Source organism: Mycolicibacterium arseniciresistens, assembly GCF_030519285.1.
Lineage (GTDB): Bacteria > Actinomycetota > Actinomycetes > Mycobacteriales > Mycobacteriaceae > Mycobacterium > Mycobacterium arseniciresistens.
Genome location: NZ_JAUMSQ010000021.1, coordinates 1 through 56,033, shown reverse-complemented (window position 1 = coordinate 56,033; position 56,033 = coordinate 1). Strand labels below are relative to the sequence as shown.

Here is a 56,033-nt window from a genome sequence, read left to right as displayed (position 1 = left end):
CCACCGTGCTGCCGGATCGAGGAACGTCATCCGTACCACGTTGTCGCGAATGGCGAACTCGGAGAACAACTCACACGCCAAATCGTTGATGCCGAGTACATCACCGATGTCGTTGACCACGATTGCGGGCGTGTTCGGCAGACGGGTCACCAGTGCGGCGAGCGAGTGCGCGCAGGCCCGTTGACCAGACGCGGAGGGCCCAGCACGGGTCAGCTTCGCAGGGTCCATCGGCCCAACTCCGAGAATGAGGGCCTCGGCGCGCAGCGCACCAAGACCCACGGCGGTGGCACTGCACAGCCCGAGCGCCGCAGAACTGGGCGGTGGCCGCGCCGGGAGATCATTGCCATGCCATCCACGATGCCTTCGCGGGCACATCTCAACCTGGCTGTGTTGCACCCACCCAGGCCCGAGCCTGGATGACCGTCGGCGCTTGAATCAGGAGCGCAGCCCCATTCAGAACGTCGGGCCGGTCGCTATCTCGGACGGGTACTGCCTCCCCGAACCGCAGCATCGTTTCTTGACGACGTTCCTCCGCGCGGGCCACTGGGCCAATTTGAGGTGAATGCCTCATGCGCCGGCGCCGGTCGGCCGACCACAATGCACTACGCGGTGATTGCCAGATGCGCACGTCGACCGTGCGGAACAACGAAAGGCACCGGCCATGCACCGACTCTCGCGGATCGCGACGACAGTCGCCGTGACTGGGGCGCCACGATCCACTTTCTTGGGATCGGTACGCATTACTGCCCGGGTGTACTTCCCGGGACGCCGCAATCGACGTTGCGTCAAACGAAGGGATAGAAACATGCACACCAAACGGATGCTCGCCGGGGCGCTGACGTCGGTCGGTCTCGCGGCGGTCGGCTTGAGCCTGGCCACGGGCACCGCTGCGGCCAACCCACCCGGCGCGCACACGTGGTGCCCGGGAACTTCGTTGGCTTCTCCTCCCGGACCGGGTATCAGTCCCGGCGCCTGGGACATGAATGTGTGCCACACGTGGTACCGCGTCGCCCCCGGGATGGGCAATGTGCCATACAGATCGTTGGACGGCACCTTCCGCCTCGAACACAGCAATCTATGGGACGGTCCGAATCCACCGGCGGGTTCGGTCCGCGTCGAGTGCGGCCGGGATATGTTCACCGGCCTGCCAATTCCCTGTTAGCCAGAGGAGGGTTGTGACCACCGCGTCACGACCCCGCGATTGCCGCGAAGGAGGCGCGCAGCTCGTCGACGAACAGGGCCGGTTGTTCGAATGCAGCGAAGTGGCCGCCCCGTTCCGGCTCGCTCCAGTAGCGGATGTCGGTGAAGCGCTGCTCGGCCCACCGTCGCGAGGGCCGCGGCGTGTCTTTGAACACCGATGCCCCCGTAGGGACGTCGACTGTGTCTGTTGTGGCGCTGGTGAACCATTCGTTCACGGTCGCAATGCTTTCCCAGTAGAGCCGGGTGGACGAGGCGCCGGTCCTGGTGAGCCAGTACAGGGTGATGTTGTCCAGTATCTGGTCGGGGCTCAGCACCGAGAAGACGTCGCCGTCGTGGTCGCTCCATTCAACGAACTTCTCGAAGATCCAAGCGCATTGCCCGGCAGGCGAGTCGAGCAGGGCGTAGCCGAGCGTCTGAGGTCGAGTGGAGTGCTGGGCCGTGTAGCCTGCGCCGGATCTGGTTGCTGCTTCGAGCAGTTCGGCCGATGCGTGCTCGTGAGCGGTCCAGTTTTCGCGGTTGACCCAGTCGGGCGCCACCAGCGGAGGGGTCAGATGGATCCCAAGAACTGCGTCGCGCGACTGCTTGGCCAGCACGGTGCTGATACTGGTTCCCCAGTCGCCGCCCGCCGCGCCGTAGCGGTCATACCCGAGCCGACGCATGAGTTCGGCCCAGGCGGCCGCGATGCGCTCGATGCCCCAGCCTGTTGCTGTCGGGTGCGCACTGAAGCCGTAGCCGGGCACTGACGGGATGACGAGGTGGAATGCGTCGTTGACGCGACCGCCGTGCGAGGTGGGATCTACGAGGGGTTCAATCACGTCGAGGAACTCCACGACTGACCCCGGCCAGCCGTGTGTCAACAGCAACGGGGTGGCGTCGGCGTTCGGCGAACGCACATGCAGGAAGTGGATATCGAGACCGTCGATGCGAGTGATGAACTGCGGGTGCGAGTTCAGCCGAGCTTCGCAACGCCGCCAGTTGTAGTCGTCGCGCCAGTACGCGCACAGCTGTTGCATGACCGCAAGCGGGACACCTTGCGACCAGTCGTCAACGGTCTCGCGATCGGGCCATCGAGTGCGGCGCAGCCGGTCGCGGAGGTCTGCCAGTGCCGCCTCCGGTACGTCGACGGTGAACGGTTGGATCTTGGGCATCGTCTGGTAGTCCTTTCCGTTTCAGCGCACTTGTGCCGCGTCGCGGTCATACCCATGCCGGGCATTCCGCGACCACGAGATCCTCGCCTTTCTCACCTGAGGCGGTGCGGCCGGCCGCGTGGTTTGGTGGCGCCTTGGCCCGCCACCCGATTGTCGGGTCTTGACCTTCTCGTTGCGGCAACTTCTAGCGTGGGTGTTGGCCATCGAGAGGGGTTGAGGTCGGTGAGTTGGTCGATTCAGCAGGCGGCTCGGGTTTCGGGTGTGACTGCCCGGACGTTGCGCTACTACGACGAGATCGGGCTGTTACGGCCGGCTCGAGTCGGTTCCAACGGTTACCGATACTACGAGCGGGAGCAGTTGCTGCGGCTGCAGCAGATTCTGTTGCTTCGCGACCTGGGGCTGAATCTGACGACGATCGGACAAGTGGTCGACGCCCAGCACGATCCGATCGAGGCGCTGCGCCGGCATCACCGCCGGCTTCTCGACGAGCGAGGCCGGTTGGACCGTCTCGCAGCCACTGTGGCCGCCACCATCGAACACCTGGAGGAAGGAACAGACATGCCCGCAGAGCACATGTTCGAGGGTTTCGAGATGAGCCCCGAACACCTCGACGATCTGGAAGCCCGCCGTATCGAAAGCACAGGCCGCACAGAACAACCGGAGATCACCGAAATCAAACGCAACACCGCCGAATGGGCCAAGCGGGACTGGGATCAATTCAACGCCGAAGGCCACGCGCTCGCGCGGCGAATGGTGGCCCTGCTGCGCGCCGGTGTGGCCGCCGACGACGCGGAGACCTTCGCGGTCCTCGACGACGACCTGGCCTTGCAGCGCAAGCTGTGGAGTCCGGACAAGGCCAGCTACGTCGAACAGGCCGAGGGCCTGCGGCAGCCGTCAGAACTGCGCTCGTACTACAACGCCCAGGACCCCCGCCTGGCGGAGTACCTGCGTGAAGCCATGTTGGCCTACGCCGGCAGCCGGATGCAGTGATGACCCGCCCCGCCCCTTCGGTGAGGCCGCCGTGGTGCATCCACACCGCGCCACCTGCGCCCGTGTTCTCGGGTCAGATGGCGGACCGCAGCCGCTGCGGTAGGCGGGCCACGATCCGGGAGAGGCGCTCGAACCTCGCCGAGGGAAGGCCCAGGGCATCGCACATGGCGTAGCGGTCGAAGAAGAAATGCTCGCTTGCGATCAGCCCGTCCCTGATCGTGAATACGCAGACGAACGGCAGGGTCGCGGTGCGGTGAGTTGCAGGCCAGGGGCCCATACGCCCGTGCATGGTCATGCGCAACGTTCCCCAGCATGTGTAGCCGTAGCCATTGAGAACGTTGTCCTCGAGGGTGACGTGGTAGTCGGGGAAGATGCCGAAGAAGGTGTCGAGGAGGCGCCCGACGTCGCGTTGCCCCACCGTGGTGTCGTGCACCGCTTCGGTGTGGAGAAGAAAGTCATGGGTGCACAGCCGCAGTGCCGCCTCGGTGTCCTGGCGACATTTCGCTTCGGCGTAGCGGCCGACCAGGTCGTGAACCGACTCTGCTGTGACGAGATCGTCTTGCATGGTCTTCTCCGTTCAGTTGGCGGTACGCGTCCCGAGCGATGAACGTTCTCAGCGGATGAGCCACTGCCACCACACCGAGGGGTGTCGCAGCAACGTCGGAAGCACGACGAGCGGGTCGAAGTAGGTCACGCGCTCGATGGCCTTCCCATCACGAAGGACGAGCCGGTTCACGGTCGGCCAGGTGAGGGTGTCCCTGCCGAAGTCGGCGTGCAGAGTGAATTCGATGAAGAGGTCATCAGCGTCGGCGACCCAGTGATCGATGCGCGCGTGCAGACCGGGTAGGCAGCGGCAGAAGCGCTCGAATTGGCGCTGGGCCTGGGTGATCCCGACCGTTGAACGTGCCAGCGGTTGGCGAAGCACGATATCCGGGTGCAGCAGTTCGGGCAGTCGCGCTGGGGACGGCGCGTCCCAGAAGTCGGCGAATCTCGTGACGAAGGAATGTCCTGGCGGGCAGGTGTCCATGCCGTGAGCCTGCTGGAATTACCCGTTCGATGTCACTGCAATCTACTGCCAACTACTGCCTGGCGGCATCACACCACGACCGGTTGGGTGATCGTTCGACGGCTTCCATGGCACAGTACGTGGCTAGTGAGGATCGACCCCCGCTCAGGCCGTCACGAAGGCCGGGCTTTGTGTGTCCAGCGGTTCGGGTCGGTTTCGAGGGCGCTGCGGTCCCAACCCATCAAATCGGCGGCCGCGCCATAGGTGAACTCGAGGAAGTCCATCACCGCCCCGTCGGGGTCCTTCGCTTGGCGTGCGACCTCGTACGGCAACAGGTACTGCCGCAGGCCGGCGTCGTAGAAGACACCGGCGGGACTGTCTGCGACATCGGCAAACCCCGCCGGTTCGGGATAGGCGTAGGAGTAGAACGCCCCTTCGGCCGCGCCGCCGGGCCAGAATCCGCAACTACTCAGCTCGTGCGAGTACCCCTCCTCCATCACCCAGTCGCCGCAGTTCGGCGCGCCTCCGGGATGCCGGGGAGCCAGGCCTCCGGAGAACCGGGTGCACGCCAGGTCGAAGGAACCCCAGAAGAAGTGCACCGGACTGACCTTGCCGATGAACCGGGCACGGAACCGGCCGATCACCCTGTCGGCCTGCACCAGCTGCCGCCAGAATGCGTTGGCAGCGGCCGGGTCGTAGCCGGCGTGCGTGTCCTCGGCGAACGGGACAGCGGGATCCACTTCGTTGGGCGCGTTCGAGATGTCCGCCTCGATGCCCAGACTGCCGAGGGTGTCCAGCACCGCTTGGTGGAACCGCGCTACCGAAGTGTCGCGCAGATCGATGGTGGCGGCACCGCCGTCACTCACCCGCACCGCGAGCACATGGTCGACGAAGTCGAACTCCATGTCGAAGGAGTCGGTGCCCACCGGGATCGCCGACGTCGTCAGCCCTCGTGGTGACACGTACAGCGGCACCTGCCACCAATGGTTGAGCAGCGGCGCGTGGGCCAGCCGCACCTTGCCCACGATCTGGGTCCACATGTGCAGCGATCGGCGCGTCGGTTCCCAGTCGTCGACGCGTAGTGCCGGCCAGCCCTCACCCGATCGGACATCTGTCATTCGAACCTCCCTCTATGTTGTGAAACCGAACAGGTGCCCCCGGCATCGCCAGAGTCCGGCCAACGCGGCGTCGGCGTATGGGCTGTCGACTTCACCGAACACGAAGTCCGGCGGCAATGCTGCGCTTCACCGTTCTCGTCACGAAGTCGATGCTGGCGTTCAGGGCATCAGACGCCGGCACCGCGGCGAACGGCTGGCGGTCGATGAGCAGCTCCTCGTTTAGACGTAAAGCGTTGAGAGACATGCCATTCAATGCAACGAGAGCGCCCTCCTGTTTCAAACGGCCAGGAAAATAACAATACGGTCCGGTCCGGTTTGCGTCAATGCGGGACCGTTGGTCAGTGAAATCAGGAGGATCGACGGGCACAGCTCGGCAGCGTGGAGACTCAACTGCGCACTACCGCAGGCGAACACCATAGAAGGCGATCTTCAACAGGGCGTCGATGTGGCTGGGCTCGATCGGCATCGCGTGAAACAGCCGGTACTCGATGACGCCGTAGAGCACTTCGCGCAGGGTTTCCACGTCGGTGTCGGCTCGTATCTCGCCGCGCTCCTGGGCCAGGGCGATTCGTGCGCTGAACGCCGTGACGTTGGGTTCGATGATCTGGTCGAAGAGTGCCTGCAGCAGATCGGGGTCGGACTGGCCGGCGGCGATCAGGCCGCGGTATGCCGGTCCGAACCCGGTGGTCGCGATCACCTCCACGATCCCAGTCAGCTGTGTCCTTAGATCGGCGACGAGATCCCCGGTGTCGGGGAACGCGACCACCGGGTCAAGACTCTGAGTCGCAGCTTCGAGGACCACCGCACCCTTGGAGGGCCACCACCGGTAGATCGTCTGCTTGCTCACACACGCCCGCCTGGCGATCGCCTCGATCGAGATGTTGTCGTACCCCAGTTCGGCGATCATCGCGATGGACGCCTCGAGGATGGCGCGACGAGAGTTTTCGTTGCGGTTCGCGGGCATGTCGAAACCCTAGCGAGATATCGGTAGTTTCAATACGCAACGGACCGTATTGACGCGAAACGGACCGGACCGTACTGTTACGACCCGAGGCCTGAGGGGCGTGCAGATTCCCTTGGTAGCGAAACCTGTTGGTTCGCAACGCCTGGAGGAGAGCTCAGAGGGCGACCGGACCGCGCAACCGGTCGGGTCCGCTCAGCCGTCGTCGGCGGTGCGCTTCGGCCCGCGCCCGACTCGCCCGGAAGGACCGGAATGGCATCGCTCAAGCGCATCAACGCTGTACGCGCGGCAGGCGCACGTACTTCGAAAGGGCGCCCCGATACGACACGCCGGCTGTCTGGCTGGCAGCCGTTGCGCATCATCCGCGAGAACACCCGCGCCTATCTCGCGATGAATGGCTGCATGTACGGACTGTTCTTGGCCGGCTTCGGCGCCGGGCTCCTGTTCCCTGCGCTCAGTGAGGCACAGCAGACGCGATTGGAGGATGACGGCACAGCCGAGTTGGTGCAATCGCTCATCGCCAATCCCTGGCTGTTCGCACTGGTGATTCTCGCGGTGAACACGGTGAAGATGTGCGTGCTGACGATCGTTCTGCCGTCGATGATCGTGCCGTTCGCCGGCATCGCACTGTTCGCGTACTGGGCCGCCTCGACGGGGGTGACCCTCGTGCCCGCGAGCGACATCGGCTGGGTGGCTCTCATTCCCCACTCAGTGACGGTGGTGATCGAGTTTCAGGCATACATTCTCGTCTTGCTCGGCGTGTACCTGCTCGGCAAGTGCTGGATCCGTCCGGGAGCCGTTGGCGCCCAGAATCGTCGGGAAGGCTACGTCGAAGGTCTGCAACGACTCGGTTGGTTGTCTCTACCTGCCGCCATCCTGCTCATCGTCGGCGCGGTATACGAGGCGTTCTCGCTGCGATACTTCGTACACCCGCTGGCTCAGTGGTTGTTGTGAGCCAGAGTTGCCGCCCGATCAGGTGCGGTGCTCCAACAGGCGCAGCGGGCCATTCACCACCTGAACGCCGCAATGTAGAGGAGACTGCCAGCAATGATGCCTTCCTCGAACCCCGACCTGGCAGGACGGATGGCCGAGCTGGCACGCGCGCTGGCAGGCCCGAGCGGGATCGAGGCAGTGCTTGCGGGAGTCGCCGGCGCGGCCATTGAGCTGATTCCCGATGTCGATGTCGCAGCGACGCTGCTCATCGGCAAAGGGCACACCTTCGAGACACTGCCGGCAGACAGCGAGTTCGCGGACAAACTTCACGAGCTGCAGATGACGTTCGACGAGGGTCCCTGCGTGCAGGCCGCACTCGACGACGTCATCGTGCGCACCGATGACTTCCGCAACGAGACACGGTGGCCGCAGTACGCACCGGCGTGCGTTAACCTCGGCATCCTCAGCGGCCTGTCTTTCAAGCTGTACACCGCCGACCGCACCGCCGGCGCTCTGAACCTGTTCAGCTTCCGTCCACACGCCTGGACCACCGAGGCGGAGACGATCGGGACCATCCTCGCCGCCCACGCGGCCGCCGCGATTCTCGCCAACCGGCAGAGCGAACAGCTGCGGTCCGCGCTGTCGACCCGGGACCGGATCGGTCAGGCCAAGGGCATCATCATGGAGCGTTACAAGCTCGACGACGTGGCGGCCTTCGAGATGATGCGCCGGCTCTCCCAGGAGAGCAATGTGAAGCTCGCCGACATCGCGCAGCAGGTCATCGACTCTCGCGAATGACGGCACCGACGCACAGTCATCTCACAGCTGCAGCTTGTGACGACGACCACGTTGCGGGTACCCAGTCGGCATGATCGACGACTCCCGCCCCGCCGCCATCCGTGAACAGGCCCAGCAGCATGCTGAACATGCCCGCCGCAAGATGGCCGAGCGGCGCAGCGGCGACGACGGAGGAATCAGCGGCTGGCTCAGCGAGCGCGCCGGTCAGTGGGATCTGGGCGGCCAGGACGAGGCCACCATGCAGCGCCAGAAGTACCTGTGGAACTTCCTTGTGGATCACTGGTTCCGGATGGAGTTCGACGGCTGGGAGAACCTGCCCGACCCGCCGGTGCTGCTCGTGGGCATCCACTCGGGCGCCCCGTTCGTCTGGGATGCCTGGACCGTCGGGGTCCAGTGGTGGCGCCGCTTCGGTCAGGAGCGACCACTGCACGGAACTGCCCACGACGCACTGATGGCGATACCGGTGATCGGCCGGTACTTCCGCGCCATGGGGGTGCTGCCCGCCGCGCCCGACTCGATGGCCACCGCACTGGCCGAGGGTCGCGACGTGGCGGTGTGGCCCGGCGGCGAGGTGGATTCGCTGCGGCCGTGGACCGAGCGTGACGTCGCGAATCTGGCGGGCCGGGCCGGGTTCGTCCGGATGGCGATCAAGGCAGGAGTGCCGATCGTGCCGATCGCGACGGTCGGCGGGGCCGATGCCATGCCGGTGCTGATTCGCGGCGATGGGCTGTCGCGGGCGCTACGGCTGGACAAACTGTTGCGCCTCAAGGTGTTTCCGGTGGCGGTGTCGTTGCCATGGGGTATCGCGCCCGCGGCCCTGCCTCAGCTGCCGCTGCCGGCGAAGATCCGCACCCGGTTGATGCCCGCCGTGGAGGTCGATCACGATCCTGCCCGCGCCGAGGATGACGACTACGTCGAGCAGAAGTACCACGAGGTGGAGGACAGCATTCAGCGCGGCATGTCGGCGCTGGCACGCAAGCGGGCCCTGCCGCTGTTCGGCTGACCGGCCGGATCAGAGGACGCAGGCCTGACGGATCATCGCTGCCGTCTGCGCCGGCTGTGACATGTAGACGGCGTGGCTGGCGACGACGTCGACGGTGGTGGCACCGGCCCGCTGCGCCATGGCGCGCTGGGCTGACGGCGCGATCATCTGGTCGCGAGTGGCGATCAGGAATGAGCTGCGCCTGCTTCGCCATGCAGGGCTGGTTATCGGTTTTTCCATGGCTGCCAAGGCGAATGGGACCTGTGCGTCGGCCAGGAACGCGGCGTCAGCGGCGGGTAGGTCAGCGCCGAAAGCCTTGTGAAACCCTGACCGGTCCTGAAACAGAAAGCCGCCCGGAGCTGACACCAGCGGTGAACCTGGCGCGTCCGGGTCGCCGTTGAGAGTCCTCACCGACTCGCCCACGTCTGGTGCAAACGCAGCGATATAGGCGAGGGCGGCAACCTTCGGGTGAGTACCCGCCGCAGTGATGACCGCTCCGCCGTACGAATGTCCCACCAGCAGAACCGGTCCGCTCTGCGCGTCGATGATGTGTCGCGTCGCGGCAGCGTCACCGTCCAGTGACAGAGTGGGATTCTGAACCACGGCGACGTGGAATCCCTCTTGTGTGAGGAGCTCGTACACCGGCCGCCAGGTGGATCCGTCGACGAAAGCCCCATGCACGAGAACTATGTTCGTCAGTGCTGAGCCGATGACCATGGCGACCTCCTGTTGCGAGCGTCAATCCTTCTCGAGGGGTCGGCCGCTCAACCGTGCGGATCGTCGACCTTGAGTGGCTGCCCGGTCTTGGCGATGAAGACGACGAGCAGTTTCGCCGGTTCCGTCGTGCTCGTGTTCTCGGTGGCCAGGTGGTGGGCGCCCGGCTGCTCGGACCAGTTCGCTCCCGCGTGGTACACCTGCGCGGGCCCGCCCTCGAGCCGGCTGCTCACCGACCCCTCGAGCACGTAGGCGTAGACGAAAGCGTCGCCGTGTCGGTGGGGCACCGCGCGGGCGGCCGGCGGGAAGGTCACGATCGCCGAAGTGAAGGTCTTGCCCGCGTCACCGGGAAGCGGCTGTTCGAAGAGTGGAGTCAGGGTCTCCGACGGGTACGCCGGAGGAGCGTCGGCCTGCGGCTCCGCCGACGTCCCGCAGCCGGCGATGACGGCAGCGACCGCCGCGGCCAGCAGGGTGTGCGCGAAATGCCTTGTCCTCATGGACGTTCCTCTCCGTCGGTTGCCATCTTGATGATCGTTCGACCGTGCGTGCGTCGACGGTGGGCGAACGCTTCGGCCGTCTTCTCGAGGGGATACACGGCGCCGATCGCGATCTCGAGCCGCCCCGTCCGCAAGCGCTGGGCCAGGTCCGCCAGCTGCGCACGATCGGGTTCGACCACGAAGAACACGGCGCGTCCTTCCCTGGGCTGCACCGTCGGTGGCGCCGCGACGGTCACCAGCGTGCCGCCGGGACGGATCAGTGCCGCCGACTTCGCCAGGACATCGCCGCCGATGACGTCGAACACCACGTCGACGGGGCCGATGCTTTCCAGGGGTTCGGTGCCCAAGTCAAGGAAGGCGTGTGCACCGCGGCCGAGCACCACATCGCGGTCGTCGGTCCGTCCGGTGCCGATCACCCGAGCACCCACCTCGCGCGCGAGCTGAACGGCGATCGAGCCCACGGCACCGCCGGCCCCGTGCACCACAACGGTCTGCCCGGCGGTGAGGCCGGCATGGACGAAAAGGCCTTGGTAAGCAGTGAGACCCGAGATCGGCAGAGCTGCGGCCACGGTGTGGTCGATGTCGGCAGCGAGGGGGGCGAGGTTGCGAGCCTCGACTGCCGCGTATTCGGCGAGCGTGCCGTTGCGAGCCCAGTCGGTGAGGCCGAAGACCCGTTGGCCGACGGTCAGGCCGGTGGTGCCATAGCCCAGCTCGACGACGACTCCGGACAGTTCGTGCCCGGGAACGCTGGGCGTGCGGTCACGGCCCGCCCGGTCGGTCCAGGTGCTGGGCCACTCGAGCTCTCCGGGCGTGAAGCCGGCGGCGTGTACGCGCACGACGACGTCGTTCTCCGCCACGTGCGGATAGGGCAGGTCGGTCAGGGTGAGCCCGCCGACTCCGGCGTCCCGGTCTCGTGTCGTGATGGCTTGCATGTCGCCTCTTCCAGTCAGCTCGGCCACGGCGAGCCGAGGATGCGTTCGACACTGGTCGTGCGCCGGAAACCGGGGATGAAGTGCTCCAGCACGTCGGAGTTCACCGTTCCGTTGGTCGTCGCCGGTCGATGCTTCAGCCCGTCGAAATAGGCACTCAGGAACTCGTTCTTGAAGTCGCCCCGGGGATGAACGGCGATGATGTCGGCCACCTGGTCTGTGTTCAGCCCGTCGAGGCCGACGCCGCTCACGTCGGTCAGCACACCGAGGTGGGTGGCGATCTCTGGCCCCATCCGTCCCGGGATGCCCGGTGTCGTGTGCAGCGCGATGGCCGTCCACACGGTTTCGGCGGCCGCAGTGGAGAATCCGCGTTCGAGCATGAACGCACGCCCGTGGTCGGCTCCATCGACCTCGAAACGCTGTTCCGCATCGGAGAAGGGCGTCATGAGACCGGTGTCGTGGAACACGGCGGCCAAGTAGAGGAGTTCGGGATCCGGTGTCATGCCCAGCCGGAGAGCGTGGAGCTGGCCGAAGTAATACACCCGGAGGGAGTGGTGATAGATGAGCGGACTGGTCGTCGCCTTGACGAAAAGAGTCGCCTCGGCGACCGCGGCGGTCTCGGGCACCTCGACACCAGCGATGTTGCCTGACATGACCTCTTCCTTTCGCCGTCTCTGCTTGATTCCATGCTGGTCTCACCGTGCGCTGCGCGCCGGTGCTTTCCTGCCAGGAATCCCTCAATTGCGGACGCCGAAGAAGCGTTCTGCCCGCGGCGAGTCGCTGGGGTGATGCCGTCGATGTCAGAGCTGCGTGAGCGCGGTTGCCTCACGCCACAGACGTGCCGCGTTGTCGCCGTCGAGCGCGTAGTTCGCGACGCCGCCTGCACGGCCGAGATCCTCGGCGCGTTCGGCGACCACCTCGGCTTCGTTGTTGTTCTCGAAGTACCGTCCGCCGATCCCGTCGACGAGCGGCGACGCCGCCAACAACACCGATGTCGACGCGCCCTGCTGGACGGTCTTCCGGAACTCCTCGGGAGTGCGCAACCCGCCGGTGTGCTTCTGCAGGCCCGTGGCGATCGCGCCCGGATTCAGTGCATTGGCGATGATTCCGTCACTCGCCCACCGAGCCGTCACCTCGACCGCCAGCAGTACGGTCGCCGTCTTCGACTGTCCGTAGGCGGTCATCGGATCGTAGGGTCGAAAACGGTAGTGCAGGTCGTCGAACACCACGGGTGAGAACAGATGGCCGGTGGAGCTGACCGACACCACACGCGCCCCGCCTGCCGAGGCGAGAGGACCCCGCAACGCCACGACGAGCGCGAAGTGGCCGAGGAAGTTGCTCGCGAACTGCATCTCACAGCCCAGCGCACTGCGCTTCAGCTCGGGCAGGGCCATCACGCCGGCGTTGTTCACCAGGATGTGCAGCGGACCGTTCCATGCCTGCGCGAACGACGCGACCGACGCGAGATCGGAGAGGTCGAGTGGCGCCGCCTCGATGGCGTCGTTGCCTGTGGTACCTCGTAATTCTTCGGCGACCTTCCGGCCCGCGTCGAGTCGGCGGACCCCGAGCACGACCTCGGCGCCGGCCGCGGCCAACGCGCGTGCGGTCTCCACGCCCAGGCCGCTGGTCGCGCCCGTGACGACGGCCCGCTTGCCGCTGAGGTCGACGCCCCGTATCACGTCATCGCTCGTCGACTCGAAGCCGAACGGCGTCATCACCGGCTGCAACACGTCACGTCCTTCGATGCCAGGGCTGTCTCAGTTCGCCGGCCCGGTGGCCAATGCTCGCGGCATGAAGTCGCGGATGTACCCGCTGATCTCCTCGCCGTGGGTTTCCAGCGCGAAGTGACCGGCGTCGAGGAGGTGGAATTCGCCGTTGGGGAAGTCGCGACGGAACGCCTCCGCGCCGGCGGCTCCGAAGATTTCGTCGTTCTTGCCCCAGGTGACCAGCAGCGGGGGCTGGTGGGTGCGGAAGTACTCCTGGAACGCGGGATAGCCGTCAAGGTTGAACTGGTAGTCCCAGAACAGCTGCAACTGGATGGCGTCGTTGTCCTTGCGGTCCAGCCCGAGCTGGTCGAGCTGCCAGGTCTCGGGCGCGATCCGATCGAGACGGTCGACGGGTACGCCGTGGGTGTATTGCCAGTACGTGGTTTCGGGAGTGAACTTCTCCCGCACGCCGTCTTCGTTGGCGGCGCGGTCCTTCGCGTGAGCGAACAGGATGTCCCAGAACGGGGTGAAGCCCTCCAGGTAGGCGTTGCCGCTCTGGGTGATCAGCGCGGTGATCCGTTCGGGGCGCCGGCTGGCGATCCGAAGGCCGATCGGGGCGCCGTAGTCGTGGATGTAGAGCGCGAACCGGTCAAGGCCGAGATGAGTGATCAAGCCTTCGGTGATCTCGGTGAGCCGGTCGAAGCTGTACGTGAACTGGGTCGTTGTCGGCATCGCCGAGCGGCCGAACCCGACGTGATCGGGTGCCACCAGGTGGTACGAATCGGCCAGGGAGTCGATCAGGTTGCGGAACATGTGCGAGCTGGACGGAAAGCCGTGCAGCAGAACCAATGTCGGGTTGGCCGGATCGCCGGCCTCGCGGTAGAACACCTCGAGTCCCTCGATCGTCGCCGTGTGGTACCGGGTGGCAAAAGCAGTCAAGGACATCACCTGTTCGGAAGCTGCCGTCGCGTGCTCACGGTCGGCAGGGCAGTGGGCATGGTGTGCGTCGGCGCTGCCGACCCACCGGAGCCGACCACGGAACCATGCCGGTGCGAATCCAGGATGAACCCCAGTGATGCGGAGCGTGCGCCCGAGGTGGCACGACGTTCGGGCTGTCAGGAATGCCGTTCGATGTACTCGTCGGCATCCTTGTTGCGCTCGTCGATGCCTTTGACGGCTTCGTGCTCGGCATAGAACCGCATCCACTCCATGCCGAGTTGGTGCCGCAGTTCCAGGGAGGCGCTCTTGATGAAGTCGGGCATGGCCTCGCGTTCCTCTTCGTCGAGGTGCTCACCGTTCTCGGTGCGCGCCTTGAACACCGCCGCGAACCATTCCTCGCTGCCCGGCCGGTGCTCGCGTGACGAACGCACCGCATCGCGGATCGCGTTGTGGTCGGTGATGGCGTCCTCGGTCTCCTCCTGCGGATCGCCCTCCGGATTCCCGGGGTCGTCGCGACCACCCTGCTTCAGCAGCGCCGGGTAGAACACCGTCTCCTCCGCTTCGGCGTGGACATCGAGGCGAGCACTGAGGACGTCCCAGATCGCGGCAAGCTCCTCGTCGGACCGTGCGTCGTCGAGGCGGAAGAACTGTCGGCGCAGCCAGTCGTGATCGGCGTACACGAGCTCGATGATGTCTGCCATCTGTCACTCCGATTGCTCCGGCCCGTCCCGCGGCCACCCCGCGATGACGAAGGGGGTACCCGGGCAGGGCCCGTCCGAACACGAAGTCATGCCGAAGTGGCGCCATCAAGATTCGGCTAGCTTGGGTTCAGCGTCGTGGCGGCCCGAGTAGCCGGCAGCGGCCTCGCGGCCGGTTCGACAATATCGCCGTCGCGGCGAGGTCTGGACAGGGGAGATGGCAGGCGTGAAGCATATTGAGCGATGAGTCGAATGTCCCCGCCACCCGTCCGAGCCTCGTCGGGCGTGCCGCCGAGTGCGCGATGCTCGACAAGATCGCGACCGACGTTCTGGACGGCTTCAGCGGCTCGCTGGTGTTCATCGGCGAACCCGGCGTCGGTAAGACCCGGTTGTTGCAGTACATGGCGGACGCAGCGACCGACGTGTCGATCCTGTGGATCGTCGGAGCGCAATCGGAGCTGCGGCTGGGCTTCGCCGCCCTCCATCGGCTCGTGCTGCCCTATCTCGATCGTCTGGACCGGCTGACCGGCCCGCACCGCAATGCGCTGGAGGTGACGTTCGGCCTCACCGGCGGCCCGCCGCCGAGCCGTTTCCTGGTGAGCCTGGCCGCATTGGCGCTGCTGTCCGACGTCGCCGCCGAACACCCGGTGGTCTGCCTGATCGACGACGCCCAGTGGCTGGACCAGGAATCGCTGAATGTCCTGGGATTCATCGCGCGGCGCCTGTACGCCGACCCCATCGCGATGGTGTTCAGCGCCCGTGAGCATGCCGGAGACCTGACGCCGCTGGACGGAATGCCGACCCGGCGGATCGAGGCACTGGATCCGGCGTCGTCGCACGCCATCCTCGATGAGGCGGTGTCCGGACCGCTCGATCCACGAGTGTCGGCGCGTGTGATCGACGAGACCGGCGGCAACCCGCTGGCGATGCTCGAGCTGCTCGGGGAACTCACCGCCGAACAGCTGGCCGGGCGGTTCCCTCTACCGCGCCGCCTGCCGGTCGGTCGGCGGGTGGATGTGCACTTCCTGGCGCAGGTCGCCACGCTGTCACCGGAGGCACGCACCCTTCTGCTCGTCGCCGCGGCCTGCGCCGACGAGAAGCCATCGACGGTGTGGCGAGCCGGCGCGCTGCTGGGGGTGGCCGCAGCGGCAGCGAATCATGCTGTGCAGCAGGGAATCATGTCCCTTGAGCCGCGCATCGCGTTCCGTCACCCGCTCATCCGGTCGGCGGTGTATGACGGTGCGACACCCGAGGAGCGTCAGCACGTGCACAACGCGCTGGCCACGGTGGCTCATCGTGACGGTGATGACGACCAGGCGGCGTGGCACCGGGCGGCCGCCGTGACGACTCCCGACGAGGCGATAGCCGCTGATTTGCAGGCCTCGGCGGAGCGGGCGCAGCGCCGGGGTGGTTACACCATGCAGGCCGCGTTCTTGACGCGCGCCGCTGAGCTGTCACCCGACGCCCGAGGCGCTGCACTGCGCTACCTGGCTGCCGCGCAGGCCTACCTGGCGGCCGGCGACGGCCGGCTCGCCGAGGCCTTGCTGGACCTGGCGATTCCTGGGCTCGATGACGCAGGCAGAGACGTCGCGGTGCTACGGCTGCGCGCAGCGATCTCGGTGTTCTTCTCCCGTCACAGGGACGCCCCCGCCGTGTTGTTGGACGCGGCGACGAGGGTGGAACCGGCCGACGTGTCACAGATTCGGCAGATCCTGTTCGATGCCATGCAAGCCGCGATCGTCGCCCGCCAGTACACCGTCGGCACCACTCTCGACGAGGTGGCACGCAGGGTGCTGGGCGCCGGCCGCGACCCGCGAAGACCCCCGAGCGGCAACGACTTACTCCTCGATGGTTTCGCCACTCGAATCGCCAGAGGTTACGCCGATGCCGTCCCGTTGCTGCGGGCTGCGGTGGCGATGATGTTCACCGACGAGACGGTCGCGCACGTCGACATCCCGTCGACCATTCTGGGATGGTTCGCCGCCGACGACGTGTGGGACGAGCAAGGCCGTCGGGCGATGTTCGAACGCGCCCAAGAAATGGAGCGCCGCGCAGGCGCCTTGGGAGCGATGCGGATCACTCTGGCCGGACTCTCGACGTGCCAGGTGTGGGCAGGAGAAATGAAGGATGCCGAGAACAGCTATGGCGAGGCCGCCGAGATATCGGCGTTGATCGGTGTGCCGCCCCCCGCGACGACCGGGGTGCTCCTGGAGGTGCGCGCCTGGCAGGGCCGAGAGAGCGAGAGCCGCGCGGTGGCATCGTCGACCGCGGATTGGGGACGTCAGAAGGGCGCGGCAGTCCTGGAGATCTTCGCGTTGATGGGACTGACCATCTTGGAACTCGGACTGGGCCGGTACCCGGAGGCGCTTGGATGGGCCTTGCAGATATTTCACGACGATCCGCCAGGATTCGGCAACCGGGTGCTGCCCGAGGTCGTGGAGGCCGGCGTGCGCGGCGGAGACCGAGCCGCCGCTGAGGCAGCGCTGGCGCGGCTGACCGAACGCGCCACCGCCTCGGCCACCCCGTGGGCTCTGGGTGTCCTGGCGCGATCGAGGGCGTTGATGGCCGGCGACGCTGACGCTGAGATGTTCTACCTCGAGGCCATCGAACAGCTGACGGGCACCGCGGTGCGCACCGAACTCGCGCGGGCGCATCTGCTCTACGGCGAGTGGCTGCGTCGCAGGAAACGTCGCCGCGACGCGGAGGTACAGCTGCGGACGGCGTACGACATGTTCACCGCGATGGGTGCCACCGCGTTCGCCGGCCGCACGGGTGCGGAGCGGCGAGCCGCCGGCCAGGCCACGGCCGACGCGCCACGAGCGCACGATCCGTTCGGTCTCACACCTCAGGAGGCTCAGGTGGCACGCCAGGCAAGTACCGGCGCAACCAACGCGGAGATCGCCAGCCGACTGTTCGTCACGACGTCCACCGTCGAGTACCACCTCAGCAAGGTCTTCCGGAAACTGGGCGTGACGTCCCGCCGCCAACTGGCGTCCATCCTCTCCGGGGACGGGCGTCCCGGCCGGCTATGAGGTCAGGGCCTGATGTGACGGGTCAGAGGCCCAGATCGCTGAGGCCGGGGTGGCCTTCCGGTCGAGGGCCGAGAAGCGGCCAGTGGAATTTGCGGTCATCGTTGGTGATCGGCAGATCGTTGATGCTCGCGTGCCGCGTCCTCATCAGGCCGTCGAGGTCGAACTCCCAGTTCTCATTGCCGTAGGCGCGGAACCATTGACCCGTCGCGTCGTGGTATTCGTAGGCGAACCTGACCGCGATCCGGTCGCCGTCGTACGCCCAGAGTTCCTTGATTAGACGGTATTCGAGTTCCGCGGCCCACTTCGACGTCAAGAATTCGACGATCTGCTCACGACCGCGCAGGAAGGTCGAACGGTTGCGCCACCGGCTCTCTGCCGAGTATGCCTCGGCGACCAGGTGAGGATTTCGTGTGTTCCAACCGTTTTCAGCACTGCGCACCTTCTGGACGGCGCTCTCACGGTCGAACGGAGGTAGTGGGGGTCTCATCGGCTCAGGGTTTCACATCCGAATTCACGCAGCACCCACGGCGGGCAACCCTCCACACGGACGCGATACGTGTGCCGACCCCAGACGCTGCCGAGGGCATCGGCGCGCAGCGCCTCCCAGCCCAACGACAGCCTTTCTCCCTCCTCCATCCATGGGAGTCAACGCACGTGAGATCCATCGGGCAAATGATTTTCGGCATCGTCCGGCTGTCGCCCCTTCGCCGCGCGGCCTTGGCCCGATAGCATGCAGATGTGCGCCTGAGCCGAGGTGAACGTGAGCAGGTACTCGCGGCGGTCGCAGACGAGCGCCGGTCAATCGCCGGACTTCTTCACGGCCTCGATGCCGAACAGCTGGCCACACCGAGTCTGTGTGCCGGTTGGGATGTGAAAACGGTTGCTGCGCATCTTGTCAGCGACTTCAAGGACGGCTTCCGTGGGTTCTTGATCAGTGGCGTTCGCCACGGCAACCTCGACCGCGGGATCGACGCGCTGGCTCGCCGTCGAGCGCGTGCCTCGGCCGTCGACATCGCACAGACCCTCGAACGAGAGGCCGATCATCCGCTGAGCCCACCCATTGCCGGGCCGTTGTCGGGTCTGGCCGACGTGTTGGTGCACGGCGGTGACATGCGCATCCCCCTGGGTATCGAGCATCAACCAGATCCTCTGCTGGTGGCCCGCGCCATCGACTTCCTGACGGGACCAACGCAGATCGGCTTCTTTCCCCGGCGTCGCCTTCGCGGTATCGCCCTTCACGACGAGGACACCGGCCGAACCTGGGGTGACGGCGCTGCGGTCCGAGGGCCCGGCGTCGCGGTGATGCTGGCGATCTGCGGGCGAACCGTGGCATTCGACAACGTGACCGGAGCCGGCGTATCCGATCTGCGGTCGCGTCTTGATTGACCGGCGACGACTCCGGCCACGCGGGGTGGCGTGACGAGCTACCGACAGAGGGGCGCGGGAATGAGTGGCCTGCTGCTGCAGCGGGGTCGGCGGTTCGCCCGATGACGACCCCTGCACGAGGCGGAGAGCCGTACACGTACCTGCTCGCGCTCAATCCGGGCGGCCAGTCACTCGTCAGAGTCGATGTGTCCGACGGCTCGGTGACCGAATTGGTCGGCGGACTGTCCGCGTTTCCCGACGGAATCGTAGTCGACCGGCGCCGTCAGCTCGTCTACTGGACGAACATGGGCGCGCCGACGCTGCCTGCCGGACGCGCTCCATCGCAGGAGAGCGATCTCGACTTCTACGCCCGCAACGGCTCGATCGAACGGGCCGCACTGGACGGGTCCGGGCGGATGTGGCTTCTTCCGGAAGGAAGCTTCGTGACCGGCAAGCAGCTGGCCGCGGCATGGTCCCGAGGGCGCATCTACTGGGCGGACCGGGAGGGCGCAGCGGTCCGGAGCGCCGACCTCGACGGCACCGGCATGCGTGATGAAGTCCTCACTGCACGGACGGATTCCGAACGTCGCGTGGCACGAAATCAGTGTGTGGGGATCGCGGTCGACGAACAGCGCGGGCACCTCTACTGGACGCAGAAGGGGCCGTCCGACGGCGGCGACGGCCGCATTCTGCGAACGCGCCTGGACATGCCCTCTCAAGAGAGGGCCGTCCGTCGCGAGGTCGAGGTGCTCTTTGCCGGGTTACCCGAACCCATCGATCTCGAGATCGACTCCGGCGCTGGACTTCTCTATTGGACTGATCGCGGTGCGCCGCCGTCGGGGAACACCCTCAACAGAGCTGAACTTCCCGATGAAGGCCGGGTCGGTGGCACCGTGGATATCGTGTCCTCGGGATTCCGCGAGGCGATCGGGTTGGCGGTGGATTCCGACGCCGGCATCGCCTACGTCAGCGACCTCTACGGCGACATTCGCGCCGTTCCCCTCGGTGAGGGCGGCGAACGCTTGGTGACGCACGTCGCGGGTGGTCTCACAGGGCTGGCCGGCGTCCATGCCCCGGGCTAGTGGTTCCATACAGGACCGATTCCGGTGCAAACACATTCGAGACTCGACCTGGCCCCGCGGGTAGAAGACGCCCCGGGCGTCAGGTGAGGCCGCGTAGCATCGAACGACCCTCTCTGACGAAGGATGCATGGTGCGATACCGCGATCAACCCACCGTCGAAGTGACACAGATCGTGTCCTGCGACCCCGAGACCGCATGGCTTTACGTCACCGACATCGAACTTCCCGTGGGTCGTTCGGCTGAACTCAAGCGCGTCGAGTGGCTCGACGGTGCCGACCACGTCGAAGTCGGGGCTCGCTTCCGCGGGTGCAGCCAGCACGACGCCCTCGGCGACTGGCAGACCATCTGCGAAGTCGCCGAAGTCGAGCCCGGCCGGCGCTGGACCTGGAACGTCCACGGCGGCGAGGGCGTCACCGCCACGTGGGGCTTCGAAGTCGAGCCTTCCAGCCGGGGCGCCATCGTGCGCCAGTGGGCGAGGATGGGTCCGGGTCCTTCCGGGCTGAGTTTCGCGATTCTCGCCACGCCGGACAAAGAAGCCAGGATCGTCGCCCGCCGACTGCAGGAGTGGCAGCAGAACATGAGTGCCAACCTCGCCTGGCTCGCCGAGCAAGTCGGCACTGGCGACGACGACCAGCGCAAAGCGGCGAATCCGCTGTGAAGATCGGCCTGGCGGTCGAGCCTCGCTTGCCGGGCGCCGCGGAATTCGCGGCCGAGGTCGAGCAGCTCGGCGTGGACTCCCTGTGGGTGCCCGAAGTATGGGGATACGACGCCCTCACCGGACTGGCCTACCTTGCCGCGCACACCGAACGCATCGGACTCGGCACCTTCGTCGTCCAGCTCGGTTCGCGCAGTCCAGCGCTGCTGGCCACCTCGGCGCTGAGCCTGCAGGAACTGTCTGCCGGCCGATTCATGCTCGGTGTCGGAACCTCCGGGCCGCGGGTCATGGAGGGATGGCACGGCGTCCGGTTCCACAAGCCCGTCCAAACCACCCGCGAGACAATCGAAATCCTCCGGATCATCAGTCGCGGCGATCGGTTGGAACACCCCGGTGAGATCTACCCCCTGCCGCTGCCCAACAGCAGCGGCGCCGCTCTACGGCCACTCGTGGCGCCTCGTCACGTCCCCGTCTACATCGCCGCCATGGGTCCGCGGAACCTTCGGTTGACCGGTGAGGTCGCCGACGGCTGGCTCGGCAACGCCTTCATCCCCGAAGCCGCCGAAGTCTTCCTCGGGCCGCTGCGGGAGGGCGCAGACGCTGTGGGCCGCGCACTCAGCGACATCGATCTCGTGGCGCCGGTCGCCCTCGAATTCCACAGCGACACAACGGCAGCCGAAGCCGCCGCCCGCCGCCATGCCGACGGCTACGCATTCACCATCGGCGCCATGGGGGACCGCGGCCGCAACTTCTACAACGACGCGTTCAACCGCCTCGGCTACGAACGCGAGGTCACCCGCGTCATCGAACTCTGGCAGGCGGGGCGACACGACGAAGCCCGTGCTGCCGTCCCCATCGACCTCGGCCGCCTCACCAACCTCCTCGGAACGCCGGAGGCCATCGCCGAGCGCATCGCCGCATACCGTGATGCATCCATCACGACCCTGTTGGTCAAGCTCGAGGGCGACCACGAACACCAGTTGTCCACGCTGAAACGTCTGATGCGGATCGTGTAGCCGGGCGGGTTAGCTGCACTAGGTATTTAACGCCAAGGGACATTAATTCGGGGCTCTGAGCTGCGCCTTCAGCTGCTCGACTCGTGAATCTGAAAATCAGAGGTTTCGCTGCCCGTCCGCGGGGAATCAATGGGTCTGCGAGCCGGGGGGCGAGCAGCACGCTCGGGGTCATAAGGCTCCACCATCAAAACAACTGGAGGAGTACGCACATGCGCAGGACGATCGTCATCGGCACCACCACTTTGACCCTTCTGTTCGGGGGGGCCGGCGTCGCCCAGGCAACTGAACTGAACTCACCGGCACCCGCGACCACCACCACGGTGGCGCAGCAGGCTGAGGAAGAGGACGGCGACAACACCGGTCTGTGGGGCCTTGCCGGGCTGCTCGGCCTGATCGGGCTCGCGGGCCTCAAGCGCCGCAAGGACGCCGACTTCCCGACAACGCGAGGAACCGTCGCCGGCCCCGGGAATCCGCGCGCATAACAAGCAGGTGGCCGCCCCCGCCGGTGCAGCACCGGCGGGGGCGCCGCATCGTCAGTGAAATCTGTTGCGACACAAACTCGGCGAGAGCCTGAGACGCCGTGGGGCCGACCTGGTGACTGACGCGGTGGGCCGGCACGGTTACCGTCGCTGATATGGAATCAGTCTCAGTCATCACCGGCGGCGCCGGCGGCATGGGCCTGGCCACGGCCAAGCTCCTAGGACGGCAGCACCGGATCGTCCTCTGCGACGTCCGCGACGACCGCCTCGATGCTGCGACCGCCGCGCTCGACGACCTCGGCATCACCGCGACCGCGGTGCACTGCGACGTCACCGACGCGGACGCGGTGGCGGCGCTGCTGAAGAGCGCGGGCGATCTCGGTCCGATCGCTTCGGTGGTGCACACGGCAGGCGTGAGCCCCAGCATGGGCGACGCCGACTACGTCATGACGACGAACGCGATCGGCACGGTCAACGTCAACGAAGCATTCTTCGGCGTCGCCGGCGAGGGCGCTGTGATCGTCAACGTGGCGTCGATGGCGGCACACATGTTGCCCGACAGCCTGATTCCCAGCGGACACTTCCCGTTGGCGGTCGCCGACCGGGACGCGTTCCTGGCCGAGATGGCGACGGCGTGCAGCATCGCGCCCGAGGGGGCGCGGTCCGGACTGGCCTATGGGCTGAGCAAGAGCTTCGTCAAGTGGTACAGCGCCGCGCAGGCCGAACGGTTCAACGGCCGCGGGCTGCGCATCGTCTCGGTGTCCCCGGGTTCGACCGACACCGAGATGGGCAGGCTCGAGGAGAAGGCCGGCGCGGGTGCAATGGTCGCCGACGCCGCCGTCCCGCGCTGGGGCACCGCGGAGGAGATGGCGGAACTGCTGGCCTTCTGTGTGAGCGACAGGGCGGGCTACCTCACCGGTACCGACATCCTCAACGACGGCGGCGTGATCGCCTCGATGACCGAGCGGGCCAGGCGGAACGCCGCATCCGGCCAGGTGTCGACATAGCTCTGTCATTGATGCGCTCAGATCGCGAAACTCGCGATATCGGCGATCTGAGGACAAAGTCAACGCCGAACAGGGCGAGCCCGCCGCCGCCGGTAGCATTCGTCCCGGCGAGGGGGTGGGCATGGCAGACGCGGACCGACCGGGCGTTCTGATGCAGATCCACGAGTACTTCATGGCGCTGACCACGGCCGGACGGCTCATCCTCCTGATATCCGTCATCGCGGCGGTGGGCCTGCTGGGCTTCTCGCTGGTGCAGTGCTCGAACAAGATGGCATACGAGGACTGTGTCGACAGCCGGCGCGCCGAATACGGCATCGAAGGTGGTGGAGGCGTGATCGCGACCCTCATCGAAGAGGACTGCCGCAAGATCACCAGCTGACCGGCGACGGGCACTGTTAACGCCTCCGGGTGGCAGGGCGATAGACAGTGTGGGGGGTAACGACAGGGTCCGTACCACCCGATCTGCGGTGGTGGACCGCGTTCCTGCACAACGCGTGCGTTGTCTTCACGACACGGCTTCGCGCGAAGGAAAGGAAAAAACATGCGGAAATTCAAGAGAATCGCGGTCACATCGATCGCTGCGGGCGCCATGGGCGTCACCGCGCTGGGGCTCGGCGCAGGCCTGGCTCAGGCCGAGCACGACGACTACTGGGTGCCGGTCCCCGGTATCCCGCACGTGGACTTCAAGGCGCCGCCGGGACACATCGGCCAGGTGACGGGTATCCCGCCGGGCCAGTTCAAGAAGCTGCCCGGCCCCTTCAACGGGGTCCCGCCCGGTCACTGGGATGACGTCCGTCTCCCGCACTACCCGGGACATTTCGGCCGCTAGCAGGCCCGAAGATGGCCGCCTCGCTCACCAGCGAGGCGGCCATCGTCAGTTCGTCGAGGGTTCGCCCGCGTCGGGAGCGATCGTCAAGGTCACGGGCTTGCCGTCGCGGAGCACCTCGAGCGGGGCGTCCTTCCCGACCTCGAGCTGGCGCACGGCGACGATGAACGAGTTCAGGTCGGTGATCTCGCGATCGCCGAGCTTGACGGCGATGTCGTTCTGCTTCAGCCCGGCCCGCTCTGCAGCGCTGCCGGACTTCACCTTCTGTATCTGTGCGCCGCCCTCGGCCTCGTCGCCGACCGTCTTGGCTTCGACTCCGATGGTGGGGTGGGCGATGAAGCCGTCGCGCATCAGCGCCGAGGCGACGCGCGCGACCTCGTTCACCGGGATGGCGAAGCCGAGACCGCTGGAGCTGCCGGACGGCGACTTCGCGGCGGAGTTGATGCCGATCACCTCGCCGTCCATGTTGATCAGCGGTCCGCCGGAGTTGCCCTGGTTGATCGACGCGTCGGTCTGCACGGCGGCGATCACCGTGGACTCGTCGCCGGACTCGTCCCGCGGCACCGCGACGGCACGATCCAGCGCGCTGATGATGCCCTGGGTGTCGGTGCTGCGCAGACCGAGCGGCGCACCGGCGGCGATGACTTCCTGACCCACCCGCAGGGCGTCTGAATTGCCCAGCCGCGCGACGGTCAGATTGTCGACGTTGTCGACCTTCAGCACCGCCAGGTCGGTGTCGGGGTCGTGGCCGACGAGGTTCGCCGGCACCGTCTTGCCGTCGTTGAAGATCACCGTCAGCTTGGTTTCCTTGGGCTTGCGGGCGGCCTCGGCGACGACGTGGCTGTTGGTGATGATGTAACCGCGGCCGTCGACGACCACTCCCGAGCCCTGTGATCCGCGCGAGTCGCCCATCGCCTCGATGGTCACCACGGAATCGGCGACCGCCGCGGCCACCCGCGCGAAGCGGCCCTCGGGTGCCTCGTCCGGGTCGCTCTGGGACAGCTCGACCTTGGGGGTGGTGAAGGCCTCGATGACCGACGTCGTCTTGCTGCCGATCCAGCCTCCGAGCAGTCCGGAAAGAATCGCCAGGACGGCGACGACGACCAGCGCGAACCGCGATACCTGCCCGCTGAACAACAGGTCCCGAACACCGAGCTTGGGCCCGCGGACCTCCGGCGGAGCCGGTGGGGGCGGCGGTACGGCAGCGGGAGTGGCCTCGTCGTACGCAGGCTGGACCGCCACCGCCTCGGATGCATCGTCGGACCGGCCGTCATCGGCGTCGGCGCGTCCGAACGCGGCGGCCAGCACCGGCTCGGGCGACTGGTTCGTCGGGGTGTCGGGACCGTCGGCAGGCGTCCGGTCTGGACCGGCGAATGCGCCCTCGACCCCGTCGGGTCGCCCGAACACACGTCGGGTGGCCGGATCGGGGTCCGAAGGCGAGCCGGAGCGCGCCGTCGTGCCGTTCGCGGCGGACTGGTCCTCATCGGTCACGCGTGCTTCACCTTCTTCCTGACGCGGCGCAGCCCAGCCTACCGACGTCGCGGTCCCGGCCCGGACACGCAGTTCGGCGGCGGGCCGACGGCGTCGATCCTGTTAAGGAACATTGCGGACACTGCGCCCAAATTAGAATTGCTGAGGTGAACGTCGACGGCCAGCAGCTCGCCGCCCTCGCCGCCGTGGTGGAACTCGGCAGCTTCGACGCGGCCGCCCGCCGCCTGCACGTCACGCCGTCCGCGGTCAGCCAACGCATCAAGGCTCTCGAACAGCGCGTCGGCCAGGTGCTCGTCGTCCGGGAGAAGCCGTGCCGGCCCACCCCGTCGGCGGTGCCGCTGCTGCGGTTGGCGGCCCAGACGGCGATGCTGGAGGCCGAAGCACTCAGCGAGATGGGCGGTGGTTCGCGCGCGCCGCGGGTCGCGATCGCGGTGAACGCGGACTCGATGTCGACGTGGTTCGCCGCGGCGCTCGCCCGGATGCCCGACGTCCTGCTCGACATCACAATCGAGGACCAGGACCACTCCGCGAAGCTCTTACGCGAGGGGGCGGCGATGGGTGCGGTGACCACCGAGCGCACCGCGGTGCCGGGGTGCCGCAGCGTGCCACTGGGGGTGATGCGCTACGTCCCGGTCGCGTCGCCGGGCTACCACGCGCGGCATCTCGGCGCCGGATTCACCGCCGAGGCTGCCGCGGCGGCGCCGTCACTGGCGTGGAATCGTGACGATGCGCTGCAGGACTTGTTGCTGCGCAAGGTGTTCCGGCGGAACATCGCCCGCCCCGTGCACTTCGTGCCGACGGCGGACGGCTTCGGCGCCGCAGTCCGCGCCGACCTCGGGTGGGGCATGTACCCGGAGAAACTGGCCGCGGGCGACCTCGCGGACGGGTCGTTCGTACGGATCGCCGACGTGCACCTCGACGTGCCGTTGTTCTGGCAGTGCTGGAAGCTCGACAGCCCACTCGTGGCCGCGGTGACCGCCGCGGTCCGGTCAGCGGCCGAGAGCCTGCGTTAGCGGGCGCTCAACCACGCGGACAGCTTCTCGTACACCCGAGGATGGTTCAGCAGGTCGAAGTGGTGCAGGCCGGTCAAGACCAGGCCGTCGTGCTCCTCGAACGGGATCCGTCGGGTCCGGCCACGCCCCGAGGCGCTCGACGGGCGCACCAGGTGGTCGCCGAGCACCGCGCCGACGGCGGCGGGAGCGACGGACGTGGCCACGAAGTGATACCTCGCGTGCGGCAGGAACGGCACCTCGGCGCAGCGGTCGCGCAGGAACTCGTCGGGATCCGCGTCGCACCAGTCGGTGTCGGTGAGGGCGCCGAAACGCAGGTCCTTGATGCCGTCGCTGCGGAGATTGAGGAACTCGGCAACGGGCCGGGTCTCTCCGAGCTTCGCCAGCAGCCAGGACGCGACATGGACGCTCTTCTCCAGGTCCGCGCCCAGGTGCGGCGAGCCAAGGCAGACCACCTGCCGCACCGCCCGCGTCCACCCGTGGTCCGCGCGGTCCCCGTAATGGCAGGCGCTGCGCACCACCAGTCCACCCATGGAGTGGCCGACCAGACTGATGTCGCGCACCGGCACGGGCCACACCTCGACGAGCCCGGTGAGCAGCTCGTCGAGCTGCCTGCCGTTGGTCGAGATGTGCAACCCGGTGTTGTACCGGATGTCGACCGGCGTGAAGCCGAGGTCGTCGTGCAGGCGTTCGCCGTAGGGCCGCGGGTCGGCGTCCTCGACGGGACGGGGCGGACGCCGCCACGACGCCTCGGTCTGGCACAGCCCGTGCACGAAGACCACGATGCGGTCGGTCGGCTGAGCGAATGCCGCGGCGACGTCGTCGGGTGTCAGCTCGACCCGTCGGCCGTCGGCGCGCACCGACAGCGGCGCGGCGAACTGGTTGCCGCGCTCGGCGAGCTCGTCGCCGTAGATCCCGTTGAGCGCGGCGATCAACTCGGCCACCCCCGCGCGTTCGTCGAGGGGTGGGTCGTCGTCGAAGGCGATGCCGGCCGCCGTGAAGGAGCCGATCGCCGGCGGGAGCCGATGCCACGCCGCGTCGATGGTGTTGTAGACGGCGCCCGCGATGACGTCGTGGACCGCCTCGACGGGTCGGGCCACCGGGCCGATCGAGCCGAAGACCCGCCCGGCGATGCCGGTGTGCACGCCCCGCACCACGCTGTTGAGCACCGTCAGCCCTTCGGTGACGACGCCACCGAGCGCCTCCATGTCTGCCGTACGCATGTCCTGGTTGTACCCGTCCTGTCCGGCGATGTGCGGGTGAAGCGGCGGGATGTGATGCGACGCCTCGGTCGGACCTCGGTGCGCCTCGCGGCACAGTGGGACCTCAGTGTGACCATCGGCATATCCGCTGCGTATTCGCTTCCGCCCGACCCCGATGTCCAACACACTGACAGAGGAGGGTGACGATGTCAGAGGTGGCGGAGGATGCGGCGGGGTCCGGTGAGGCCCTTGATTCCGGCGACGTGGCGGTGCTGAGGCCGGGCGACACCTGTTGGCGCACCGGGCACGCGGACCGGTTGGCCCGCATCGTCGACGGCGCCGACTACCTGCGCCACGTCAAGGCGGCCATGCTGGGTGCGCAACGCCGGATCATGGTGATCGGCTGGGATCTCGACTACCGCACCTTCTTCGAGCGGGAGCCGACGCTGCCCGGACCCAACAAGCTCGGCCCCTTCCTGCACTGGCTCGTCTGGCGGCGGCCGGAGCTCGAGGTGTACCTGCTGCGGTCCAACCTGCGGCTACTGCCGGCGTTCGACGCGTTCTGGTACGGCGTGACGCCGGTGTCCCTGCTCAACAGAGTCACGTCGCGGCGCATGCACTTCGCGGTCGACGGCGCCCACCCGACCGGCGCGGTCCACCACCAGAAGATCGTGGTGGTCGACGACGCCATCTCATTCTGCGGCGGCATCGACCTGACACTCGGGCGGTGGGACACCCGGGCGCACGCCCAGGACGACCCGACGCGCTCCATGGCGGGCGACAGCTACGGGCCGCGCCACGAGGTCGCCGCCGCGGTGGACGGCGATGCCGCGGGAGTCCTCGCCGAGCAGGCCCGGCAGCGCTGGCAGGCGGCGACCGGCACGACGCTCGAACCGGTGCCGTCGGACCGGTCGATCTGGCCGGCGCAGTTGCGGCCGATGCTGCGCGACGTCGAGGTGGCCGTCGCCCGCACCCAGCCGGCACTGCCCGAGCGCGACGAGGTACGCGAGGTCGAGGCGCTCAACCTGGCCGCGATCGCCGCCGCTCGCGACGTCATCTACCTGGAGAACCAGTACCTGGCCGCCCGCAGTCTCACCGAGGCGCTGGCCGCCCGCCTGTCCGAAGCCGACGGCCCCGAAGTGGTCATCATCCTGCCGCGCAGCGCGGAGAGCCGGCTCGAACAGGAGTCGATGGACAGCGCCCGGGAACGGATGCTCCGCGTGCTGTGGGCCGCCGACGAGCACGACCGCCTCGGTGTCTACTGGCCGATGGCCCCCGGCAGCGTGTCGACCTACGTGCACTCCAAGGTGATGGTGATCGACGACCGGCTGCTGCGCATCGGGTCGTCGAACCTCAACAACCGTTCGCTGGGCTTCGACAGCGAATGCGACGTGGCGATCGAGGCGATCCCCGGTGACCCGACAGGCGATCGCATCCGCCGCGAGATCCTGTACACCCGAGACGATCTCGTGGCCGAACACCTCGGCTACTCGGTCGAGGCGTTCCGCGCCGAGCTGAGCAGGTGCGGTTCGTTCCGCGCCGCGGTCGACGCGTCGCGCACCAGCGGTCGGTCACTGCGCAGCTTCAGCCGCCTCATGGTGTCCGCCGATGTGGGCCCGTTCGCCGAGAACGATCTGATGGATCCGGACCACGTGCCGCCGTCACTCACCGAGAGTGCGCGCACGCTGGCCGGTCAGGTGGCGTTGTGGCCGTTGCGCAAGGTGCTCCGGCGCGATTGACGGCCGGCGGTCAGTGCTTCTCGCGCTTGCCAAACGGCAGCACGTGCACGATCGCGACCACGACGGCGCCGACCACGAGGCCGATCACCGCCGAGGCGGCGGTGTTGACCAGCCAGGCGAGCACACCGCCGACACCCGCGACGGCGTGGTGGACGGCCTCCTCGGCGTGGTGGACCAGTCCGTAGGGCGCGTGCCAGCCGAGCGTGTCGGTGCCGATAAGCAGGATGTGCCCACCCACCCACAGCATCGCGACCGTGCCGATCAGCGCCAGCGCACCGAGCAGTTTCGGCATGAACGCGACCAGGCCGCGGCCGATGCGCTGCGCGAACTTCGACGAGCGCTGCGCCAGTGCCAGCCCGACGTCGTCCATCTTCACGATCCCGGCGACGACGCCGTACACCGCGGCGGTGATCACCACGGCGACGACGGCCAAGATGATCAGGCGCGGCCAGAACGACTGGTCGGCCACCTCGTTGAGCGCGATCACCATGATCTCGGCGGACAGGATGAAGTCGGTGCGGATCGCCCCCGTCACCATGAACTTCTCGGCGTCCTCACCGGCGGCCGCGACGGGTGCGGCGTGGTCGTCGTGTCCCCGGATGCGCCCCCAGACCTTCTCGGCGCCCTCGAAGCACAGGTAGGTCGCACCGAGCATCAGGATCGGGGTCAGCAACTGCGGCAGGAACTGGCTGAGCAGCAGCGCCGCGGGCAGGATGAACAGCAGCTTGTTGCGCAGCGACCCGATCGCGATGCGCTTGATGATCGGCAGTTCCCGCTCGGCCGCCAGGCCGTGCACGTACTGCGGTGTCACCGCGGTGTCGTCGACGACGACGCCTGCGGCCTTGACGGTGGCGCGACCGGCGGCCGCGCCGATGTCGTCGATCGATGCCGCCGCGAGGCGGGCGAGCACGGCCACGTCGTCGAGGAGGGCGAACAGACCGGCGCTCATCGGGTCTCCGTCATGGTGAGCAGGTTACCGGCCACGGTCGCATTCAACCGTCCCGATCACGCACCGACGAGGGACTCGATCCAGTCGCGGGCGAAGTACAGCAGGAAGCCGGCGGCGACCACCCAGAGGAGCGGGCTGACCTCGCGCGCCTTGCCGACGGCCGAGCGCAGCACCACCCAGGCGATGAAGCCGACACCGATGCCGTTGGCGATCGAGTAGCTGAACGGCATCGTCGCCACGGTCAGCACGACGGGCAGCGCCACCGAGAACTCCGACAGGTCGATGTGGCGCAGGTGCGAGACCATCATCGCGCCGACGACCACCAGCGCCGCCGCGGCGACCTCGGTCGGCACGATCGAGGCCAGCGGCGTGATGAACATGGCGGCGAGGAACAGCGCGCCGGTGACCAGGTTCGCGAGCCCGGTGCGTGCGCCCTCCTCGATACCGGCGCCGGACTCGATGAACACCGTGTTCGACGACGCCGACGTCGCACCGCCGACCGCCGCGCCGGCGCCCTCGACGATCAGCGCCGACCTCAACCGCGGGAAGGTGCCGTCGTCGTCGGCGAGGCCCGCCGCCCGGGACAGGCCGGTGAACGTGCCCATCGCGTCGAAGAAGTTGGTGAAGACCAGGGTGAACACCAGCATCAGCGCGGCCAGCACGCCGATCCGGCCGAAGCTGTCCAGGCTGAACGCGCCGACCAGCGACAGGTCGGGCAGGGCGAAGGGTGAGCCCGACAGCGTCGGCACCGACAGGCTCCAGCCGCCGGGTCGCTCGGTGGCCTTGCCGAGCTCCCAGATCGCCTCGACCGCGACGGCCACCAGCGTGCCGGCGACGAGCCCGATGAGGATGCCCCCGCGCACCCGCCTGGCCACCAGCACACCGGTCACCAGCAGCGTGAACACGAAGATGACCGTCGGGACGGTGTTGATCGAGCCGACGCCACCGAAGCCGAGGCCCACCGGAGGAGACGGCGACCCGGTGGAGCCGATGAAGCCCGCGTCGACCACACCGATGAACAGGATGAACAATCCAATGCCCGCGGTGATCGCCAGCTTGAGCTCCATCGGCACCGCGTCGAACACCAGCCTGCGCAGACCGGTCGCGGCGAGCACCACGATGATGAGGCCGTTGATGACGACCAGGCCCATCGCCTCGGGCCAGGTGAGTTCCCCGACGACCGTGGTCGCCAGGAACGAGTTGATGCCCAGCCCGGCGGCGAACGCGAACGGCATCCGGGCGATGACGCCGAACAGGATCGTCATCACGCCGGCGGCCAGCGACGTCGTCGCCGACACCTGGTCGAACTCCAGACTGCCGCCGGTGACGTCCTCCGAACTCGACAGGATGATCGGGTTCAGCACGATGATGTAGGCCATCGCGATGAACGTGACGACACCGCCGCGGATCTCGGTGCCGACCGTGGACCCACGCTCCGAGATCTCGAAGAAGCGGTCGAGACGATTCATTGCTCGACCCTAAAGCGATCAGGCGCTGCCGTCCTGTTCATCGGGTCCCTTCGTACCGTCGGTGCAACGGTAAGTGGCCCACTAGGGTGAGGGAAGACCGTTCGACGGAGAGAGGTCAGATGATCAAGGTGATGGACGGCGTGCGCGTCCTCGAGGTCGCACAGTTCACGTTCGTTCCGGCGGCCGGCGCCATCCTCGCCGACTGGGGCGCCGACGTGATCAAGGTGGAGCATCCGGTGCGCGGCGACACCCAGCGCGGGTTCATCAACATGGGCGGCATCCAACTGGACCCCAACCGCCACCCGCTGATCGAGCACCCGAACCGCGGCAAGCGCAGCGTCGGCATCGACGTCTCCACACCGGGTGGCCAGGAGGTGCTCTACGAGATCGCCAAGACCTCCGATGTGTTCCTCACCAACTACATGCCCGCGCAGCGCCAGAAGAACAAGTTCGACATCGAGCACATCCGCGCCGCCAACCCCGACATCATCTACGCCCGCGGCAGTGCCTACGGCGACAAGGGAGCCGAACGCGACACCGGCGGCTTCGACGGCACCGCCTTCTGGACCCGCAGCGGCGTCGGGCACGCACTGACGCCCGAAGGTATCGGAGGCGCACTATCGCAGGGCATTCCGGCGTTCGGCGACTCGATCGGCGGGATGAACATCGCCGGCGGCATCTCCGCGGCGCTGTTCCACCGCGAGCGCACCGGTGAGGCCGTGGAACTGGACGTGTCGCTGCTGAGCACCGCCTGGTGGGCAGCGGGCGCCAGCGTCACCCAGGGCATGGAGACCGGCGAGACCATGCGCTCGCAGATGCCGGATTCCGTGGGGCCGACGGTCAACCCGTTCCTGGGCAACTACCTGACCTCGGACGGCGGCACCATCAACCTGTGCATCGTGAGCCCGACCGGATACATCCGCGACGCATTCGAGCACCTCGGTTTGCCGGAACTGGCCGACGACCCCCGGTTCAGCGATGTCCTGCCGTTGATCGAGAATGCCGCTGCGGCAGTCGAATACATCGCGGACTCGATCCGCAGCAAGCCGTTCGACTACTGGCGAACCCACCTGAAGACGATGAGGGGGCAGTGGGCGCCGTTCCAGAGCCTCGTCGACCTCGGCGCCGACGAGCAGGCACTGGCCAACGACATGATCGTCGAGGTCGAGGCCAACGACGGCGGCGCCCCGTTCAAGGTCGTCCGCGGCCCGGTGCAGTTCAACCACGAACCGCTGGAGACCACGCGGGCCCCGCAGGCGTCGGAGCACACCGAACTGGTGCTGATGGACATCGGCATGGATTGGGACCGCATCGACGCCCTCAAGGCCGCCGGCGCCATCGCCTGACCTGCGAACGGAGAAGGCCCATGACCGCACTGGAGGACCGCCTCGACATCACCGATGTCCTGGTGCGCTATGCGACCGGCATCGACCGGCGTGACTGGCCGCTGTTCCGCACGGTGTTCACCGATGACTGCGTCCTCGATTACGGCGAGATCGGCAGCTGGGACGGGATCGACGCCGTCGCCGACTTCATGGAGCAGACGCACGCGATGGCAGGCCACACGCTGCACCGGATGAGCAATCAGGCGATCGCCGTAGACGGTGACACGGCGTCGGCGCGCAGCTATGTGGATGCGCTGATCATGTCGGCCGACAACACTTCCGGGGTGAACGCCGTCGGCTTCTACGACGACGACCTCACCCGCACCGCCGAGGGCTGGCGCATTGCGCGGCGCCGATTCACCGTCGTGCGGGTGGTTCCGGTCGGGGGCGGGTCGTGAGCTTCGCCGACCGTTACGGACCGTGGGCGCTGGTGGCCGGTGCATCCGACGGCGTCGGCGCCGCGTTCGCGCACGGGCTCGCGCAGCGTGGCGTCAATGTCGTCCTGCTGGCCCGGCGGGCGGCGGTGCTCGACGAGGTGGCGGAGCGGATCATGAGCGAGACCGGCGTCCAGACCCGCACTCTCGCCATCGATCTCACCGACGCGGGGGCGGCGGAGGCCGTCGCCGCCGCCACCGCCGACCTGGACGTCGGATTCCTGGTGCACTGCGCAGGAGCCGATCCGAACTTCGAACCGTTCCTCGCCAACCCGGTGTCGGTGGCCGAGGCGATGGTGCAGCGCAACTGCATGGTGCCGATGCAGTTGTGTCACCACTTCGCGCCGGCGATGGTGCAGCGCGGGCGAGGAGGCATCGTGATCTTCGGCTCGGGCGCCGGCCTCGCGGGCGCCCCCAACATGGTCGCCTACGCCGCCAGCAAGGCGTTCGACATGGTGTTCGCCGAGGCGCTGTGGACGGAGTTGCACGACAGCGGCGTCGACGTGCTGGGGCTGATCCTCGGCAAGACGGACACGCCGGCACTGAGGAAGCTCGAGCGCGAACGTGGCTCGACGATCACCGCCGACGAACCGCTGCCCGGCGCCGCCACCGTCGAGGACGTCATCTCCGAGGCGTTCGACAACCTGACCAACGGGCCCACCTGGATGGTCGGGGAGATGATGCGCGCGGGTGCGCAGATGCTCGGGTCGATGGACCGCAACGAAGCCGTCCGGATCATGGTGCAGGCCAGTTCAGGTGCGGTGGGCGGTCACTGACCGGTCGGAGCGGAGGCGACCAGCAGGCCCCGCTGGTGCCGGGGACTCAGCGCGGCCAACCGGATGTCCCCGCCGTAGTGCTCGATGACCCGCCAGTCCATCACCCGGCGCCACAGGGGCGGCACCGTCGCAAGGACGAGCATGGTGGCGTATCCACCGGGCAGCTGCGGCGCCTCGTCGGCATGGCGCAGCGCCTGGTAGCGACGCAGCGGGTGCGCGTGGTGGTCGGAGTGGCGCTGCAGATGGAACAGGAAGACGTTGGCCACCACGGTGTTGCTGTTCCAGCTGTGCGCGGCGCGTACCCGTTCGTACCGCCCGTCGGGGAGCTTCTGCCGCCGCAACCCGTAGTGCTCCAGGTAGTTCACCGCCTCGAGTAGGCAGAATCCGATGACCGCCTGACCGATCAGCCACGGCAGCACGGTGATTCCGAACCAGACGATCAGCACCACGAACAGCGCCGCACTCATCAGCCAGGCGTTGAGGACGTCGTTGCGCAGCGTCCAGCGTGACCGGCCGAGGCGAGCGAACCGGGCGCTCTCGATCCGCCACGCCGAGCGCAGGCTGCCCAGCACCGAACGGGGGATGAACGCGTAGAGGCTCTCCCCGAAGCGGGCGCTCGCGGGGTCCTCCGCGGTGGCGACCCGAGCGTGGTGGCCACGGTTGTGCTCGATGTAGAAGTGGCCGTACCAGGTCTGCGCCAGCGCCACCTTGCTGAGCCGCTTCTCCGCGGGTGCACGTTTGTGCCCGAGCTCGTGGGCAGTGTTGATCGCGATGCCGCCGATGATGCCGACGGTCACCATCAGGCCGACCTTGTCGGCGAACGACATCGTCAGCCACCCGCCGCCGGCCCAGAACCAGCACGCGAGCAGAAGCGACCCGTACTGGTTGGGCAGATACAGATACGTCGCCCAACGGTAGAGCCGGTCGTGCTCCAACCAGGCCAGCGCGCTGTCGGGCGGATTCTCGGCGTCCTCGCCCACCGCCCAGTCCAGGACGGGCACGGCGACGAAGGCGAGCACCGCGGTGAACCACCAGAACAGGCCGTTGCCCGTCAGGTACACCGCCAGCCACGACGCGGCGACGTTGGCGGGTACGACCGCTCCCAGCAGCCAGAGGTAGCGCTTCGGGTCGTGCCATCGCGGGATGGGGATCTCGCCACGCTCGGTGTGCACGGTGCGAGGGCGACTGAACGACACAGTGGATCCCATGGGGTACCTATCTACCTTGCTGTTACCAACTCTGCAAATGTGGTAACACGCTCGTAACATAACACTGATTACAGTCGCGCGGGGCCGGCCAGTGATCGGCGCGCGTGAGAGGAGAGCATCAGTGGGTTCGGCGTTTTGCCCGGAATGCGGCTATCGATACGAGGAAAATGCAGGCCATGGCCGTGAAGGCTTTCCGCCAGGGACACCGTGGAGCGCTGTGCCGCCGGACTGGAACTGTCCAGACTGCGGCGTGCGGGACAAGTCCGACTTCGTCTTCAGGGTGTAAACCACACAGGGGATTGCATTTGTAGTTAAGTATTGTAGATTCGCTCTAGTCCGCATCGACGAATGATCGGAGAGCCGGGGATGACGGTGCTTTCGCGACGACGCTTCCTCCAGGCCGGTGCGGCCGCGGTCGCGGCGACCGCGGGGGCCGGCGGCGCCGCGGTGTGGCTCGAGTCGGGTGCCCGCCCGTCGCGCACCCGCAGCCACTACCCGGCCATCGTCGTGGGCAGCGGTTATGGCGGCGGGGTCTCGGCGCTGCGCCTCGGGCAGGCGGGGGTGCAGACGCTCATCCTGGAGATGGGACGGCTCTGGGATGCCGCCGACGACGACGGCAAGCGGTTCTCCAGGATGCTGCCCGCCGACACCCGGGCGGGCTGGTTCACCAAGACCCCGCCCAGCCTGGTGCCGTCGTTCCAGGGCATCTCGATGGAGATGGTGGCCCAGCGCACGCCGTCGGCCCAGCCGGTACAGGCCGGCATCTGCGACAAGTCGGTGCACGGCGCCCACAACGTCTTCCGGGGAATCGGTGTCGGAGGCGGATCGATGGTCAACGCGGCGATCGCGGCGATCCCCACCCCGGCGCAAGTGCGGGAGGTGTTCCCCGACATCGATCCCGCCGAGTTCCTCGGCACCTACATCGAGCGGGCCAAGTCCACGCTGCGCATCAACTATCGGGACATGGACTGGTTCGAGCGCACGCCGTATTACCAGTACGCCCGGGTGGGTCGCCAGTACGCCGCGGCCGCAGGCTACCCCGTCGACTACAACGGCAGCGCCTACTCCTTCGACTACATGAAAGATGAAGAGGCGGGCCGGGTTCCGCGGTCCGCGCTGGACTTCGAGCAGCAGTTCGGCAACAACCACGGGCGGTTCGGCAGCGTCGACCAGACCTACATCGCCGCGGCACTGGCCACCGGGAACGTCAGCCTCCGCCCCCTCACCGAGGTCACCGACATCCGGCGGGAGCGCAGCGGAGAGTACGTGGTGTCGGTGCGCGAGATCGACCGCTGGGGCGCCGAGGTGGCACGCGAGGAGATCGGCTGCGACCAGCTGCATCTCAATGCGGGTGTGCTGGGCACGACGAAGCTGCTGCTCAAGGCCCGCGACACGGGCACGCTGCCGAACCTGAGTTCGGAGATCGGCGGCGGTTACGGCAACAACGGCGACATGATGGTCGCGCACATGCTCAGCGACAGCACACCGGCAGGCACCCAGCAGTCGATCATGGGCATGATCAACCTCGACGGCCGCGACGATCCGGACAACCCGGTGTACGCCAGCATGTTCTCCGTCCCCCTACCGGTCGAGACGTATGCGCTGGGCTACTACGTGATGGTCAAGACCGGCGACCGTGCCGCGATCACCTACGACAAGAGCTCCGACTCGATCGACATCCTGTGGCCACAGGGCCATACCGAGCACCTGACCGCCCGCACCCGCGCGGTGTTCGACCGGATCACCCAGGCCAACGGTGTCGATTACCGCGACGACATCTTCGACGGGGAAGTGTTCGCGCCCAACACCGTTCACCCGCTGGGCGGTTGTGTGCGCGGCCGCGCCACCGACGGCTCCGGCCGGGTGAACGGATACGACAACCTGTACGTCAACGACGCGTCCCTGCTGCCCGGACACCTCGGGTGCAATCCGTTCATGTCCATCACCGCACTCGCCGAGCGCAACATCGAGGGTGTGCTGCAGGGACGCAGGTGAACAGGGCCGCCGAACGACGAAAGCCGCGGAGCCAGGTGGCTCCGCGGCCTTCGGGTCGACGAGAGAATCGCACCGCCGGTGACCGGCGGGAGCGATCGGATCTGTCAGTCGCCGCTACGCGGCGGCCGGATGACTCTGGTGATGCCGGCGCTTCAGCAGGAACGACAGCCAGCGGACGTCAATCAACATGGTCTTCTCGACTTTCTCTAGGCGGTCTTGGTCAGCAGCGGCAGCAACCGGCGGCGAGCCAGGATGCCCTCGCGGAAGTGATGCATGGCTTCGGGCACCGAGCCGACCATCGGGAAGTCGGACTCCGGGCCGGTGGCCCGCAGCGCCTGCAGCACCGGGGGGCTGGCGATCAATGCCCACTCCACACCGGTGCGGTAGCAGTCGTCATCCAGATCGAACAGCAACTCGACCGCCTGCATGGAGAAGGAGGTCACGCTGCTCATGTCGATCACGAGCGGCTTCTCGGCCAGGATGTTGCGCTTGGCGTAGGCGCGGACGCAGTTCGCGTTGCGGGTGTCGATGTCTCCGCTGACCGTCACCACGGTGGCCAGCTGGCGGCAGCATGCCCGCATCCGCACCCCGTCGCAGTCGGTCGCCGGGTTGCCGTACCGAAAGGCAACACCGGGGGTTGAGTCGACGCTTCTCAGTGCCATGACCTGCCTCCCTCCGTTGGTTCGCTGTAGCGGCGTTTCGCTTGTTGCCGCTCCGAACATGACCCCAAAGCTAAGCGGCCAATCTAAGGCGGCTGGGTAGTGACCGCTAAGCCTTTGGTAAGAACCCAATTTCGGCAGGTCTCAACGGCTTTTGTTACCCACGGGTTTCACATGGAGGTCTTAGGATCCGGCCGCATATCCTTAACGTTGCGTGGGTACCGGGCCGTTTCGCCGAATACTCGACAGGTGTTCGCTCAGCGATCCCTGCTCTGGCCGCCGGAGTAGTTCTCCCACGGGTTGTAGTCGGCGAGCAGCTCTTCCTGAGGTGGCCGCTGATCCTGCGGGACGTGCTGCAGGTTGATCCGGATCCGGTACCAGATCGAGCTCGGCCCCCGCATGCCGTCCACCAGCACGTCGGCCGGCGCCAGGCGCTCGGCGACCGCGGGGTGCCGACCGCGCCAGGTGTCCAGCGCCGCCATCGCCTCGTCCTTGGTCCTGGTCCGGGCGATCTCGATCAACGGCATCGTCGACTGGCGTCGTCCGGTTCCCGCATTCGATCCGCGGGCGGCGCCCCGCGGCGCCTTCTCGGCCGGCCCCAGCCGGTCGGCCAGGTCGAGCAGCCCGTCCAGGGCGCCCGGGTGGTCGTCCATGCCCTCCCACGGGTCGCCGAGTTCGGCGAACCGGGCAGGCACGGTCGCCACGGTGAACGCCTCCGGTCGGCATCCGGCGACCTCGTCCCACCGCAGCGGCGTGGACACCCGGGCGTCGGGGAGTGCGCGCACCGAGTACGCCGAGGCCACGGTGCGGTCGAACGCGTTCTGGTTGAAGTCCACGAAGACGCCTTCGCGCTCCTCCTTCCACCACCGTGCGGTGGCGAGCTCGGGCGCTCGCCGCTCCACCTCGCGGGCGACCGCCTGCGCGGCGAGCCGGACGAACTTGAACGGCCAGCGGCGGTGGATGCGCGCGTAGATGTGGAAACCGCGCGAGCCGGACGTCTTGGGCCACGCCGTGAGGCCGTGATCCTCGAGCACCTCGCGGGCGACCTGGGCGACGGCGACGATCTGGCGCCAGTCGACGCCGGGCATGGGGTCCAGGTCGACGCGCAGCTCGTCGGGATGGGCGAGGTCGTCGGCGCGCGTCGGGTGCGGGTTGAGATCGACGCAGCCCATGTTCACCGCCCAAGCCAGCCCGGCGGCGTCCCGGATCACCGCTTCCTCCGCCGAGGTGCCCGACGCGTAGCGGAGTTCGGCGACGTCGACGAAATCCGGACGGTTCTTCGGGGCGCGCTTCTGGAAGACCGCCTCCTCGGTGATGCCCTTGACGAACCGCTTCAAGATCATCGGCCGGCCGTCGACCCCGCGCAGTGCGCCGTCGGCGACCGCGAGGTAGTAGTGGATCAGGTCGAGCTTGGTGACCGCCGGACGGCCCTCGAACGCCTCGAAGACGACCTTGTCCGGATGGGTCACCTGGACCTGCCGACCGGCCACTTCGAGCGGCTGACCCTTCGACGCCGATCCGGCCATGCCAGCCATGGTAGGGACTGGCGATACCGCCCTCCGGTGCGACATGGAACACATATGGTGTGGGCATGCCGAAGCTGACTGAATTCCCGTTGCAGGCTGCCGCGAAGGCCAAGCAGTACCTCGACCGGGGCTCGGCCGAACTGCACTACGCGCGCAAGATGTTCGAGGCCGGCGCATTCAAGCTCGAGCCCCCGCAGAACGTCGCCGCCATGCTGGCCGACATCCGCCGCTGGGGCGAGTTCGGAATGATCCCGGCGCTCAACGCTCGTCGCTCGCCGCACCGCGCGGCCGTCATCGACGACGACGGCGAGATGACGTTCGGAGAACTCGACGCCGCCGCGCACGCGGTCGCCAACGCACTTCTCGCCAAGGGCGTCAAGGGCGGCGACGGTGTGGCGATCCTGGCCCGCAACCACCGGTGGTTCCTCGTCGCGGTGTACGGCGCCGCCCGCACCGGGGCTCGCATCATCCTGCTCAACAGCGAGTTCTCCGGCCCTCAGGTCAAGGAGGTGTCAGAACGCGAGGGCGCCAAGATCATCATCCACGACGACGAGTACACCAAGGCGATGGCGCAGGCCGAGCCCGAACTCGGGTTCCTGCGGGCGCTCGGCACCAACCCCGACACCGACGAGCCGTCCGAGAGCTCCGCCGAGACCCTCGCCGAGATCGTCGAGCGCAGTAACAGCAATCCCGCCCCGAAGGCGTCGAAGCACTCGTCGATCATCATTCTCACCAGCGGCACCACCGGCACCCCCAAGGGCGCCAACCGCAGCACCCCGCCGTCGCTCGCCCCCATCGGCGGTGTGCTGTCACACGTGCCGTTCAAGGCCGGCGAGATCACGTCGCTGCCGGCTCCGATGTTCCACGCGCTCGGCTTCCTGCACGCGACGATCGCGATGATGCTGGGCTCGACGCTGGTGCTGCGGCGCCGGTTCAAGCCGGCGACCGTGCTGGCCGATCTGGAGAAGCACGGGGTGACGGCGATGGTCGTCGTACCGGTGATGCTGTCGCGGATCCTCGATCAGCTGGAGAAGACCGACCCCAAGCCCGATCTGTCGAAGCTGCGCATCGTGTTCGTGTCCGGTTCGCAGCTGGGCGCCGAACTGGCGACGCGCGCGATGAAGGACATCGGGCCCGTCGTCTACAACCTCTACGGGTCCACCGAGATCGCGTTCGCGTCCATCGCCCGCCCGCAGGATCTGCAGAAGAACCCCGCCACGGTCGGACCCGTCGTCAAGGGCGTCAGGGTCAAGCTCTTCGACGAGAACGGCAAGGAGGTGCCCAAGGGCGAGGTCGGTCGCATCTTCGTCGGCAACACCTTCCCGTTCGAGGGTTACACCGGCGGCGGCCACAAGCAGATCATCGACGGCCTGATGTCCTCCGGCGATGTCGGTTACTTCGACGAGCACGGACTGCTCTACGTCAGCGGTCGCGACGACGAGATGATCGTGTCCGGCGGTGAGAACGTGTTCCCCGCCGAAGTCGAAGACCTCATCAGCGGCCATCCCGAGGTCGTCGAGGCCACCGCGCTCGGGGTCGAGGACAAGGAGTGGGGGCACCGGCTGCGGGCCTTCGTCGTCAAGACCGACGGCGCCAGCGTCGACGAGGAAGCCATCAAGACCTATGTCAAGGAGAACCTCGCGCGCTACAAGGTGCCGCGCGAGGTCATCTTCCTCGATGAGCTGCCCCGCAACCCCACCGGGAAGATCCTCAAGAGGGAGCTCCGCGAGATCAGCGTCGGCGGAGACGACGAATAGAGGCACGTGGAGAGCTGACGGAATAGTCCGGGGGCCGAGGCCGTCGTAACTCACCGTGCACATCGATCTCGGCGGTAAGACAGCCCTCGTCACCGGTTCCACCCAGGGCATCGGGCTGGCGATCGCCCGCAGCCTCTCCGCGGCCGGCGCCCGCGTCGCGGTGAACGGCCGCAGCCGCGACCGGGTGGACGAGGCGGTGGCCGCAATCGACGGCGACGCTTTCGGCATCGCGGCCGACGTCAGCACCGACGAGGGGGTCGCCGCGCTGCTGCGCGAACTGCCCGCGGTCGACATCCTGGTCAACAATCTCGGCATCTTCGGGGCGGTGCCGGCCCGGGAGATCACCGACGACCAGTGGCGCACCTACTTCGAGGTGAACGTCCTCGCCGCGGTGCGGCTCATCCGCAGCTATCTGCCCGGGATGACCGACCGCGGATGGGGCCGGGCGATCCAGATCGCCAGCGACTCGGCCATCGTCATCCCCGAGGAGATGATCCACTACGGGGTGTCGAAGACGGCGCTGCTGGCGGTGTCGCGGGGCTTCGCAAAGGACGCCGCGGGCACCGGAGTCACGGTCAACTCGGTGATCGCCGGGCCGACGCACACCGCGGGTGTGGAGAAATTCGTCTACGAGTTGGTGGACGCTTCGCTGCCGTGGGACGAGGCGCAGCGCGAATTCATGCGCCTGCACCGGCCACAGTCGTTGCTGCAGCGGCTCATCGAACCCGAGGAGATCGCGAATCTCGTGACGTACCTGGCGTCCCCGCTGGCGTCGGCGACCACCGGCGCGGCGGTGCGGGTCGACGGCGGTTACGTCGACTCGATCCTGCCCTGACCGCGTAGCAGGCGCCCACGTGATCCGGGCCGCGGTCGTGCGCTGAGCGGAACGACGAGCAGCAGGGCCGCCAGGGTCAGTGCGGCCGGCATCACGCCGAGTCCGGCCATGCCCCAATGATCTAGGCCCCAGCCGCCCGCGACCGCTCCCAGGGCGATGCCGAGATTGGCCGTCGAGATGTTCAGCGTCAGTGCGAATGCCGGCGCCTCGGCACCGGCCATCGTCACCCGCACCTGGCTGAGCGTGACACCCGCCGTGTGCAGCACGGCCCAGATTAGCAGCGGAACGACGGCCGCCAGTACCGAACCGCCCGTCCATGCCGCGACGTTGACGGCGAGGGCGAGCACTGCGGCCGTGACCACGGTCGCCGCAAGCGGCCGCCGGTCCGCGACACGTTCCGCCACCGAGTTACCCGCGACGCCAACGGCGCCGAACAGCAGCAGTGCCAGCGCAAGGCGTTTCAGGTCCAGCCCCATGACGTCCTCGAACCAGGCGCCGAGATACGTGTAGGCCGAGAACATGGCGGCGAAGATCGCCACCGACAGCGCGAGGTGACCGAGGAACAGCGGGCGGCGCAGCAGGGCGAGTTGATCTGCGAGACCAGCCGGGGGCGCGTCGTGCGTCCGCCGGCTGCGTGGGAAGTGCAGGGCCATGGCGAGGGCCACCGGCAACGGGGCGATGGCCAGCACGACGAACGACAGACGCCAGTTGCCGCCCTGCGCCAGCGCGATGCCCGCGGGCAATGCGAGTAGCACGCCGAGGACGAAGCCGAGATTGGCCTTGGCGAGGGCGCGGCCACGCGATGCCGCGGGCGCCATCCGCAGGACTTCAGCGGTTCCCAGACCCACGAACGGCGGAAGCAACGCCCCCTGAACGGCCCGCGCAAGCAGCATCGGCGTGATGTCGGTTGCCAGCGCGACGACGCCGTTGCCCGCCGCGTACACAACGAGCACCACGGCGAGCAGAGCCCGTGGCGGCACTCGGCTCACGACGAGCGTGACGACCGGTCCCGCCGCCGCCGCGGCGATCGCGAAGACCGCAGTCAGCCGGCCGGCGATCGAGAGCGGCACGCCGAGGTCCGTGGCGATCGACGGCAGCAGGCCGACGACGATGAACTCGGTCGCCACCACCAATGCGATCGCGGGTGCGAGCAGGACGAAAACCCGACGCAGGGCCTGGTCGGCATCTGCGTCAGCAGACGTCACGCGTTGGCTCCGCCGTCCACGGTCAGCCCGGCTCCGTTGATCGAGCCCGCCTCCGGTCCGACAACGAACGCGACGAGGGCGGCGACGTCCGCCGGCTTGCCGTACTGCGGAATCGCCATCCTTGCGAGCTGCGCCTCGGCCTGCGGTCCGTCTGCCGGGTTCATGTCGGTGTCGGTGGAGCCGGGATGCACGACGTTGACGGTGATTCGGCGCGGTCCGAGGTCGCGGGCCAGGCCCTGCGTCCAGCCGATCAGCGCAGCCTTGCTCGCCGAGTAGAGGCTTGCCCCGGCCTCGGGTACGCGGCTTGCCAGGTTGCTGCCCGTCGAGATGATGCGCCCCCCTGCCGGCAGGTGTCGCAGGGCCGCCTGTGACGCCAGCATCACGGCACGGACGTTGACGTTCAACGTCGCGTCGACGTCGTCGAGTGTCATCTCCTCGATGGGGCCGCCACGATAGATACCCGCGTTGTTGACCAGGATGTCGAGACCGCCGAGCGCCCCGGCTGCCTCGTCGACGGCGCGCGCGATCGAGGCCGGATCGTCGGCGGCCATCTGCACTGCGACGGCACGTCCGCCCGCGGTGGTGATCTCGTCGGCGACCGCGTTGGCGGCGTCCGCTGACCGTTCGTAACCCACTGCGACAGCGGCGCCGTCGCTCGCCAGCCTTCTCGCGATCGCCGCGCCGATTCCCCGGCTTCCGCCTGTCACGAATGCCCGTTTCCCGTCGAGTGCTGCCATTGCCCGCTCCATTTCTGTAGTGATCGCTGCAAATTTAGGCAGACGGCTGGCGCGGCGTCAAGACATTTCTGTAGTATTCGTTGCAGAAAATGTTTGGAGGCTGAATCGCTGTGGCGGCACGTGGTAGGCCGAGGGGGTTCGATCGGACCCGCGCGCTGGAGCGGGCGATGGAGTTGTTCTGGGACAGAGGGTTCGAAGGCACCTCGATCGCCGATCTCACCTCGGCGATGGGGATTGGCTCGACCAGTCTGTACGCCGCCTTCGGCGCCAAGGACGACCTGTTCCGTGAGGCGGTGAGCCACTACACGCAGAACGTGGGCGGTGAGATCTGGTCCGCGGTCACCGACGCTGACACCGCGTTCGGCGCCGTGGAAGGCTTCCTCATGGCGACCGCCAGTTCGTTCACCCGCGGCGACTGCCCGGCCGGCTGCCTCGTGGTCCTGTCGGCGCTGCACGCCAACGGTGCGACTGATGCCGTACGTGCCGACCTCACCGAGATGCGCGAACAGAACACCCTCGACCTGGCTGCCCGGCTCACCGAGGGCGTCGAGAACGGCGAGATCCCGGCGAGCGCCGACGTATCGGCCATCGCCCGGTTCTACGTCACCGTCCAGCAGGGCATGTCCATCCAGGCCCGGGACGGCGCGGACCGGGCGACGTTGGAAGCCATTGCGCGCTCGGCACTCTCGGCCTGGGACACGCTGATCGCGGCGGGCAGCTGAGCGTCAGGTGACGGCCTGCGCGCCCATGATGGCCGCACCGGGTATCGCCAGCGCCACCACGACCACCACGGCGGTGTAGGTGGACATCGGCTACCCGGACCGATCGCCTCGAACCGTCCCGCGGGGCAGGCTGGAGAAATGACGGCGCTCGAGGACAGGATCCGCGCGGCGCTCGTGGCGTTCGGCGTCGGGGACGCCACGGGTGTGCCCTGGGAGGGTTACCGGCCGGCGGCCATCGACCCCGGGGCCGTGGCGGAGGTGCCGCGTCGCGCGGGGTGGCCACCGGGCGCCACCTCCGACGACACGGCACTGATGCTGCTGGTGGCCGACTACCTCGCCGACCGCGGCGCCCACGTGGACGAGCGGGACTTCCTCACTCGCCTCGCCGAGGCGGTGCCCGGCATCCGAGGGATCGGTCCGAGCACCCACGCCGCCGTCGAACGGTTCGGTGCCACCGGGGGTCTGCGTGCGCGCACGGGCGACACGAACGGCGCCGCCATGCGGGCGTTGCCGATCGGCGGGGGCATTCCGACGGCGGCGGCCGGGCTGCGGCGCCGCGTCGTGACGCGGCTGTCCCGCACCACCCATGGCGCCGCGGGGGCCGTCGGCGCCGCCTGCGTGGTGACCGCGATGGCCGCGACGGCCGTCGAAGCGCCCGCAATCGACGCCGTCCTCGAGGCGGCCTCCGCCGAGGTGCGTTACCTCAGAGGACGATTCGCCAAACCGGACACCGTATGGGCGCCGTTGTCGGCCGCTGTCGCCGGTGATTGGCGGCCGGGCCGCGATGGAGTGTCGCTGGACGGAATCGAGACGGCGGCGGCCGTCATCACGGTGGTCCGGCGTACCGGACAGCGGCGTCGGGGCCTGGCGGACGCGGTGCGCGATGCCGTGATGCTCGGCGGTGACACCGACACCGTCGCGGCGCTTGCCTGCGGGATCCTCGGCGGGCTCGGCGACATCGACATGGACATCCCATGGTGGCCGAGGCTGGCACTGCCGGAGCCCGGCCGGCTGGATCGAAGCGCCGCGGCGCTCGCGGCGCTTCGCGCGACCCTCGCCTGACGGCGTCCGCGCTCAGTACTCGATCGCCTCGATCAGTGGGCCGGGCTCGTCCATCAGCGCCCAGAACCGGTCCCGGATCGCGACGGTCATCGGGCCGGGCGCGCCGTCGCCGATCGGTTCACCGTCGAGTGAGTTGATGGGGGTGACGCCACCGGCGGTGGTGACGGCCATCAGCTCGTCGGCGTCGTAGAGCTCGTGGCTGGTGACGTCGCGCAGGGTGGCCTCGATGCCCATCGCATCGGCGAGCTCGAACACCGTCTTGCGGGTGATGCCCGGCAACGCGTTCCGTGACGGCGACGCCAACTTGCCGTCCTTGACGACACAGACGTTGAAGCCCGGGCCCTCGGCGACGCAGCTGTCCGAGTCGAGCAGGATCGCGGTGCGTGCGCCGCGGTCCTTGGCCTCGAAGCTCGCCGCCGTCAGGTCGCCCCACTGGTAGTTCTTGATCGTCGGGTCGACGGTGTTGCGCCCCGCGCGGCGCACGTGGCGCGGGACGATCGCGGTGGTGCCGAAGATCTGCTCGTGGGGCGGGAATGCCCACAGGTACGGGATCGCGTAGATGTACACCTGGTGGGTCAGCTTCGTCAGGTCCTTCTCGCCCTTGCGTTTTCCGTAACCGCGCGTGACGGTGAGGTTCACGAACGACTCACGGAGTTGCGAGAGGCTGACGCAGCGCTTGGTGATCTCGGCGAGTTCGTCCTTGGACATCCCCGGGTCGAGGCGCAGCTTGGCGGCGCCGTCGAGGAGGCGGTCCAGATGGTCACCGAGCCGGAAGATGTTGCCGTGCCACACATGTGCGACGGTGTAGGTCAGGTCGGAGTGGCCGAACCCGGTGTCGAAGATCGAGATCTTCGCGTCCTCGGCGGGCATGTACTCGCCCTCGATCCACGCCACGCCGCCGGCGAATGGGCTGGACGTGTCGAGCTCGTAGTCGCTGTACTGGATCACCGAACCGGGCGGCGTGGCCTCCCGGATTGCGCCGGGTTCGACGGCGACGAGGTTGCTGGTGCCGAGAGTGCTGGTCATGATGTGTCCCTTCATGGTTGCGTCGACCCTGCGTCCACGGCGCGGACGTGCGAGTACCCGGTGCCGTGGACGCGGAGTCAGCGGGGGTGGGTCAGATGCCGTGGGTCTTGGCGTAGGTGGCGCCGGCGGATCCGCTGCGCAGCCGCGACTTCAAGCCGGTGGCCCACCACAGGGCGGCCAGCACCACGATGCCGAGGAAGATCCACTTGTTGCTGGTGAACTGCGGGAGGAACAGCAGAGCGATCGCGACGCCGACGAACACCACCAGTGCGGTGACGTAGAGCGGCAACCGGAACCGGCCGAGGTCGAAGGTGCCCGGTTCGCCCTGCGGGATGGTGCCCTTGCGGTAGCCGACCAGCAGTCCGATGGTCTGCAGGATGTAGACGAAGAAGAACAGCAGCGAGGCGATGCCGATGATGTAGTTGAACGCCTTCTCGTTGACCAGCGCCGAGAGCAGCAGCACCGTCGACAGGCAGCCCAGCCCGAGCACCGCGTAGGTGGGCGCCTTGCTCTTCGGCGAGACGTGCCGCCACACCTGGGAGAACGGCAGCATGTTGTCGCGGGCCATCGAATAGGTGAGCCGGGTTGCGACCAGGATGTTGGCCAGCAGACAGGCGAGGATGTTCGTCAGGGCGATGGCGACCACGATCTTGGTGACGACGGGCCCGGCCTGCTGGGTGATGATCTCCTCGATGGGCGCGGCGGCGTTGGCCTCGACCGCTGCGGCGTCCTTGATGGCCAGCACGTAGACGACGTACATCAGCAGTTCGATGACGATCGAGGTGACCAGGGCGTAGAACATCGTCCTGGGCACGACGCGGCGGGCGTCCTTGGTCTCCTCGGCGACGTCGGCGCCGGACTCCACGCCGATCAGGCCGAAGAACGGGCCGAGCGCTGCTGCCAGCCACGCCAGCATGTACGAGTCCTTATCGCCGGACTCGCCGCCGGTGAACAGCACCGAGATCGGCTGGTGGTTCTCCGGCGCCGAGAAGGCGATGATCGCGATCAGTGCGGTGGCGCCGACGGTGATGACGAGTTCCAGGCTGACGCCGATGTTGTTGACCATCGTGGCGAACCGGACGCCGTAGATGTTGATCAGCACGCAGACGAAGACGACGGCGATGGCCAGCAGGATCTGGGTGCTCTGGGTCATGCTCCAGCCGAACAGTCCGCCGAGATAGCCGGACAGGATGAAGCCGACGCCGGTCATGCCGCACACCCAGCCCATCAGCGCGATGAAGCCGGTGAACCAGGCAAGGTCCGGGCCGTTGATACGGCTGATCCATTGGTAGGAGTAACCGGCCAGCGGCAGTTTGGCGGTGAGGTCCGCGGCGATGAACGTCCACAGCGCGAACACCGCGCCTGCCAGCAGCAGCGTCCACACGAACGGTGCGCCCGCGGTGAAGTAGCCGGCGCCGAAGCCGGTGAACACCGCGGTCGTGGCGCTGATCGTCGCGAAGCCGATGGCGAACGAGGCCAGCGTGCCGACCGAGCGGTCGAGCTTCTGCGTGTAGCCGAGTTCGGCGAGCTTGGCGTCCTCGGCGTCCGGCGTCGGAGGTCGCTGTTCTGAATGAGTGGGTGATGTCATTGCGTCAGTCATGGTCGCTCCAGGTCAAACCGATGGGAAGAACACCTGAAGACAGAAAAGCGTCATCGGCCGGACACCGGAAGTTCGAGGTATTGATGTACTCATAATGACGGCTTATGAGTGGTCGGCATCGGGCGCCGCCTCGCCGAAGCTCCATTGCGACTGCACGTGCCTGACCAGCGCATCCGCCTGGGGTGAGAGCTTCTGCGGGTGCCACGCCAGCGCGGTGTAGCTGGGCGGCCGGTCCGTTATCGGCACGTAAACAATGCCCGGCCGATCATAGAACCGGGCCACCGACGAGGTGGTGAAGCTGATGCCGAGACCGCGCGCGATCGACGTCGTCTCGGCCTCGTAGGTCGCCGCCACGGCGGCGATCGCCGGCGGCCGGTTGCCGCGGGCGTCCATCGCCAGCCAGTAGTCGCGCCAGGTGCCCGCCGTCAGCGGCGCGCACACGATGGGGTCGTCGAGCAGTTCGGCGATCTCGACCTCGCGGCGGTCGGCGAGCGGGTGATCCCGCGGCAGGCACGCCATCCACGACTCGGAGTCGAGCACGAGCATCCGGTGCTCCGGCAGGTCGACCGGCGGCCGGATGATCGCCACCTCGGTGCTCCCGTCGGCCAGACCCGCTGTCGGATCGGAGAAGTCGTACTCGATGGGCTCGACGCTGACCTCGGGATAGGCCGCCTCGAAGTGGCGGACCACGCGGAACAGCAGGTCCGCGCCGGTGCCGATGAGGTACCCGACCCGCAGCACGCCCTGCCGGGTGCCCGACAGGATGACCAGGTTGTCGACAACGGCGTCGACCCCGGAGATCGCCTGCTGCACCTGCGGCAGCCACGCCGCCCCCAGGTCGGTCAGCGCCACCTCGCGGGTGCTCCTGTTGAACAGCAGGACGCCGAACTGGTGCTCGAGCTGTTTGATCGCCGTCGACAATGCGGGTTGCGTGATGAACAGGCGTTCGGCGGCGCGCCGGTAGTTCAGTTCCTCGCCGAGCACGACGAAGTACCGCAGCTGCCTCAGCGTGACGTCGGCGCTCGTGGTGGCCCCTCCTCGCGAGTGTGAACTCCACGACGAGTCTGGCACCGAAACCGTCGCCAGGTTCACACTCGCGGGCGGGCGGCGGACTACGGGTCGCGCGGCAGTCCGAGCAGCCGTTCGGCGATGATGTTCAGCTGCACCTCGGTGGTGCCGCCGTAGATGGTGGTCGCCCGGCTGCCCAGGAGGTACTCGACCCACTTGCCCGGCAGCGTCTTCGGGTCCCCGATCACGCCGTCGGTGCCGAAGGACGAGACCGCGAATTCGGCGTAACCCTGACCGGTGCGCATCGAGAGCAGCTTGGAGATCGCCGCCGAGGGCATCGCGTCGCCGCCGGCGAGGGTGAGCAGCGTCGAGCGCAGGTTGAGCAGCTTGGCGGCGTGGCCCTCGGCGATCAGCTGACCGGCACGGTGCTGCGCGATCTGGTCGAACTGCCCGTCGCGCACGAACTCCACGAAGCCCTCGAGGTTGGCCAGGAACGGCGGCTCACTGCTGCCGATCGACACCCGCTCATTGGTCAGCGTGTTGCGGCTGACCTCCCACCCGCGGTCGACCTCACCGAGCACCAGATCGTCGGGCACGAACACGTCGTCGATGAAGACGGTGTTGAACATCGCGTTGCCGGTCAGCTCGCGCAGCGGTTTGACCTCGACGCCGTCGCTCGCCATGTCGAGCAGGAAGTAGGTGATGCCATTGTGTTTCGGCGCGCTCGGATCGGTGCGCGCCAGCAGTGCGCCCCACTGCGAGTACTGCGCTCCGGTGGTCCAGATCTTCTGGCCGGTGATGCGCCACCCGCCGTCGACCTTGGTGGCCTTGGTGGTGAGGCTGGCCAGGTCCGAACCAGCGCCCGGCTCGGAGAACAGCTGGCACCAGATCATCTCGCCGCGGAAGGTCGGCGGCAGGAAGCGCTGCTTCTGCTCGTCGGTGCCGAACGCGACGATCGACGGGATCAGCCAGGCGGCGATGCCCATCTGCGGGCGCTTCACCCTCCCGGAGGCGAACTCCTGGGCGATGATGATCTGCTCGACGGGGGCGGCCGCGCGGCCCCACGGCCTCGGCAGGTGTGGTTGCACCCAGCCGCCCTCGACGATCGCGGTGATGCGCTCGCCGCGCTCCATGTCCTTGAGCGCGGCGACCTCCGAGCGGATCTCCTCGCGCAGCTTCTCGGTGTCGGGATCCAGGTCGATGTCGATGCTGCGCATGCCGGTGGCAGTCGCGGTGTCGACGACCTGCTGGGTGTAGTCGGCGGACCGGCCGAAGCTCGCCGCGAGCGCCAGCGCGCGCCGGTAGTACACGTTGGTGTCGTGTTCCCAGGTGAAGCCGATGCCGCCGTGCACCTGGATACACTCCTGCGCGCAGTGCTGACCGGCGGCGGGCGCGAGGGTGGCGGCCACCGCGGCGGCGAATTCATAACTGTTGTGGGGGTTCTCGCGGGCCTCGTCGATCGCGCGGGCGGCATCCCATACCGCGGCGGTGGCCCGCTCGGTGTCGGCGACCATCTCGGCACACTTGTGCTTGATCGCCTGGAACTGGCCGATCGGCCTGCCGAACTGCTCGCGGATCTTGGCGTAGCCGGTCGCGGTGTCGGTGGCCCACCGCGCGACGCCGACGGCTTCGGCGGACAGCAGCGTCGAGATCAGCGCGCGGGCCAGGGTGCGGCTGACGTTCGCCAGCACCCGGTCCTCGGACACCTCGACGGCATTGGCGCGCACGTCGGCGACCGGGCGCAGCGGGTCCACGCTCTGGACGGGTTCGATCTCGAGCGCCTCGGCGTCGAGAACCACCCACTCCTCGCCGCTCTCGATGGCGACGGGCAGCACCAGCACCGAGGCCTGGGCGGCCGCCGGGACGGCGCGCACCTCGCCGCGGATGACCAGGCCGTCACCGTGGCGGGTGGCGGTCAGGCCGGAGTCGATGGCGTAGGAGGCGATCACCTCGCCGGATGCCAGTCCGCTCAGCACGTCGGCCTCGGCGTCGTGCGCAGCGACGAGCGCACTGGCGATCGCCGACGGCACGAACGGCCCCGGCACCGCGCCGTAGCCGAACTCGGCGACCACGACGGCCAGCTCGAGGATCCCGAACCCCTGACCTCCGACGCCTTCGGCCAGGTGCACCCCGTGCAGGCCCTGCTCGGCGGCTGCCTTCCAGAACGGCGGCGGGTTGGGGATCGGGTTCTCGAGCGCCTCGTGCAGCACCTCCGAGGGCGCAACCCGCGCCACCAGGGACCGCACCGATTCGGCGAGGTCGGTGTGTTCGGGGGTGATCGCGATGGGCATGCCGTGCCTCCTGAGGGCCGTCCCTATTAACCGGTCGGTTGGGGGCCAGGTTACCCCGCCTGGTTCACCACGTTCACCAGGTCCCGGCCGTCAATCAGGCGACGGCAGTTCTCGCCTCCCTCGGCCAGGTAGCGGCGCATGGTGTCCGCGGTGTACCAGGCCACGTGCGGGGTCACGACCACGTTCGGCAGGCTGAACAGCGGATGGTCCGGGGGTGCGGGCTCCTCGCCGAACACGTCGAGTCCCGCCGCCGCCAGTCGGCCGGAGCGCAGCGCATCCGCTAGGGCCTCCTCGTCGACGATCGGGCCGCGCGAGGTGTTGACGAGCACCGCGTCGGGCCGCATGCGGGCCAGAGCCGCCCGGTCGAGCAGTCCGGCGGTGCCCGGCGTGAGCGGAAGATGCAGCGAGACGATGTCGCTGGCGGCCAGCAGGTCGGGCAGCGCCCGCCAGCCCGGACGTCCGTCGTCGCGAGTGCTGGTGTGCAGCACGGTCGCACCCATCGCGCTGACGATCGTCGCCACCCGCTGCGCGACATTGCCGTAGCCGACCAGCCCGACGGTCCCGCCGCCGATGTCGCGGACGGTCTCGCCGAGACGGGGATCCGTCGGCCAGCCCTCGCCGGCGCGGGTGGCGCGGTCGAGCTCGGGAAGCCGACGAAGCGCGGCGAGCATGAGCAGGACGGTGCCCTCGGCCACCGAAGGGGCGTTCGCGCCGGGCATGTTGGCGACCGCGATGCCGCGTTCGGACGCCGCACCGACGTCGATGGTGTTGACCCCGGCGCCGAGTTTGTGGATCAGCCTGCAGCGGGTGGCCCGCCGGACATCGTCTCCTGACAGCGGACGCAGCACATGCCAGATCACCTCGGCGTCGGGCAGCTCCCGGTGCAGCGTGGCGTCGTCGTCCTCGGCGCAGAACCGTACGTCGAGCCAGTCGGACTCGGCGGCCAGCAGATCGAGCACCTTGCCCCCGGGGGTGAAGTGCGCCAGCACCCTCAGCGCCAACGCTTACCGATCCACTTCGCGACGAGATCGGCCAGCTCGCTTCGCGCGCCCGGTGTGGTGAAGTAGTGGTCGGAGTCGATGGAGCGCATCGTCTTGTCCTCACTCGCCAGCGCGCCGCAGATGCGCTGGGCATCGGACGGGAACACGCCGGTGTCCTGCTCGGCGTTGATGATCAGGGCGGGGCAGGTGATGCGCGCGAGGTGCGGCTCTGCACGCGTCTGGGAGTGCCGCAAGCTCCACATACTGATCCAGTTGCGCAATGTGCATGCCGAGGCGACGCCGTGCGCCGAGCGGTTGGCCTTCGCCGGCGGTCCGACGTAACACATGTTCGGTGGGCGCCTGTTGGCATCGAGGGTGGGATCCACCATGCGCGGATCCGCCCAGGTGCGCATCACGTTGAACGGGCGGTCGGAGAAACCGGCGGCCTGCACCCGTTTCAGTTCATTCTCGGCCCAGTCGGTGATCGCCTCGTTGCGTGCGACCTGCGCCGCCCGGTAGCGCTTCACGAACTCGGCCGAGTAGGGCGGCCCGTTGCCCATGTCGAACAGGTCGAGATCGGGATCGGTTGACACCGGGTCGTTCTCGTCGGTCACGGCGGCGTCCATCCAGGCGGTGAGCACGTCGGGCCTGCCGGGATGTGCCGCGCTGGCGATGTAGCCGTCGGCGGGCGGCAGGTCCATGAAGCCGGCCGCGGGGCGCATACCGTCCAGCGGCGTGATGTGGCGGTCCAGCGCCTGCGCCTGGTATGCGGCCATCAGTGAGCCGCCGCCTGAGTTTCCGAGCAGCACAACCGTTTCGATGTTCTGCACCTCGCGCAGATATCGGACGCCGACGCCGACGTCGACCAGTGCGTGGTCGAGCAGGAAACTGCTCTCGAAGCCGCGGAACCGGGTGTTCCAGCCGAGGAAGCCGATGCCGCGGGTGGCCATGTACTCCGCGAGGTAGTGCTCGGAGAAGTCGATCTGGTAGTGGGCGGCGATCATCGCCACCTTGGGCTTGCGGCCCACCCCCCGGTAGTAGATGCCCTGGCACGGGTGCCCGCCCGAACCGGCCCGTCGCGCAGTGGGCGAGTCGAGCCCCACGAATTCGCGGGTGACCCCCGGTGTGCCTGCTGTCCTCGTCATGTTCCCCCAGCCCCCCGGCCGTAGATCGTCCGACAGAAGATGTCGGCGGGGGTCGGGACGCACGCGTCGTCGTCGTCGACGAGCCGCGCGGCCCTGCCCCCCGTCCATCGTGTGTAGCAGAAGTGGTCAAGCATCGACAGCACCGCCACGGGACATCGGCAGTTGACGCATCTCGGAACGGCATTCGGCGACATCGAGGTCGACTGAGGACACCCTGGCCCGGTGGGTGAGTGCCGCACGCGCAGAAGAGCCAGCGGCCGCACGGGTATGCCGGCGGCGGGCGTGGCGGGGCGCGGTCGTCACAGCCGGTGAACCCCTCTCCGGGCATTGAGCGGGTCTGAAACCGATGTTAGATTCAGTTCTGCCGCTTGACCGGTTTTTCGCCATAACCACAGGAGCCGAGCATGATCAAGCCGCACAATCCGAACCCTGAGTTCGAGCTCGGCGGCATCAACCATGTGGCACTGGTTTGTTCGGACATGGCGAAGACCGTCGACTTCTACAGCAACGTGCTGGGGATGCCGCTGATCAAGTCGCTCGACCTGCCGGGTGGCGTCGGCCAGCACTTCTTCTTCGACGCCGGAAACGGTGACTGCGTCGCGTTCTTCTGGTTCCGCGACGCGCCTGACGGGGTGCCGGGGGTGTCCTCGCCCGCGGCGATCCCGGGCATCGGCGAGATCGTCAGTGCCACCGGCTCGATGAACCACCTCGCCTTCCATGTGCCCGCCGAGAAGTTCGACGAGTACCGCCGGAAATTGAAGGAGAAGGGCGTCCGCGTCGGGCCCATCCTCAATCACGACGAGAGCGAGATGCAGGTGTCGGCCACGGTCCATCCGGGCGTCTACGTGCGATCGTTCTACTTCTTCGATCCCGATGGCGTCACGCTCGAATTCGCCTGTTGGACACGAGAATTCACTGACGAGGAAGCGCAGACTCCGCCGAAGACACAGGCTGACCGAACCCTCAGTCGCGGAACAGCCGCGGTTCGCTGAGGTCGTCGATGATCGCGGTCAGCTGGTCGACGAGCTGATCCGGAGCCAGTGCCAGTTCGCCGTCCAGCCAGGCGCTGATGGTCTGCCCGACGCCGCCGACGACGAAATGTGCTGTCGCCTTGATGCGTTCGTTCTCGTCGCGGCGCAGCGCGGCACTGACGTGCCGGCCGGACAGCATTGCGAACAGGGCCCCTGATTCCGCACGCTTGCGCACCACCACGGCGTTGGACAGCTGCGAATTGAACAGCAGGCGGCCGATGCGGGCGTCGCCGTCGACCGTGCGCACGATCTCGGCCATCACCGCCCGCGTCTGGTCCTTCGGCGCCGCGGCCGCCGCGGCCTGGGTGGTGGCCGCGATGTCGGCGATCACCCAGTCGAACACCGCACCGACGAAGTCGTCCTTGTCGGTGAAGCCCTCGTAGAAGTACCGAACGCCGACACCGGCCTCCCGGCAGATCGCCCGCACCGTCAGGTCCGCCAGGTCGTCTCCGGCGGAGCCGAGCAGGGCGAGGCCGGCCTCGAGGAACCGGCGCCTGCGCTGGGCCAGCCGCTCGGGCGCCTCGACGCCGCGGTACGGCCGGACCTGTGCCATCCGCCCATCTTGACACCCGTCAGCGACGCAGGGCAATATCAGGAAACATTCGTTATCACTTTTATCGACGAGGAGTGCCCGATGACGGTCACCGAGCCGGTCCCGCACGTCGAGCGCGCGGTCAGCGAGCCGGCACGGCCGCGACCCGCTGCGCGCC

At 67.8% G+C, this 56,033-nt stretch carries 56 protein-coding genes (1 of these 56 running past the window's edge); 25 read left to right on the top strand and 31 right to left on the bottom strand.

Annotated elements, in window-relative coordinates; genetic code table 11:
- On the bottom strand, positions 1-228 hold the 5' portion of the coding sequence (locus tag Q2100_RS05205; RefSeq protein WP_302913105.1) for an MmyB family transcriptional regulator. It extends 342 nt beyond the left edge of the window; 228 of the gene's 570 nt are visible here — the first part of the coding sequence; the start codon lies at positions 226-228; its stop codon lies off the left edge, out of view.
- Positions 229-1,187: 959 nt separating this feature from the next.
- Entirely contained in the window at positions 1,188-2,339 is a 1,152-nt protein-coding gene (locus Q2100_RS05200) for an epoxide hydrolase family protein (RefSeq protein ID WP_302913119.1), read from the bottom strand.
- A 63-nt stretch (positions 2,340-2,402) separates the two neighbouring features.
- On the opposite strand from Q2100_RS05200, the gene Q2100_RS05195 reads away from it, so the two are divergent.
- Entirely contained in the window at positions 2,403-3,338 is a 936-nt protein-coding gene (locus Q2100_RS05195; protein WP_302913104.1) for a MerR family transcriptional regulator, read from the top strand.
- Between the two features lie 73 nt (positions 3,339-3,411).
- Here the strand turns inward: Q2100_RS05195 and Q2100_RS05190 are convergent, their stop codons facing one another.
- The 5 genes from Q2100_RS05190 to Q2100_RS05170 all read right to left on the bottom strand — a co-directional run bounded on the left by Q2100_RS05190 (position 3,412) and on the right by Q2100_RS05170 (position 6,426).
- Positions 3,412-3,903 (bottom strand): ester cyclase, encoded by a 492-nt coding sequence (locus Q2100_RS05190; protein ID WP_302913103.1) that lies wholly within the window; start codon positions 3,901-3,903, stop codon positions 3,412-3,414.
- 48 nt (positions 3,904-3,951) lie between these two features.
- Positions 3,952-4,365 carry a nuclear transport factor 2 family protein gene (locus Q2100_RS05185; protein ID WP_302913102.1) on the bottom strand — a complete coding sequence of 138 codons (414 nt, stop codon included), beginning with the start codon at positions 4,363-4,365 and terminating at the stop codon, positions 3,952-3,954.
- Positions 4,366-4,517: 152 nt separating this feature from the next.
- Positions 4,518-5,462: a DUF5996 family protein gene (locus Q2100_RS05180; protein ID WP_302913101.1), complete on the bottom strand. Its 945-nt coding sequence runs from the start codon at positions 5,460-5,462 to the stop codon at positions 4,518-4,520.
- A gap of 91 nt (positions 5,463-5,553) precedes the next feature.
- On the bottom strand, positions 5,554-5,829 hold the full coding sequence (locus Q2100_RS05175; RefSeq protein ID WP_302913100.1) for a hypothetical protein: 276 nt from the start codon (positions 5,827-5,829) through the stop codon (positions 5,554-5,556).
- Between the two features lie 30 nt (positions 5,830-5,859).
- Positions 5,860-6,426 carry a TetR/AcrR family transcriptional regulator gene (locus tag Q2100_RS05170; protein ID WP_302913099.1) on the bottom strand — a complete coding sequence of 189 codons (567 nt, stop codon included), beginning with the start codon at positions 6,424-6,426 and terminating at the stop codon, positions 5,860-5,862.
- Positions 6,427-6,675: 249 nt separating this feature from the next.
- On the opposite strand from Q2100_RS05170, the gene Q2100_RS05165 reads away from it, so the two are divergent.
- The 3 genes from Q2100_RS05165 to Q2100_RS05155 all read left to right on the top strand — a co-directional run bounded on the left by Q2100_RS05165 (position 6,676) and on the right by Q2100_RS05155 (position 9,157).
- A complete protein-coding gene (locus tag Q2100_RS05165) occupies positions 6,676-7,377 on the top strand; it encodes a stage II sporulation protein M (RefSeq protein ID WP_302913098.1) in 702 nt (233 codons plus the stop codon).
- Between the two features lie 93 nt (positions 7,378-7,470).
- Positions 7,471-8,154 (top strand): ANTAR domain-containing protein, encoded by a 684-nt coding sequence (locus Q2100_RS05160; RefSeq protein ID WP_302913097.1) that lies wholly within the window; start codon positions 7,471-7,473, stop codon positions 8,152-8,154.
- A 70-nt stretch (positions 8,155-8,224) separates the two neighbouring features.
- The gene (locus Q2100_RS05155) at positions 8,225-9,157 is read left to right on the top strand and encodes a lysophospholipid acyltransferase family protein (protein ID WP_264014666.1); all 933 of its coding nucleotides are present in this window, start codon (positions 8,225-8,227) and stop codon (positions 9,155-9,157) included.
- Between the two features lie 9 nt (positions 9,158-9,166).
- Here the strand turns inward: Q2100_RS05155 and Q2100_RS05150 are convergent, their stop codons facing one another.
- The 7 genes from Q2100_RS05150 to Q2100_RS05120 form a co-directional block, all read right to left on the bottom strand.
- The gene (locus Q2100_RS05150; RefSeq protein WP_302913096.1) at positions 9,167-9,853 is read right to left on the bottom strand and encodes an alpha/beta fold hydrolase; all 687 of its coding nucleotides are present in this window, start codon (positions 9,851-9,853) and stop codon (positions 9,167-9,169) included.
- 47 nt (positions 9,854-9,900) lie between these two features.
- On the bottom strand, positions 9,901-10,347 hold the full coding sequence (locus Q2100_RS05145) for a cupin domain-containing protein (RefSeq protein WP_302913095.1): 447 nt from the start codon (positions 10,345-10,347) through the stop codon (positions 9,901-9,903).
- Positions 10,344-11,279 (bottom strand): NADP-dependent oxidoreductase, encoded by a 936-nt coding sequence (locus tag Q2100_RS05140; RefSeq protein WP_302913094.1) that lies wholly within the window; start codon positions 11,277-11,279, stop codon positions 10,344-10,346. Before Q2100_RS05140 ends, Q2100_RS05145 begins: the two co-directional genes overlap by 4 nt.
- A 14-nt stretch (positions 11,280-11,293) precedes the next feature.
- Positions 11,294-11,929: an HD domain-containing protein gene (locus Q2100_RS05135; protein WP_302913093.1), complete on the bottom strand. Its 636-nt coding sequence runs from the start codon at positions 11,927-11,929 to the stop codon at positions 11,294-11,296.
- A 147-nt stretch (positions 11,930-12,076) separates the two neighbouring features.
- A complete protein-coding gene (locus Q2100_RS05130; protein WP_328518108.1) occupies positions 12,077-13,006 on the bottom strand; it encodes an SDR family NAD(P)-dependent oxidoreductase in 930 nt (309 codons plus the stop codon).
- Positions 13,007-13,033: 27 nt separating this feature from the next.
- Positions 13,034-13,921, bottom strand: a complete 888-nt coding sequence (locus Q2100_RS05125; protein WP_302913092.1) for an alpha/beta fold hydrolase — start codon at positions 13,919-13,921, stop codon at positions 13,034-13,036.
- A 176-nt stretch (positions 13,922-14,097) separates the two neighbouring features.
- Positions 14,098-14,622, bottom strand: a complete 525-nt coding sequence (locus Q2100_RS05120) for a hemerythrin domain-containing protein (protein ID WP_302913091.1) — start codon at positions 14,620-14,622, stop codon at positions 14,098-14,100.
- A gap of 233 nt (positions 14,623-14,855) precedes the next feature.
- Between Q2100_RS05120 and Q2100_RS05115 the strand changes: the two genes are divergently transcribed.
- Complete coding sequence (locus Q2100_RS05115) at positions 14,856-17,651, top strand: helix-turn-helix transcriptional regulator (protein ID WP_302913090.1); 2,796 nt, start codon at positions 14,856-14,858, stop codon at positions 17,649-17,651.
- A gap of 22 nt (positions 17,652-17,673) precedes the next feature.
- Here Q2100_RS05115 and Q2100_RS05110 read toward each other — a convergent pair whose 3' ends face one another.
- Positions 17,674-18,138, bottom strand: coding sequence for a nuclear transport factor 2 family protein (locus Q2100_RS05110; protein ID WP_302913089.1), 465 nt, complete (start codon positions 18,136-18,138; stop codon positions 17,674-17,676).
- 251 nt (positions 18,139-18,389) lie between these two features.
- On the opposite strand from Q2100_RS05110, the gene Q2100_RS05105 reads away from it, so the two are divergent.
- From Q2100_RS05105 to Q2100_RS05070, 8 genes are all read left to right on the top strand, one after another.
- Positions 18,390-19,037 carry a maleylpyruvate isomerase family mycothiol-dependent enzyme gene (locus Q2100_RS05105; RefSeq protein WP_302913088.1) on the top strand — a complete coding sequence of 216 codons (648 nt, stop codon included), beginning with the start codon at positions 18,390-18,392 and terminating at the stop codon, positions 19,035-19,037.
- Between the two features lie 101 nt (positions 19,038-19,138).
- Positions 19,139-20,098, top strand: coding sequence for a hypothetical protein (locus tag Q2100_RS05100; RefSeq protein WP_302913087.1), 960 nt, complete (start codon positions 19,139-19,141; stop codon positions 20,096-20,098).
- A 160-nt stretch (positions 20,099-20,258) separates the two neighbouring features.
- Entirely contained in the window at positions 20,259-20,756 is a 498-nt protein-coding gene (locus Q2100_RS05095) for an SRPBCC family protein (protein WP_328518107.1), read from the top strand.
- Entirely contained in the window at positions 20,753-21,769 is a 1,017-nt protein-coding gene (locus Q2100_RS05090) for an LLM class flavin-dependent oxidoreductase (RefSeq protein WP_302913086.1), read from the top strand. Before Q2100_RS05095 ends, Q2100_RS05090 begins: the two co-directional genes overlap by 4 nt.
- Before the next feature lie 209 nt (positions 21,770-21,978).
- Positions 21,979-22,251, top strand: coding sequence for a WGxxGxxG family protein (locus Q2100_RS05085; protein ID WP_264014678.1), 273 nt, complete (start codon positions 21,979-21,981; stop codon positions 22,249-22,251).
- Between the two features lie 152 nt (positions 22,252-22,403).
- Positions 22,404-23,255 (top strand): SDR family oxidoreductase, encoded by an 852-nt coding sequence (locus tag Q2100_RS05080; RefSeq protein WP_302913085.1) that lies wholly within the window; start codon positions 22,404-22,406, stop codon positions 23,253-23,255.
- 121 nt (positions 23,256-23,376) lie between these two features.
- Entirely contained in the window at positions 23,377-23,634 is a 258-nt protein-coding gene (locus Q2100_RS05075; RefSeq protein ID WP_264014680.1) for a hypothetical protein, read from the top strand.
- Between the two features lie 162 nt (positions 23,635-23,796).
- The gene (locus tag Q2100_RS05070; RefSeq protein ID WP_302913084.1) at positions 23,797-24,084 is read left to right on the top strand and encodes a hypothetical protein; all 288 of its coding nucleotides are present in this window, start codon (positions 23,797-23,799) and stop codon (positions 24,082-24,084) included.
- Between the two features lie 45 nt (positions 24,085-24,129).
- On the opposite strand, the gene Q2100_RS05065 is transcribed toward Q2100_RS05070, so the two are convergent.
- Complete coding sequence (locus Q2100_RS05065; protein ID WP_302913083.1) at positions 24,130-25,572, bottom strand: S1C family serine protease; 1,443 nt, start codon at positions 25,570-25,572, stop codon at positions 24,130-24,132.
- A gap of 146 nt (positions 25,573-25,718) precedes the next feature.
- On the opposite strand from Q2100_RS05065, the gene Q2100_RS05060 reads away from it, so the two are divergent.
- Positions 25,719-26,585: a LysR family transcriptional regulator ArgP gene (locus Q2100_RS05060; protein ID WP_407667577.1), complete on the top strand. Its 867-nt coding sequence runs from the start codon at positions 25,719-25,721 to the stop codon at positions 26,583-26,585.
- On the opposite strand, the gene Q2100_RS05055 is transcribed toward Q2100_RS05060, so the two are convergent.
- A complete protein-coding gene (locus Q2100_RS05055) occupies positions 26,582-27,805 on the bottom strand; it encodes an esterase/lipase family protein (protein WP_302913082.1) in 1,224 nt (407 codons plus the stop codon). The genes Q2100_RS05060 and Q2100_RS05055 overlap by 4 nt on opposite strands.
- A gap of 185 nt (positions 27,806-27,990) precedes the next feature.
- Between Q2100_RS05055 and Q2100_RS05050 the strand changes: the two genes are divergently transcribed.
- Complete coding sequence (locus tag Q2100_RS05050) at positions 27,991-29,523, top strand: phospholipase D-like domain-containing protein (protein ID WP_302913081.1); 1,533 nt, start codon at positions 27,991-27,993, stop codon at positions 29,521-29,523.
- Positions 29,524-29,533: 10 nt separating this feature from the next.
- Here the strand turns inward: Q2100_RS05050 and Q2100_RS05045 are convergent, their stop codons facing one another.
- Positions 29,534-30,472 (bottom strand): DUF808 domain-containing protein, encoded by a 939-nt coding sequence (locus tag Q2100_RS05045; RefSeq protein ID WP_302913080.1) that lies wholly within the window; start codon positions 30,470-30,472, stop codon positions 29,534-29,536.
- 56 nt (positions 30,473-30,528) lie between these two features.
- The gene (locus tag Q2100_RS05040; protein ID WP_302913079.1) at positions 30,529-31,941 is read right to left on the bottom strand and encodes an NCS2 family permease; all 1,413 of its coding nucleotides are present in this window, start codon (positions 31,939-31,941) and stop codon (positions 30,529-30,531) included.
- Positions 31,942-32,072: 131 nt separating this feature from the next.
- Between Q2100_RS05040 and Q2100_RS05035 the strand changes: the two genes are divergently transcribed.
- The 3 genes from Q2100_RS05035 to Q2100_RS05025 are packed head-to-tail and all read left to right on the top strand — an operon-like array spanning position 32,073 to position 34,536.
- Positions 32,073-33,287 (top strand): CaiB/BaiF CoA transferase family protein, encoded by a 1,215-nt coding sequence (locus Q2100_RS05035; protein ID WP_302913115.1) that lies wholly within the window; start codon positions 32,073-32,075, stop codon positions 33,285-33,287.
- Positions 33,288-33,307: 20 nt separating this feature from the next.
- Positions 33,308-33,724, top strand: a complete 417-nt coding sequence (locus Q2100_RS05030; RefSeq protein WP_264014688.1) for a nuclear transport factor 2 family protein — start codon at positions 33,308-33,310, stop codon at positions 33,722-33,724.
- A complete protein-coding gene (locus Q2100_RS05025) occupies positions 33,721-34,536 on the top strand; it encodes an SDR family NAD(P)-dependent oxidoreductase (RefSeq protein ID WP_302913078.1) in 816 nt (271 codons plus the stop codon). Before Q2100_RS05030 ends, Q2100_RS05025 begins: the two co-directional genes overlap by 4 nt.
- Here Q2100_RS05025 and Q2100_RS05020 read toward each other — a convergent pair.
- Positions 34,530-35,744: an alkane 1-monooxygenase gene (locus Q2100_RS05020; RefSeq protein ID WP_302913077.1), complete on the bottom strand. Its 1,215-nt coding sequence runs from the start codon at positions 35,742-35,744 to the stop codon at positions 34,530-34,532. The two genes, Q2100_RS05025 and Q2100_RS05020, sit on opposite strands and share 7 nt — an antisense overlap.
- 91 nt (positions 35,745-35,835) lie before the next feature.
- Here Q2100_RS05020 and Q2100_RS05015 point away from each other — a divergent pair, with 91 nt between their 5' ends.
- Together Q2100_RS05015 and Q2100_RS05010 are read left to right on the top strand one after the other, a co-directional pair.
- Positions 35,836-36,030 carry a rubredoxin gene (locus Q2100_RS05015; RefSeq protein ID WP_328518106.1) on the top strand — a complete coding sequence of 65 codons (195 nt, stop codon included), beginning with the start codon at positions 35,836-35,838 and terminating at the stop codon, positions 36,028-36,030.
- Positions 36,031-36,092: 62 nt separating this feature from the next.
- Positions 36,093-37,739, top strand: a complete 1,647-nt coding sequence (locus Q2100_RS05010; RefSeq protein ID WP_302913075.1) for a GMC oxidoreductase — start codon at positions 36,093-36,095, stop codon at positions 37,737-37,739.
- Between the two features lie 206 nt (positions 37,740-37,945).
- On the opposite strand, the gene Q2100_RS05005 is transcribed toward Q2100_RS05010, so the two are convergent.
- Together Q2100_RS05005 and Q2100_RS05000 are read right to left on the bottom strand one after the other, a co-directional pair.
- Positions 37,946-38,401 carry an STAS domain-containing protein gene (locus Q2100_RS05005; protein ID WP_302913074.1) on the bottom strand — a complete coding sequence of 152 codons (456 nt, stop codon included), beginning with the start codon at positions 38,399-38,401 and terminating at the stop codon, positions 37,946-37,948.
- Between the two features lie 254 nt (positions 38,402-38,655).
- Complete coding sequence (locus tag Q2100_RS05000) at positions 38,656-39,933, bottom strand: DNA polymerase domain-containing protein (protein WP_302913073.1); 1,278 nt, start codon at positions 39,931-39,933, stop codon at positions 38,656-38,658.
- A gap of 56 nt (positions 39,934-39,989) precedes the next feature.
- Between Q2100_RS05000 and fadD2 the strand changes: the two genes are divergently transcribed.
- Together fadD2 and Q2100_RS04990 are read left to right on the top strand one after the other, a co-directional pair.
- Positions 39,990-41,681, top strand: a complete 1,692-nt coding sequence (fadD2, locus tag Q2100_RS04995) for a long-chain-fatty-acid--CoA ligase FadD2 (protein WP_302913072.1) — start codon at positions 39,990-39,992, stop codon at positions 41,679-41,681.
- A 55-nt stretch (positions 41,682-41,736) separates the two neighbouring features.
- Positions 41,737-42,516: an SDR family NAD(P)-dependent oxidoreductase gene (locus tag Q2100_RS04990; RefSeq protein ID WP_302913071.1), complete on the top strand. Its 780-nt coding sequence runs from the start codon at positions 41,737-41,739 to the stop codon at positions 42,514-42,516.
- Here Q2100_RS04990 and Q2100_RS04985 read toward each other — a convergent pair.
- Together Q2100_RS04985 and Q2100_RS04980 are read right to left on the bottom strand one after the other, a co-directional pair.
- On the bottom strand, positions 42,492-43,721 hold the full coding sequence (locus Q2100_RS04985; RefSeq protein ID WP_302913070.1) for an MFS transporter: 1,230 nt from the start codon (positions 43,719-43,721) through the stop codon (positions 42,492-42,494). The two genes, Q2100_RS04990 and Q2100_RS04985, sit on opposite strands and share 25 nt — an antisense overlap.
- A complete protein-coding gene (locus Q2100_RS04980; protein WP_302913069.1) occupies positions 43,718-44,458 on the bottom strand; it encodes an SDR family NAD(P)-dependent oxidoreductase in 741 nt (246 codons plus the stop codon). Before Q2100_RS04980 ends, Q2100_RS04985 begins: the two co-directional genes overlap by 4 nt.
- Positions 44,459-44,625: 167 nt before the next feature.
- On the opposite strand from Q2100_RS04980, the gene Q2100_RS04975 reads away from it, so the two are divergent.
- Together Q2100_RS04975 and Q2100_RS04970 are read left to right on the top strand one after the other, a co-directional pair.
- Positions 44,626-45,180, top strand: coding sequence for a TetR/AcrR family transcriptional regulator (locus Q2100_RS04975; protein ID WP_302913068.1), 555 nt, complete (start codon positions 44,626-44,628; stop codon positions 45,178-45,180).
- Positions 45,181-45,318: 138 nt separating this feature from the next.
- Positions 45,319-46,242 (top strand): ADP-ribosylglycohydrolase family protein, encoded by a 924-nt coding sequence (locus Q2100_RS04970; protein WP_302913067.1) that lies wholly within the window; start codon positions 45,319-45,321, stop codon positions 46,240-46,242.
- A gap of 12 nt (positions 46,243-46,254) precedes the next feature.
- Here Q2100_RS04970 and Q2100_RS04965 read toward each other — a convergent pair whose 3' ends face one another.
- The 6 genes from Q2100_RS04965 to Q2100_RS04940 all read right to left on the bottom strand — a co-directional run bounded on the left by Q2100_RS04965 (position 46,255) and on the right by Q2100_RS04940 (position 54,292).
- On the bottom strand, positions 46,255-47,268 hold the full coding sequence (locus Q2100_RS04965; protein WP_302913066.1) for an aminotransferase class IV: 1,014 nt from the start codon (positions 47,266-47,268) through the stop codon (positions 46,255-46,257).
- Between the two features lie 91 nt (positions 47,269-47,359).
- The gene (locus tag Q2100_RS04960) at positions 47,360-48,868 is read right to left on the bottom strand and encodes an APC family permease (RefSeq protein ID WP_269894678.1); all 1,509 of its coding nucleotides are present in this window, start codon (positions 48,866-48,868) and stop codon (positions 47,360-47,362) included.
- A 102-nt stretch (positions 48,869-48,970) separates the two neighbouring features.
- Positions 48,971-49,939 (bottom strand): LysR family transcriptional regulator, encoded by a 969-nt coding sequence (locus Q2100_RS04955; protein ID WP_269894679.1) that lies wholly within the window; start codon positions 49,937-49,939, stop codon positions 48,971-48,973.
- A gap of 41 nt (positions 49,940-49,980) precedes the next feature.
- On the bottom strand, positions 49,981-52,167 hold the full coding sequence (locus tag Q2100_RS04950; protein WP_302913065.1) for an acyl-CoA dehydrogenase family protein: 2,187 nt from the start codon (positions 52,165-52,167) through the stop codon (positions 49,981-49,983).
- 50 nt (positions 52,168-52,217) lie between these two features.
- Positions 52,218-53,162, bottom strand: coding sequence for a 2-hydroxyacid dehydrogenase (locus Q2100_RS04945; protein ID WP_302913114.1), 945 nt, complete (start codon positions 53,160-53,162; stop codon positions 52,218-52,220).
- A complete protein-coding gene (locus tag Q2100_RS04940; RefSeq protein ID WP_302913064.1) occupies positions 53,159-54,292 on the bottom strand; it encodes an alpha/beta hydrolase in 1,134 nt (377 codons plus the stop codon). Before Q2100_RS04940 ends, Q2100_RS04945 begins: the two co-directional genes overlap by 4 nt.
- Before the next feature lie 404 nt (positions 54,293-54,696).
- On the opposite strand from Q2100_RS04940, the gene Q2100_RS04935 reads away from it, so the two are divergent.
- Entirely contained in the window at positions 54,697-55,284 is a 588-nt protein-coding gene (locus Q2100_RS04935; protein WP_302913063.1) for a VOC family protein, read from the top strand.
- On the opposite strand, the gene Q2100_RS04930 is transcribed toward Q2100_RS04935, so the two are convergent.
- The gene (locus Q2100_RS04930) at positions 55,256-55,876 is read right to left on the bottom strand and encodes a TetR/AcrR family transcriptional regulator (protein ID WP_302913062.1); all 621 of its coding nucleotides are present in this window, start codon (positions 55,874-55,876) and stop codon (positions 55,256-55,258) included. The genes Q2100_RS04935 and Q2100_RS04930 overlap by 29 nt on opposite strands.
- Positions 55,877-56,033 lie beyond the last annotated feature (157 nt).

Coding starts and splice junctions, on each gene's coding strand:
- Q2100_RS05195 (WP_302913104.1), top strand. CDS start 2,403: ATGCCGGGCATTCCGCGACCACGAGATCCTCGCCTTTCTCACCTGAGG.
- Q2100_RS05190 (WP_302913103.1), bottom strand. CDS start 3,903: ATGCAAGACGATCTCGTCACAGCAGAGTCGGTTCACGACCTGGTCGGC.
- Q2100_RS05185 (WP_302913102.1), bottom strand. CDS start 4,365: ATGGACACCTGCCCGCCAGGACATTCCTTCGTCACGAGATTCGCCGAC.
- Q2100_RS05180 (WP_302913101.1), bottom strand. CDS start 5,462: ATGACAGATGTCCGATCGGGTGAGGGCTGGCCGGCACTACGCGTCGAC.
- Q2100_RS05170 (WP_302913099.1), bottom strand. CDS start 6,426: ATGCCCGCGAACCGCAACGAAAACTCTCGTCGCGCCATCCTCGAGGCG.
- Q2100_RS05165 (WP_302913098.1), top strand. CDS start 6,676: ATGGCATCGCTCAAGCGCATCAACGCTGTACGCGCGGCAGGCGCACGT.
- Q2100_RS05160 (WP_302913097.1), top strand. CDS start 7,471: ATGATGCCTTCCTCGAACCCCGACCTGGCAGGACGGATGGCCGAGCTG.
- Q2100_RS05155 (WP_264014666.1), top strand. CDS start 8,225: ATGATCGACGACTCCCGCCCCGCCGCCATCCGTGAACAGGCCCAGCAG.
- Q2100_RS05150 (WP_302913096.1), bottom strand. CDS start 9,853: ATGGTCATCGGCTCAGCACTGACGAACATAGTTCTCGTGCATGGGGCT.
- Q2100_RS05145 (WP_302913095.1), bottom strand. CDS start 10,347: ATGAGGACAAGGCATTTCGCGCACACCCTGCTGGCCGCGGCGGTCGCT.
- Q2100_RS05140 (WP_302913094.1), bottom strand. CDS start 11,279: ATGCAAGCCATCACGACACGAGACCGGGACGCCGGAGTCGGCGGGCTC.
- Q2100_RS05135 (WP_302913093.1), bottom strand. CDS start 11,929: ATGTCAGGCAACATCGCTGGTGTCGAGGTGCCCGAGACCGCCGCGGTC.
- Q2100_RS05120 (WP_302913091.1), bottom strand. CDS start 14,622: ATGGCAGACATCATCGAGCTCGTGTACGCCGATCACGACTGGCTGCGC.
- Q2100_RS05110 (WP_302913089.1), bottom strand. CDS start 18,138: ATGAGACCCCCACTACCTCCGTTCGACCGTGAGAGCGCCGTCCAGAAG.
- Q2100_RS05100 (WP_302913087.1), top strand. CDS start 19,139: ATGACGACCCCTGCACGAGGCGGAGAGCCGTACACGTACCTGCTCGCG.
- Q2100_RS05085 (WP_264014678.1), top strand. CDS start 21,979: ATGCGCAGGACGATCGTCATCGGCACCACCACTTTGACCCTTCTGTTC.
- Q2100_RS05080 (WP_302913085.1), top strand. CDS start 22,404: ATGGAATCAGTCTCAGTCATCACCGGCGGCGCCGGCGGCATGGGCCTG.
- Q2100_RS05075 (WP_264014680.1), top strand. CDS start 23,377: ATGGCAGACGCGGACCGACCGGGCGTTCTGATGCAGATCCACGAGTAC.
- Q2100_RS05070 (WP_302913084.1), top strand. CDS start 23,797: ATGCGGAAATTCAAGAGAATCGCGGTCACATCGATCGCTGCGGGCGCC.
- Q2100_RS05055 (WP_302913082.1), bottom strand. CDS start 27,805: ATGCGTACGGCAGACATGGAGGCGCTCGGTGGCGTCGTCACCGAAGGG.
- Q2100_RS05050 (WP_302913081.1), top strand. CDS start 27,991: ATGTCAGAGGTGGCGGAGGATGCGGCGGGGTCCGGTGAGGCCCTTGAT.
- Q2100_RS05045 (WP_302913080.1), bottom strand. CDS start 30,472: ATGAGCGCCGGTCTGTTCGCCCTCCTCGACGACGTGGCCGTGCTCGCC.
- Q2100_RS05040 (WP_302913079.1), bottom strand. CDS start 31,941: ATGAATCGTCTCGACCGCTTCTTCGAGATCTCGGAGCGTGGGTCCACG.
- Q2100_RS05035 (WP_302913115.1), top strand. CDS start 32,073: ATGGACGGCGTGCGCGTCCTCGAGGTCGCACAGTTCACGTTCGTTCCG.
- Q2100_RS05030 (WP_264014688.1), top strand. CDS start 33,308: ATGACCGCACTGGAGGACCGCCTCGACATCACCGATGTCCTGGTGCGC.
- Q2100_RS05020 (WP_302913077.1), bottom strand. CDS start 35,744: ATGGGATCCACTGTGTCGTTCAGTCGCCCTCGCACCGTGCACACCGAG.
- Q2100_RS05010 (WP_302913075.1), top strand. CDS start 36,093: ATGATCGGAGAGCCGGGGATGACGGTGCTTTCGCGACGACGCTTCCTC.
- Q2100_RS05005 (WP_302913074.1), bottom strand. CDS start 38,401: ATGGCACTGAGAAGCGTCGACTCAACCCCCGGTGTTGCCTTTCGGTAC.
- Q2100_RS05000 (WP_302913073.1), bottom strand. CDS start 39,933: ATGGCTGGCATGGCCGGATCGGCGTCGAAGGGTCAGCCGCTCGAAGTG.
- fadD2 (WP_302913072.1), top strand. CDS start 39,990: ATGCCGAAGCTGACTGAATTCCCGTTGCAGGCTGCCGCGAAGGCCAAG.
- Q2100_RS04980 (WP_302913069.1), bottom strand. CDS start 44,458: ATGGCAGCACTCGACGGGAAACGGGCATTCGTGACAGGCGGAAGCCGG.
- Q2100_RS04975 (WP_302913068.1), top strand. CDS start 44,626: ATGGAGTTGTTCTGGGACAGAGGGTTCGAAGGCACCTCGATCGCCGAT.
- Q2100_RS04970 (WP_302913067.1), top strand. CDS start 45,319: ATGACGGCGCTCGAGGACAGGATCCGCGCGGCGCTCGTGGCGTTCGGC.
- Q2100_RS04965 (WP_302913066.1), bottom strand. CDS start 47,268: ATGACCAGCACTCTCGGCACCAGCAACCTCGTCGCCGTCGAACCCGGC.
- Q2100_RS04960 (WP_269894678.1), bottom strand. CDS start 48,868: ATGACTGACGCAATGACATCACCCACTCATTCAGAACAGCGACCTCCG.
- Q2100_RS04950 (WP_302913065.1), bottom strand. CDS start 52,167: ATGCCCATCGCGATCACCCCCGAACACACCGACCTCGCCGAATCGGTG.
- Q2100_RS04940 (WP_302913064.1), bottom strand. CDS start 54,292: ATGACGAGGACAGCAGGCACACCGGGGGTCACCCGCGAATTCGTGGGG.
- Q2100_RS04935 (WP_302913063.1), top strand. CDS start 54,697: ATGATCAAGCCGCACAATCCGAACCCTGAGTTCGAGCTCGGCGGCATC.
- Q2100_RS04930 (WP_302913062.1), bottom strand. CDS start 55,876: ATGGCACAGGTCCGGCCGTACCGCGGCGTCGAGGCGCCCGAGCGGCTG.